This window comes from Sphingomonas sp. SUN019 (assembly GCF_024758705.1).
Classification (GTDB): domain Bacteria; phylum Pseudomonadota; class Alphaproteobacteria; order Sphingomonadales; family Sphingomonadaceae; genus Sphingomonas.
Genome location: NZ_CP096971.1, coordinates 2,386,915 through 2,444,585, shown reverse-complemented (window position 1 = coordinate 2,444,585; position 57,671 = coordinate 2,386,915). Strand labels below are relative to the sequence as shown.

Genomic DNA, 57,671 nt, shown 5'->3' with positions numbered 1-57,671 from the left:
CGCCGACCTGCTGCGCGTGCAGGCGCTGATCTATCTCTGCACCCCGTTCATCGCGCTCCCCTATGCGTTACTCAGCCGGGCGATGGATTTTCGAAAGCAGGCGCAGGTCAATATGGCCGCGTCACTGGTGGGCGCGGGCACCGCGTTGGTCGGCGCGCTGTCGGGGTGGGGCGTGTGGACATTGGTGTTCGCACCGATGGCGCTGTTCGCGACGCGCGCGATCGGCATGACGATCGCGGCGCGTTCGTTGGTGTGGCCGTCGTTCGACTTCCGCGGTGCGGGCGGCCTTGCACGGTTCGGGGGCATCATGGCCGCCGGGCAATTGTTCTGGTTCCTCCAGAGTCAGGCCGACGTGTTCATCGCCGGACGCTGGCTCTCCGTCCACGATCTCGGGATCTATACGACCAGCCTGTTCCTCACGCAGATCTTCGTCGCGAAGTTCGTGCCGCCGCTGAACGAAGTCGCCTTCTCCGCCTACGCGCGCATTCAGCACGACCGCGCGGGCGTGGCGACCGCGTTCGTGAAGGGGGTGCGGCTGGTGATGGTCGCCGCGCTCCCCTTCTATCTCGGGCTCGCGGTCACCGCCGAACCGTTGGTGCTGGCGATGCTGGGCGAGAAATGGCGCGCCGCCGCGCCGATCGTCCGGCTGCTCGCGCTCGCGATGCCGTTCATGACCGTGCAGGTGCTGCTAACCCCGGCGTGCGATGCATTGGGGCGGCCCGGTATCGGGGTGCGCAACGGTGCAGCGGGCGCGGCGGTGCTGGCAATCGGGTTTCTGGTCGGGGTGCACTGGGGAGCGATCGGCCTCGCGGCCGCGTGGATCGCAGCTTATCCGATCTATCTGGCGATCAGCCTGCGGCGGTCTCTGCCGGTGATCGGCGCTCGCCTTGGCGATGTCGCCGAGGCGATCCTGCCGCCGCTCACCGCCGCCACCGCGATGGCGCTGGTCGTGCTGCTGACCGGCCGGTTGCTGGACGACACGCCCGCGATCGCGCGGCTTGCGATCCTCGTCACCGTCGGGGCGGTGACCTACGCGGCATGGCTGTTCGCCTTCGCCCGGCCCCTGGTGCGCGAGATCGTGGGACTCATCCGCGATCGTTAGACCGCCGCCCTCACACGGACTGTATATAGTCGCGCATCGCCGCGGCTTCGGCCTCGATCCGGTCGATGCGGTATTTGACCAGGTCGCCGATCGAGACGAGCCCGATCACCCTGTCGCCCTCCACCACGGGCAGATGGCGGATCCGGCGCTGCGTCATCAGCGACAGCGCGCCCATCACCGCATCATGCGGGCCGACGGTCAGTGCGGGTGCGGTCATCACGTCGCCGACGGTGCGGTCCAGCACGCTCGTGTCGCCGTCCTTCAGGCAATAGATCACGTCGCGTTCGGAAAAGATGCCGACGACGCTCGCGCCGTCCATCACCGGCACTGCGCCGATGCGGTGCTTTGCCAGTAGCGCGATCGCGTCGCGCACCTTCTGGTCGGGCGTCGTTCCGACAACCTCCCGCCCCTTGCCGCCGAGGATCGCCGCGATCGTCATGATGACTCTCCTTATGTTGGCATCCTGTCACGTCCGCATTCTATTGCAAAGGCGTGGCCACGCGTTTGCGGTAGCGATCGAACCACGCGATGATCGCAGACGCCTTTCCCGCCGCCTGCGACGGGCGTGCGGCGATTCCGCCGTGGCTGGCGCCGGGCACCTTCACCAACGCGGTCGGCACGCCCGCGATCTGCAGCGCGGCGTAATATTGCTCTGATTCGCTGACCGGCGTGCGGTAATCTTCGCTGCCGACCACCACCAGGGTCGGGGTCTTTACGTTGCCGACCAGGCTCAAGGGGGATCGTGCCCAGTAACTCATCGGGTCTTCCCACGGCAGCTTCCTGAACCAATAGCGCGACGTGAACATCGTATTATCCATCGTCAGCGCCTCGCTGATCCAGTTGATGACCGGCTTCTGCGTCGCCGCCGCCTTGAAGCGGTTGGTCTTGCCGACGATCCACGCGGTCAGCACGCCGCCGCCCGATCCGCCGGTCACGAACAGATTGTTGGGGTCCGCGGTCCCGTCGGCGATCGCGGCATCGACCGCCGCGATCAGGTCGTCATAGTCGGCGGAAGGATAATTCTTGTCGATCAGGTTCGCGAACTCCTCCCCGTAAGAGGTCGATCCGCGCGGGTTGGCCCAGACCACGGCATAGCCCGCCGCGGCGTAGAGCTGCACGTCGGTCGCGAAGCCCGGACCGTAGGCGGTATGCGGCCCGCCGTGGATTTCCAGGATCAGCGGCACGCGTTGTCCCTCGACGCGGTTCGGCGGGGTCGCGATCCACGCGTCGATCGCGCGGCCGTCGGGCGCCTTCACCGTGAGCTTGCGCACCGGGGCGAGCGCCTTCGCGCTGCGCATCACCGCATTCAGGTCGGTAAGGCGGCGCGGCTTGCCTCCGCTGATGACCCATACATCAGCGGGCGCACTCGCATCGCCGCCGGTATACGCGACCACGCCCCCGCGCGAAACGGAGAAGTCGCCCCCGGTATAAGGCCGGTCGAGCCCCCCGCCCCACATATTGTCGGCCAGAAGCGCCGTCCGCCCGTCCATCCCGATCCGCGCGACGCGACGCTGCCCGTGATCATCATAGCTGGCGATCAGGCTGCGCCCGTCGCCCGCCCACTGCGCATCCTCGATCGAACGATCGAGCGCCGCCGTCACCGATCGCGGCGCTCCCGCATCGCGATCCCCGACATAAAGTTCGTTATTCTCGTTGCTCCGCCGCATATCGTCGAAGCCGAGCCACGCGATGCGCGATCCGTCGGGCGAGACGCGCGGACCCATGTCGGGGCCATCGCGCGTCGTCAGCGTCCGCATCGCGCCGGTATTGGCATCCAGCGCGATGACGTCCGAATTCATCACCTCGCGCTCGGCACCCGCCCCGCGGATCGCCGCGAACACGATCGTCTGCCCGTCCGGCGTCCATGATAACGGCCCGCCGTCGTCGAACCGCCCGAAGGTCAATTGCCGCGCCGCGCCGCCGTCCGCGCCCACGACGAAGACGTGATCGTAGCCCGGCTTGATATAGCCCGGCCCGTCGGCGCGGTAATTGACGCGGTCGATTACCTCCAGCGGTTCGGCCCATTTCGCGCCCTCGGGCTTCGGCGGCGCGTTGCCCAGCTTCATCCCCTCGCCCGCGACCGTGGCGATGTAAGCCAGCCGCTTGCCGTCGGGCGACCACGCGAGCGCATTCGGGTCGCCCGGCAGGCTGGTCACCCGCGCGCTCGCACCGGTGGCGATCCAGCGCACGAACAATTGCGCGCGATCACCGTCGGTCGCGACATAGGCGACGCGCGTCCCGTCCGGCGACCAGCGTGGGGACGACCCCTGCGTCGCGAACGGCGACTGCCGACCGCTCGCCACGTCGATCAGCCACAGCGACGACACCATGCGGTCGATCATCACGTCGCCCGATCGGCGCACATAGACGATGGTCCGCCCGTCCGGGCTGATCTGTGGATCGGACGCGATCGACAGCCCGAACAGGTCTGCGCCGGTGAAGCCGCGGACCGGGCCGTCCGGCGCGGGTGCGGGAGCCTGCGATGCGGTCGTGGTCTGGGCGGTAGCGGGAAAGGACGTAGCGGCGAGAAGAAGGGCAATCACAAGACGCATCGCGAGGCTCCGTCGGCTGGATGCGCCGGACAATGCCCGATTGTCGGCGGCGTGCAAGCGGCAAGGATGGTCGTTGCTTCGCGTTTCAAGCCGCGTCCGGCCGACCGCACGAAAATCCTTCCAAATCGACTTTAGGGCGGCCGATCGCCGAAAACGAATATGGATTCAACGGCGCGAGCCGCCTAAGCACAGCGCGTGACGGGGGCAGTCCATTCGTATCCGGCGTACCGGGTCCGCCCGTTGAGCGCTGCGACCTCTTCCGAAGTTTGCTTCCAGGGAGCCTGATTTACATGGCGAAGACCGCTTTGATTACCGGCGTGACCGGCCAAGACGGCGCATATCTCGCGCAACTGTTGCTGGACAAGGGCTATCGCGTCCACGGTTTGAAGCGGCGCTCGTCGTCGTTCAACACCGCCCGGATCGAGGACATCGTGGAAGACCCTCACGTCATCAACCCGCGTTTCTCACTCCACTATGGCGACTTGACGGATTCGACCAATCTGATCCGCATCGTTCAGGAAACGCAACCCGACGAGATCTACAACCTCGCGGCGCAGAGTCATGTGCAGGTCAGTTTCGAAACCCCCGAATATACTGCGAACGCGGACGGCATCGGCACATTGCGTCTGCTGGAGGCGATCCGCATTCTCGGCCGCGAGAAGACGACACGGTTCTATCAGGCCTCGACTTCGGAGCTTTACGGCCTGGTTCAAGAAGTGCCTCAGCGCGAATCGACCCCGTTCTATCCGCGCAGCCCATATGCCGCGGCAAAGCTCTACGCCTATTGGATCGTCGTGAATTATCGCGAAGCGTACGGCATGCACGCCTCGAATGGCATCCTGTTCAACCATGAAAGCCCGCTGCGCGGCGAGACGTTCGTGACGCGCAAGATAACGCGCGCGGCCGCGGCGATCTCGCTGGGGCGGCAGGAGATGCTGTATCTCGGCAATCTCGACGCGCAGCGCGACTGGGGCCACGCGCGCGAATACGTCCGCGGCATGTGGCTGATGATGCAGGCCGACACGCCGGACGACTACGTGCTGGCCACGGGCGAGACGACGCACGTCCGAACCTTCGTCGAATGGGCGTTCGCCGACGTCGGCATCACACTGGAATGGAAGGGCCAGGGCGTCGATGAAAAGGCGTATTGCGCCGATACGGGCAAGCTGCGCGTCGCGGTGGACCCGCGCTATTTCCGGCCGACCGAGGTCGAGTTGCTGATCGGTGATCCTACCAAAGCGCAAGAAAAGCTGGGCTGGAAGCATGAAACCAGCCCACGCGATCTCGCGCGAGAGATGGTGCAGGCCGACCTTGAGACGATGCGCACCGCGCCGATCGGCAAGGGTGCCTGACATGGCCTATGACTTGGCCGACAAGCGCGTGTGGGTCGCCGGGCATCGCGGGATGGTCGGATCGGCGATCGTTCGGCGGCTGGCAGACGAATCGTGCGAGGTGCTGACCGCTTCGCGTACAGACCTAGATCTGACCGATAAGGCGGGCGTGCTCGCGTGGATGCAGGCGAACAGGCCCGACGCGGTCTTCCTGGCCGCGGCGAAGGTCGGCGGGATCCTAGCTAACGATCGTTATCCCGCGGATTTCCTGCTCGACAATCTGCTGATAGAAACCTCGATTTTTGCCGGGGCGCACGCGACGGGTGTCGAAAAGCTGTTGTTCTTGGGATCGAGTTGCATCTATCCCAAGCTGGCCGCCCAGCCGATCGTAGAAGAAGCGCTGCTGACCGGGCCGCTGGAGCCTACCAACGAATGGTATGCGATAGCCAAGATCGCCGGGATCAAGCTGGCGCAGGCGTTCCGACGCCAGCACGGCCACGACTATATCTCCGCGATGCCGACCAATTTGTACGGTCCAGGGGATAATTTCGACCTCGCCTCCAGCCACGTCATGCCCGCGCTGATCCGCAAGGTGCACGAAGCCAAGACGGCGCGCGCGCCGGTCGTCGTTTGGGGCACCGGCACGCCGCGACGCGAATTCTTGTACGTCGACGATTGCGCCGACGCCTGCGTGCACCTGATGAAGACGTATTCGGACGACGCCCACGTCAACGTCGGCTCAGGAGAGGATCTGTCGATCCTGGAACTGACCCGGCTGGTGATGGAGATCGTCGGGTATAACGGCGATATCATCCACGACACCAGCAAGCCCGACGGCACGCCACGCAAGCTGATGGACGTCACCCGGCTGGCCGAACAGGGCTGGCGCGCGTCGACCTCATTGAAGGACGGGATTGCGGCGAGCTACCGCCATTTTCTTGAAGGTAAATATCGCGCCGTTGCCTGAGCGCGAATTGGGATAGTGTTCAATGGCGTCAAATTCACAGACCCCGACTTTTGTCCTGCGTAGAGGCGACCGCCTGGCGGCACGTCTCAAGCACTTACTTTTCGCTTGGCGCTTTTCACGCAAGGTCAACGGCTTCCTGGCGGTCAATTGGCCGCAGCGTGACAAATCGCTCTATAACACTCTTGGTACCGAATATTATTCGCCCAGTCTCATATTTGATCTTGGAAAGATAGTTTCCTCCAATCTTCGCGATGAAATAGCCTTCGTTGAAGGAAATATAGGCGACGATAAGTTATTTGCTAAATTTCCTCCCGACCGCCTGTCTGATATATTTCAACACAAGACGAGCTTGGTAGATGCAAAGAATATCACAGGATCGTATATTTCTGATTCTTACTTCATTAGATTTGACGAGGAAATAAAAAAGGATGTCGAGAGTGAAGTTCGTCAACTCTTTGATTATCTTCCCAAGAGTCCAGCTTTATTGAAGCATATATCATCCGCTCATCAAACCATTGGATCGGAGAAGTACACCGCACTCCACTTGCGACGCGGCGATATTCCCGCGGTGCTCAGAGCGGCAAAAGCAGAAATGCAGAATGGCGTTTTGACGCCGGTCGCGAAAAACTACGCTATCCATCTGACTAAACAGACTGCGCCGTTCCATTATTATTACGCCGATATCGAGAAGGCCATCGATGAAGGTGAACGCGTTCTTTTCTTCAGCGACAGCCCGGAACTCGTCTCCCACTTCAACGACAAATATAAGGATTATATCGTCGATGCGGCTCGGATCGGTAGCGACATCGTCTTTCCGCTACAAAAGGCATTTCTGGACTTCACGTTGCTAGGAAAGTCCGATCGAGTCATAGGGACGCAGACCGGGTTCGCCTCCGTCGCGTGCCTGCTCGGCGGAGCCAAGCACGACATCGTGACCGCGCGGGGGACGTGGGAAGTGTTTCTCAAATACGTCTACGATGAGATTCTGGAAGGGTCGCCAATCCCCGCCAAGATCCAGAAAGAAATAGAAGGCGCTATGTTCGGCGAATATGACAAATACTATCAGCGAGCGACGAAACTGGGAATCAACATCTAGGTCGTGACGCCACTCTAGCGAACTCCCTCTAGATTCAGGCTCATCAATCGACCGGTATGTTTCTGCATGTGCGGCAGGTACGACTGCGAGTAATCGTCGATGTCGCTGTGCTCGGTCTGCCGCCAGTCCCACTCCCGGACCGAGCTGAACCCACATTCGATCAAGTCATTGGTCAGCGTTTCCTTATCGAACAAGGCCGAGTGATAGTCGTACTTGTCCCGCTGGCCACCCATCAGGAGCCCCGTGACATCCAGAAGACCGCGGCTCAGCTCTCCGCTGACATAAGCCTGCGCGCAAGCAGCGAAGTCAGGAACTGCAAGCCGCAGCACACCCCCCGGCTGAAGAACCCGCTGCCATTCGCGAAGAACGTCCTTGTAAGCATTACGGCCGAAATGCTCCAGAACATGGCATGCGTAAATTATCTCAACGGTCTGGTCTTCGACGAAATCAAGCTTCTCGACTGGCCCGATATGATCAACGTGCGGATAACTCAGCGCATCGACATGATACCATCCAGCGAATTCTTTCGGCCCGCAGCCCAAATGCAGTTTCATCGCGTTCCCCTTGCGGCCTACCGGCGGCTTTGCGGCACATAGGACGCTGCGATGCGCGCGGACAAGGACGAATCGTTGCTTTCGATTTTCTGCAGCATAAAGGGTGCCGCGACTCGTCCGCCTCACCCAAACAACGCAAATTTGTTGGGCATACTGTACGAAAACAGGAATGGAGGTCGTTTCTTTGGTACGGAATAGCCGTTGAACGGGCCGATCATGCACCGCTAAAGGCGACGACGCTTCGGGCGATCACTGAGGGGGGATCGGTTACGTCGGTCATCGTGGCGACAGCGACGACGCCGACGTAACCGGACGGGCGACAGGCATTCGGGGCGACCATGACAGATACGAATTTTGATCCTGTTTCCGTGCGTCGGCGGATCGTGGCGGGCGATCTCGACGGGGTCGAGCGCGCGCTGGCCGATGCAGTTGACGATGACGTTGATGAGGCTGTCGTTCAGGAATTGCGCGCGGCGCTGGCTTATCGTCGCGGCCAGACATCGATTGCACTGACTCATGCTGATCGGGCGATCGCGCTCGACGCCTCGCTGGTCGCTGCGCACCTTGTGCGAATCAAGGCGCTGTCCCGGATCGGACACCATACAATCGCGGCGGAAAAGACCGATTTGTTGCTATCGATCGAATCCTGCGACAATGAAGTGCTCTCGACCGCCGCCAAAGTCTATCATAAGGCGAAGATCTACCATTCGGCGGCAAAGACGTGGCTGCTACTGGCCGGACGACGCCAAGATGATGTCTTGGTTCGCGCGCGCGCCATTGAAGCGCTGGAACTCTCTGGCGACTATCGCGCAGCCATCGACCAGTCGCTGATGCTCTGTAAGGCCGGCACTGCGCCGGTGGATATGCGCGAACATTGCCTGCTGCTTACGCTGCGCTGGGGCGAGCAAGCGGATGTCACGGCCGCGGTTCACGCGCTGGCCGACGCCGATCTTGACAAGGCGTTGGAAAGCCTGACCGATCTCGCCATCGCTAGCCGCTTCGCCGATGCCGAATGGGTCGTACGGCGCGGCGCGGAGGCCGGTGCGGCGATCCATCCTGCGCTGGCCGCGTCGCTCAGCCGGTCGATCGTCTCGCAGGCGAAGGACGCGGAGGTTCGTGGCGACATGCTGACCGCGCTGGCGGCCTGGGGTCTCATCCAGGCGATAGGGGTCGACGATCGCGCCGCGCCGCGGTTGGAAAAGGCCGGGATCGCAGTGTCGAAATCGGCCACGGCGCTGATCGCGCAGGACAAAGCGGACGAGGCGGATGCGCAGATCGATGCGCTGCTCCGCGTCTGGCCGACCGCGCGCGCATGGTCCGCAAAGGCCGCCATCGCCAAGGCGGGCGAACAATGGGATGCGCTGGGCCAGGCGTGCGGGGAACTCGCCATCCTGGGCGAGGGCGACGAACGCGACGACGCGGTGGTCCGCGCGATCCGGGCGATCCGCAAGTCGAGGAACTTCACCGCATCGCTGATCACGTTGACGCGAATGGCCGCGGCGATCGGCCCGCAGGCCGACCTCGACGAGGCCGGATCGTGGGCGTTCGAGAAGCTGCGCCGCCAGGTGCGCGACGATCTGAAGGCCGGCGACTCCGCCGCGGCGGATGCGGGCTATCACGCGCTGATCGCGTGGGACGCGGAGAACGCCGAGCTTCCGGCATTGGAGACGAAGCTGGTGAAGACTCACGCGGTCGCGATGAGCGACGCGCGCAAGGCCGGCGACGTGCCGACCGCGGTGGCCGCGGCGCACAGCCTGGTGGCGCTGGCGCCCGACCGGCTGGATGCGTTGAAGTTCCTGGCCGACCACAGCCTGAGGGTCGGGCTGCACGCCAACGCCGCGCGACTCTACGAACGCGTGCTGGTGCTCGTCCCCGAGGACCATCGTTATTTCTACAAGATCGGCAAGGCCTATCGATCGACCGGCAATGACGAGCGCGGGATGGAGGTGCTGCGGCGCTTTCTGGAGATCGAGCCCGAGCATAAGGGCGCGCGCGAATTGCTGAACGAAATGTCCGCACGCCACGACGGCTGACGCACGATCGCCCGGGCGACGGGCCGCGGTTTGACAGCGGCCGGGAAACCCGCGCATTTCGCATCGCGCGTGGATCAGGACCGCGCGCGGGAAGGTCGTTTCGGATGACGGTGCCAGCATGAAGGACGACGCCACGAAGGCGGTCGTGGATCTGGTGCGCCTCGCCCGCAAGCTGCTCGACGCCGGACGCCCGGCGCAGGCGATCGATCCGCTCGAGGCCGCACTCGCGCTCGCGCCCGCCGACGCCGACGTCCGCATGTTGCTGGGCGAGGTGAACAACCGGGCCAAACGTCATGCAGAGGCGCGCACGATCTGGCAGACGCTGATGCGCGACGCACCGGCGCAGGCCAAGCGGCTGAAACTGCCGCTGAAGCTGGCGAAGGTGGCCGAGGTGCTGCACGATCATGCCGATGCCGAACGGCATTATGATGCGCATCTCGCGCTGTCCCCGGAAGATGTCGCGGCGCAGAACAAGCGCCTGTCCGCCGGATTGTCGGCGCGCCCGCCCGAGGCGCGCCGCGCGTTCGCCGCGGCGCATTTCGAATCATGGGGCGAAAATCCGATCGCCGCGCGCATCGTCGCGCTGACGATCGGTCTGGACGACGATACCGCCGCCGCTGCGGCGCTGCTGACCGGCAATGCGGCCGCGTATCAGGGCGAACCGGCGGTCGCACTGGCGGCGATCGACCAACTCGTCGCGCGCGGGATCGGCGACGGTCTGCTCGACTTCGTCACCGCGTGTTGCGCGCTATACCCCGACATCCGGTTCGTCGACCGACGGCTGAGGGTGCTCCGGCTGGTTGGCGCATCCGACGAGGAACTGCTCGCCGCGCGCGGTGCGCTGGCGGCGCACCCTTCCGCGACCGACGCGCACCGGTTGCGCTACGCCCGCGCGCTCGTGTCGCGCCGCCGCCCGGCCGAGGGACTCGGTATCGCGCGCGACATCCTCCGCCGCACGCCGGGCGACGTCGAGGCGGCAGAAACCGCGATCCGCGCCGCCGACCGGCTGGAACGCTATGAACTGTCCAACCGTCTGCTGACCGATGCGCTGGCGGCGCTGGACGACGGTCCGGGCGATCTGACGGCGCGCGCGCAATTGCTGATCGCTGGTTCGCGCAACGAAGAGACGCTCGAAATGCTGGCGCGGCTGCGCGCCGACGCGCAATCCCCGGCGGTGCAGGCGATGCACTTCACCGCCGCCTATCACCACGGCGATTATCGGCTTGCGACCAGGATCGGCCGCAGGCTGGTGGAATCGGGCAAGGCCGACGCGCAAGTGGCGCAACGCACCGCGCGCGCCGAGGCGGCGTTGCAGGTCGTACCCGACGCGGGGGTGCTGTTCCCCGACGTGCTGTTCGATCGCGTGTTGCGTGGGCCGAGCAATCGCGACCGGCCGGCGACCGATACGATCGCGATCGCGACCTCCACCCTGGCCGCGGGCGGTGCGGAGCGGCAGGTGGCGCTGACCGCGGCGAACACCGCGCGCGGGAGGGCGGGCCGGGACGGGCTGAGAACGATACTGCTCGCACGCAGCCTGGATCCGGCGAAACGGCATGACGTGATGCTACCGATCGCGCGCGCCGACGGGCTGGAGATCGACGATCTGTCCGCGCTCGATCAGACGGACGTGTGGCGCGACTTGGCGGCGATCGGCGCACCGGGCGAGCATCTGGCGCTGATCGCGGCGTTCCCCGAACAGATGGCGGCGGACATCGCAAATCTCTACCTGCGTTTCCGCCAGTCGCGCCCGCGCGTCGTGCATCTGTGGCAGGACGGCCGGATCGCGGTCGGATCGGTCGCGGCGGTGCTGGCGGGGGTGCCGCGAATCGTCGCGGCGATCCGCAACGTGCTGCCGGAGGCGAACGACCGGCGGCGCTATCGCCGTTACCTTCCGGTGATGTACGCCGCGCTCGGCACGCGCGACGACGTGCGGTTCACGACCAATTCGCAGGCTGCGACGATGGAATATTCGACCATCCTGAACGTCGAGCCCAGCCGCATCCGCGTGGTGCGTAACGGGCTGGAGGTAAAGACGCTGCAGGGCCGCGCACCGGCCGCCGCGATCGCCGAGATCCGCACCGCGCTGGGGTTCGGCGACGCCCCGTTGATGGGCGGCGTATTCCGGCTGGCCCCGGCCAAGCGCCCCGACGTCTGGATCCGCACCGCCGCGATGGTGGCGCAGGAAATGCCGAATGCGCGCTTCGTCATCGTCGGGGACGGGTTGCTGCGGGCCGAGATGGAGGCGCTGGTGGAAGAACTGGGGCTGACCGACAAACTGATCTTCGCCGGACCGCAATCGCCGGTGGAGCCGTGGATGGCGGCGATGGACGTGTTCGTGCTCACGTCGTCGGTGGAGGGCCTGCCCAACGTCCTGCTCGAGGCGCAGGCGCTGGGCGTGCCGGTGGTGACGACCGACGCCGGGGGCGCCCGGGAGGCCACGATCCACGGCGTGACCGGGCGGCTGGTGCGCGACGAGACGATCGAAAATCTGGCGCGCGCGGCGATCGCCTTGCTGCGGCAACCGAGCGCGAAGATCAAATGCCGCGTCGGCGGCCCGACGTTCATCGAATCGCGCTTCGGCGTCGATCGCATGATCAAGGATACGATGACGCTGTACGACGCGGCCTAGCCTGGTGCCGCGTCGCCGGGAACCCAGCGCGGCACCCGCGCCATCGCCCGCTCGAACAGTGGCGATGCGATGTGGCGGGCCAGCCAACACTTCGTCCGTGGGATCGGCTGGCCGTCGAACCATGTATGATCGACCGCGGCGAATTGCCGGACGAACGGCATGATCGCGATGTCGCCGAGCGATCGTGTCGCGCGAGACAAGTTTTCGGCGGCGGTCAACCGATCCTCGAGCAGTTGCAGAAGCGCGAAGCAGGCAGCGCGGTGCTCGGCGGGATCCGCATCGTGCCGCTCGGCGTATTTGTAACGGTCGAGGTGATGTTTGAACCGCGTGTCGAAGGTGTCGATCAGCGCGTCCTCGTCGCCCGCCAGCCAGTCTTCCGGATCGTTCCGCGCCAGCGCCCAGCGCATGATGTCGAGGCTTTCGTCGATCACCTGTCCGTCGGACAGAACCAGCACCGGGACGGTCGCCTTGGGTGAGGCCGCGATCATGTCGGCGGGCTTGTCGCGTAAGGCGACCTCGCAGACCTCGAAAGCGGTGGCGCTGACCAGCAACGCCATGCGCGCGCGCATCGCATAGGGGCAGCGCCGGAAGCTGTAGAGAGTGGTCATCGGTCGTGCAGGCGCGCGAGCGCGATCCCGGCGAGATTCTGCGACCGCTTTACATAGCGGATACGCGGCGGGTCCGCGTCGGAAAAGAGGCCGCAAAACGTGTCGCGGTGGCGAACGTAGTCGCCACGGCATTTCGCGGTTCCGTTCGCCTGCCCGATCACCGCCAGCGAATCGCCGATCAGCACCACGCCGGTCAGCCGCAGTTCGGTCACGAGCCGCGCCGCATCGATCAGCGCGAGCCATTCGGCGTCCATGCTCGTGCCCGGACCAAGGTCGCGCCGGATTTGCGCCCGTCCGCGCACCACGACGGCGGTCTCCATCCCCTCGGGCCGGTAGCCGCCGTCGAAGAACACTTTCACGCGCGCCGCCGTTTTCTAGCGCCCCTCGACCGTCGCGCGCGCCGCCTCCAGCCGCGCGCTATAGTCGCGCAGCACCTTGGCGGTGCGGCGGGCGTATTCGTCGGCGTCGGCGAAGCGGCGTTCCTCGATCGCCTCGCGCACGCCGGGCAAGGTCTTCGCGCCGTAGCCGGTGAAGCGGCCGGGCGCGTAGATCAGGTGGCGATACCACGGCCGGTCGGGCAGGCCCCGTTCGTCGAGCAGCAACTGGTCGATATCGCGGAGTTGCGTCGACAGCTTCACACGACGCGAAGCGTCCAGCGTCGCGCCGCGATCGGCGAGCGCCTTATCGAACCGCGTCGCCGCGATCTTCAGCTCGTCGACCGCATCCTCCAGCACGGCGAGTTCGGCATGCGGGGTCAGCGGCTCGACCGCGGCCGGGCCGACCGGCTTCAACGGATCGCTGGCGAGGCGGAACGCGCCGTCCTCGATCAGCTTCTCGCGCTTGCGGTCCTCCTCGCGGCGGTCGGCGGCCAGCTTCTTCACCTCGGTCAGATAGGTCGCGACGGTGTCGGCGAAATCGCCGTAGCGCGTCACCGGCAGGTCGGCGTCGGCGATCCGCAGCACGACGCGCCCGACCGTCTTCGACAGCGCCGCGCCGTATTTCAGGCCCGGATCGTCGAACGTCGTGAAGTGATGATAGCTGTCGTAGATCGAATGATATACCCCGTCGCTCTCCTCCTCCCCGCCGAACCCGATGTTGAGCGAAGGGATGCCGAGATGCTGGAGATAGGCGGAATAGTCCGATCCAGATCCCAGCGGACCGATCGGCACGTCGCTGCCCTTTTCCGCCGCCTTCAGCGCGTCGTCGTCGACCTTGCCGCGCTTGTCATAGGCGCGGACGCGGATGTCGGCGCGCATCCGGTCCGCGACGCTGGCGCCGGTTTCGGGATCGGCGACGTCGGCGGCGACCGAATTCACCAGATGCTGAAACGGATGCGAACCTTGCGCATACAAAAAACCGCGTCCGTTGCCGTCGGTGTTGATATAGATCGCGGCCTTCTTCTTCAGCTCGTCGGCGTGCGTCTCGGCCCATTCGGTCGAGCCGAGCAGCATCGGCTCCTCGGCATCCCAGCTGAGATAGACGATCGTCCGCTTCGGCCGCCACCCCTGCCGGTGGAGCGCGCCTAGCGCCTTCGCCTCAGACAGCATCGCGACATTGCCCGACAGCGGATCGGAGGCGCCGAACACCCACGCGTCATGGTGGTTGCCGCGCAGCACCCATTGATCGGGGAACTCCGCACCGGGCAGCTTGGCGACCACGTCATAGGCAGGCTTCAGCGACCATTCGGATTTGACCGCGAGATGGACCGAGACGCCGCCCTTGCCCCCCATCTTGTACGTGATCGGCAACGCCCCGCGCCAACCCGAGGGCGCGACCGGGCCGCCGAGCCGCTGGAGCAGTTTCGTCGCATCGCCGTACGAGATCGGCAGGACCGGTATCTTGAGGATCGTCTTCGCGTCCTCGCGTTTCAGGCGCTTGGCCTTTGCGGTCGCGCCGACGCCGGGGGTCAGCGGATCGCCGGGATAGAGCGGCATGTCGGCGACCGATCCGCGCTGGATGCCCGCGGGCGGACGCGCGCCGCCGACCGGGTACGGATCGTTCTGCCCGTAGCCGTCGTCCTCCGGGTCAGAATAGATGATGCAGCCGATCGCGCCATGATCCTGCGCCAACTTCGGTTTCAACCCGCGCCAGCCCACGCCGTAGCGCGCGATGACGATCTTGCCCTTCACGTCGATCCCGCGCCGGGCCAGCGCCTTGTAATCGTCGGGCATCCCGTAATTGACATAGACGAGGTCGCCGGTGACGTCACCGTCGCCCTGGAACGCGACATAGGGCGGCAGCGCGGCGGCGGTATTGCCGCTGGTGTCGTCGCCCGCCACCGCCGACTCCTGCCCGCCGAGCACGATCTTTTCAGGGGAGACCATTTCCACCAGCGTCGAGATCGGGGTCGGATAGAGGACGTTGAACGTCTCGATATGCGCGTCCCAGCCGAACTCCTTGAATTTCGCCAGGATGAACTCCGCGTTCGCCTTGTCGTGCGGCGATCCGACATGGTTGGGCGCGGACGCCATCTCCTTCATCCACGCCATCTGGTCGGCCGAACTGACCCCGGCGTCGAACGCCGCTTCGCGCGCTCTGTCCGTCGTTTGGCCCGGCGCGGGCGCCGATTGCCCGAACGCCGCCGAGGTCAACGCCAGCGCGCCGGCGCCCGCCAGCAACCATCCGAATTTCGTCATCCCGCCGCCCCCAAACCTTCAAGCCCTGTTGGCGCAGAATGGCCATGCGGAACGGCGCGAAGCAAGCGATTTAGGCCGGGGTTCCTTCTCCGCCCGCACCCGCGTTCGCCCCGCCCGTCGCGGCGCCATGACCCGTCGCGGCGAGCGTGGCGCTGACGAGGGGAATGCCGATGACGGCGTCGACACTCCCCACGACGCTGGAGAGCGCGACGCGCGTGGCGCGCCGCGCAGCGACCGCGCTGACCCCGGCCAGCGACGCGAGCACCGCTTCGGTCGCGCTTTTCTGGATGCCGATCAGCACCTCGGCCTCTTCCTGATCGATCTCCCCCGCCGCCAGCAGCCGCGCGATCGTGGCGAGCGACACCGCGAATTTCTCCGCTTCCGCTTCGGCGAGCGCCTTCAGCTGCTTGCTGTCGGTCTTGAGCGATGTGACGAACGCCTTCGCCATGCTGGCCCCGATCAGGGCGACATTCAACACCATCACCGTGCCTCCCGTGCTTGCTGGAGTTGCTTGATCGCATCGGTCGCGCGCGCGATCGCGTCGGCGTTCAGCGTCAAAACGTCGGGGGCCAGGCAGGCCCCGGACGGATCGTCGGTCCGCGCGGAAGCGAGCTGGTGGCTGCGTTCGGCGCCGGCGACCGCCTTGTCCAGCTCGGTCGCCGCGGTCAGCAGCGCGGTATCCTCGCCTGCGCCCGCAACGTGGTCGCGCAGCTTTCCGGCATCGGTCTTCAGCGTCGCATACGTGGCGGCGTTCGCCTCGAACGCGCAGTCGGGCGCGGTCTTCGTCGCGAGCGTCGCGTAGAATGTTTTCGCCTGGGTGGCGATCTGATCGTTCGAGGTGGTGACGACCGGATCGGGGCCAGGCACGGTCGCGCAGCCGCCAACCGCGGCCAGCGCCGCCGCAAGCGGGATCATCCATTCACGCTTCGCCATGTGCCAATATCCTCTCTCTCGAATTTGCCGTGGTGCGCGGCGCATCACGGCACGAACGATCCGCGGGCGTCGGACAATTTCTGTTTGGCGACCATCGCCGCGATGGCGCGGCCGCGTTCTTCCGAACTCGTCATGTTGGTGGCGTTGCGCGCGCGGAGATAGCGCGCGATCAGGTCGCGCTCCTCGCCGTTGGTCCATTTGGTGCAATCGCGCGCGTCCTCCGCCAGTCCCGCGATCGCCTGCTCCAGCGTCTTCGGCACATGCCCCGGCCGGTTCACGTGTTCGTCGAAGATCAGCGCGATGCCCAATTCGGAGGTCAGCCATTCGCGCAGCGGGCGGCTGGCGGCCGTCTTGTCGAGGAAATCGGCCGTGCGGTCGGCAGCGTGCGCGATCTGACAGGTCCGCAGCGAGGGGTGATGACCCGCGCGCCAGAAACGATATGCCCATTGCACTTGTCGCAGCACGTCCTTCTCGACCACAGTGTCGAGCTGTTCGCCGCTCAGCAGCAGGAAGCCCGCACCGCGCGGCGGCCCGGCGGCCGGCTCCAGCTTGTAGCGTCCGAAACAATCCTGATACGCCGCCGCGTCGAACGCCTTGAAGCGGCGCAGCAGCGCGGCGAGTTCGCCCGGCGCCGTGCCGACGCCGACTGTCCACTGGCAGATGCCGAACGACATGTGCGCGTTGTCGTAGGAATTGATCGCCTCCAGCCCGCCTTCGTTCTCGCAGGACGCAGCGACGACGCGCGCGAGCGACGCCGACAGCCCGGCCGATCCGCCGCTCGCCGCGAGCCACTGCGACACCGTGGTCCGTCCCTTGGTGAAAAAACCGTCCTTGAAGCGGGAGGCGAAACGCGTGCCGTCGGGGCCAAACGCGATGCCGCTTTCGACGTGCGGGCGCTGCGTGTCGGTGTCGGGCGGCGGCAGCGTTGCGGGCGCGGCGGCCATCGCAGGCGCCGCCGCTACCGGTACCGCCGCTGCAGGTACGGCGACCGCGACCGGCTTCGCGCCGGTCAGTTGCGCCCAGGTCTTCGGCCCGACGATCCCATCCGGCACCAGCCCCGCGGCGCGCTGGAACGCGCGCATTGCGGCTTCGGTGTCGGGGCCGAACTTGCCGTCGTCCGCGACCCCGATCGCACGCTGCGCCTGCGCCACGAACGCTCCGGTGGAGCCGCGGCGGAGTGTCGGCCGGGCGGCGTCGTCCGCTGCCGGGATCGGCGGCGGCGGGGTCTTTCCGGCGAGCAGCGCGGCGACCTGGTTGCGGAATGCCGCCATGTCGAACATCGGGTCGGGCTTTCGTCCCGCGGGCAGCGCATATTCCTTGTGCCCGCAGCACATGTTCGCATTGCGCCCGAGTTTTTTCAGCAGCGCCGCAACGCCGCGTTGATACGCGTCGATCTGCACCTCCGGCCACGGGTCTTGCAGGCGTCCGCTATGTTCGGCTTCTATCCCGATGAAGCTGGAATTGCCGGTGACGATCCCTTCCCAGCGCCCCGCCCCGGCGTGGTTCGCACGGCCCGCGGCGATGACGTAGAAGGCGCCGTCGCGGCCCAGCCCCAATTGCGCCAACGGCCCGGAAAGGTCGGCGCGGCCGTTGATGAGCATATTGAGCGTCGGCATATTGCCCGGCGCGGCGGTTGCGGTGTGGTGGCACATGACGCCGCGGACGTCGCCCATCGGTCCACGCCCACGCGTCCGCCAGCCCGGCGTTTCGGCGACCTTCAATCCCGCCGCCTCCAGCACCTCGGGAAGCCAGGTGAGGGTCAGGACCATCGCAGCCCGCTCACGCCGCCTTGTCGAGCGCGACGCCGCCCGATGCGGGGGGAAGATCGGCGTCGCCGGTGACTTCGTCATCGGGCAGATCGACGTCGCACGCGCAACTGTCGATCCCAGCCTCTTCGGGAGCGGGATCGTCCGGGACCGTGGTGGCGACCGCGCCCTCCACCGCCTCGGTATCGACCACCGTGTCGGTCGCGGCGGCGACGGGCGCGCTTTCCTCGACCCGTTCCTGCGCCGTCGGGGCGCTGGTCGTGGCGCTCGCCTTGGCCAGCAGATCGGGCACGAAGCGTTCGGAAAAGCCCGCGACGAAGCCGTAGATCAGGACCAATAGCCAGTCCGGCGCATTGCGTCCCGACAGCGCAGCGTCGCCGATATTGACCGACACCACGCCCGACCGGATGAACGCGATCAGCACGACCGCGGCGATGATGCCGATCACCATGCGCAGCGCCGCGTCGAGCAGATTGGCCATGCGCTGCAGATCGGGCAGCACGGTCCGGCCGCGGATCGCGAGCGAGATCGAAAAGAACGCGCCGACCGCCCCCGCCGCGCCGCCGCGCAACAGGTCGACCGTCGCATTCCCGTATTGCGCGATGGCGTTGGCGAGTGTGATCGCCAGCATCACCGCCACGCCGGTCACGAACGCGACGACCAGATATTCGAACCGCGCGGTGGCGACTCGTTCGTCGAGGATGCCCTGTTTGATCGATTTCAGCAGCGCGGTCGCGGCGGCGATATCGCCTTCGAACCCGACGATCAGCGCATCCGCGACGCAGCGGTCGTAGCGCGCGGCGCGCGGCGCGGACCCCGGCTTCAGCCGCCAATCCTCGACCAGGCCGTTCACCTCCCCGCGCAGCGGGTTGAGGCGGGACATCCGGACGCGCTGTTTATCCGCGCGCGCCGGATCGTCCGCGAACATCACAAGCACGCGGTTGTCGGTACCATAGACCGCGTATTCAGGCGGCTTCTTGGCATAGATAATGCGGATCGTGGACCCGATCCCGTCGGGTTCGCCCACGGCGAGGTCGGCGATGCTCATCGCCAGAAAGCGCGCGCGAAGAACGGCGCGATTCCAGGCCGATATTGGTCGCGATCGATCGGCAGCATCGAGATCCCCCCCGAGCAGGAAGAAATTCGTCCCTCACATGCGCAAACACGGGGGTCGGCAGCGCCGACTCGCCCCGACAACCTATATCAACTTTGGGACGCCGACGAACGCGCGCGAAATTGCCAGCGCATTGATAATTCGGGCGACCTCGCTTGCCCCGCCATCATGGAGGCCCGACGCGGGCGAGCGGATGACCGTAGATGGTGTAGGCGAGCCAACTGAAATCGCCCTGTTCCTTACACGCCGCGCGCGCCGCGGCGACGGCGTCGACCAGCGTGCCGCCTTTCTTCATCGCGCCGTAGAAGGTCTTGGCGAAATTCTCCGCCAACGTCGTCTCGATCGACCAGAGCGCGCCGATGAACACCGCCGCACCCCGCCCTGATCGCGGGCGGATAAAGGCGTCGGCGAACCCCGACACGCCCGCGATGCCGTGCCCGCCGCGCCCGGTCTGGCAGCTGTTGAGGAACACCAGGCTGCGCGGGCGATCCGCCGCCATGCGCAGATTGACCTTCACCTGATCCGACGACAGGCCGTCTTCGCGCACCGTGCCGTCGATGTTGAGGTTGCCCTCCATCAGCAGCTTCGCGGTCAGCACCGCCTTGTCCGCGGCCTCGCCGTGACAGGCGAAGTGCAGCACGTCGAGCGCGGCGGCATCCTCGCGCAGGTAACGGCATACTTCCAGGCTGGTCGCGGTCACCGGCGCGATGCCGGGCAGCACTTGTTTCAGCATCTCGCGCTCTTCATCCACACCGTCGAGCGACAGCGCCGGATCGCGATAGGCTGGGATCACCGACCGGCTGTTCGCCCCGGTGAAGCCGATCGTCCGCGGCGGCCGCCGCACGCCGTGGAACCAGCGCACGACGCCCCATTCGCTCAGGAACCCGCGGCGCTCGTCGGATTGCCCGGTCGGATCGGCGATGCACAGCAATTCCCACGGGATCAGCGCTTCGTCCGAGATGATCTGGATCGTCCTGATCGTGTCGCGGCCATTCCACAGCGCGGCGCGGATCGCCAGCGGCACCAGCCCTTCGGCGCGGATGATCGCGGAATCGCTGAACGAGGCGAGGAAGGCGTCGTAGCTGTCCGGCGCGAGATTCCACGCCGCCTCGACCTCGGCCAGCACACCGCCCACGTAAGCCCCGACGTTGAAATCGGGGTCGAGCACCAGCGCTTCGCTGAGCGCGACCGCAGGATTGTCCCCCATCAGGTCGAAGCGCAGCGTGATGCGATTGCCGGAATCGCGGAATTCGTAGATCCGCAGCACCGGAAAATCCTCGTCCGCGGCGGGGGCGGCGAGCGGCTGGCTCTGGCTGATCGAGGCAGCGTTCTTCGCCACGAAGATCGGCTTCAGCACGAACGACGCGATGATCCGCGATCCCTGCCGCGCCTCGACGATCAGTTCGGCGTCGCCCGGCGCTTCGCCTTCGACGCGCAGTCGCGTGATGATCTCGGACGGCGTGGCCGCGTCGATCTCGACCACGCCGTCGTCGCCCTCCACCAGCCTACAGTTGCGGCGCGGGATCAGTTCGACGGTCAGCGTCCGCGTCGCATCGATCGAGATGGGCGCATCGCTGGTCGCGGCGGCGGCGTGCGCGGCGACCTTGATCGCTTCGGGCGAAACGATCACGAACACATTCGCGGGCGCGCCGATCGGCGGATAGGGTTCCATTTCGGCGGCCAGATAGCGTTCTACGGTGTCCGGCGCGGGTGAACGTTCCGGCCTCGCGCCACGTCCCTCGCTCGGCGGCGCGGCAGGTTTGGGGCCGCGCCGGGTTGCGCGGGCCTTCTTGACCGGTCGCTCGGCCACATCGCCGCCGCTCGCCTCGTTCCATGCCCGTACCGAACCGGCGGGAAGCGGCGACGCGGCGGCGAAGCTGGCGGTGGGGGTTTCGAATTCCACATTGCTGAGATCGAGCGTGATGCGGTTTCTGGGCGGCGGCGGAGGAGGAGGTGGAGGTGGAGGTGGAGGAGGCGGCGCGCCGATGCTGACCGGACGCCGCGCGCCGCCGCCGCGACGGGCCGGGGCGGTGGCCGTCTTCGGCGCAAGCGGTGTAACTTTTCTGCCGGTCAAACCCAGCCACGCGGACAAATGCTCGGCCACCGCCACATCGCCGAAATAGATCGTGTGATAGACCTGGCCGGTGTCGCCGAACGCATGGATGCGCGCCGGATCGATCGCCGCCCCCTTGCCGAACTGCGTCATCGATGCGGTGTGGACGACCAGATCGTTGGGCGCGGCGAACAGGCGGTCGGTGATACGGTCGGCGACGAATTCGCCCAGTTCGCGCGTGAACCCCTTCGCGTCGCCGCGCTTCGGTTCGAAGCTGGAGGTGACGGCGTGATAATGCGCGATCCGCGCCGCGTCGGGCTTCGCGTTCAGCGCCGCCACCAGCGCCCCGTCGGGCTCCATCGCGGCGAGCCCGGGCAGCTTGCGCTCGCTGATCGCGACTTCGGAAAACATCTGCACGAAGCGGCCGAGCGTACGGATCGCGAAGCCGACGCCGGGCGGCAATGGCGATCCCGCGAGCAGGGCGATCCCCCGCGCCGCCGCCATCATCGCGTTGGTGTACAGGTCGACCATGTCGGCCCAATTCTCGGGCTCGGCCAGATTGGTGCCGCCGTTGGTGCAACCGACGAAGATCGCCTTGCCCAGGGTCACATCCAGTCCCGCCGGACCAAGCAACTGTTCGGCCAGCACACGATAGACCAGCCCGCCGCGGCTGAACGCCACCGCGTCGATCACCGACCCCGGCGGCGGTTTCAGCGCGGTCAGCGTCGCCAGCATCGCCTCCGCATTGACGCGCGGATCGTCGGCCAGCGTCGCATGGTCGTGGCCCAGCACGATGTCGTATCCGGCGATCGCCGCATCGAGAAACGCTCGCCCCGCATCGTTCCCGGCGAGCTGCCCGAAACTGCCCGCGGTCGAAGAAAAGGTGCCGTGGACCATCAGCAGGATGCGTGCAGGCCGATCCTGCGGCAGCACCCGCCCCAGCGGCTTCGGGGTCCAGGCGGCGGGATCGGCGCCCTCGATCAGCACCGGGCCGGTCGGGTTGTCGCCCTCGATCCGCTTCACCGCGGCGTCGATCGTCTTCGTCACGACGAAGCGCAGCACATAGGCGCGCACCGGATCGACCAGTTTCTCCCCGACCCAGTCGAGAATCGGCCCGCGCCGCTGTGCAGCAGCACCGCCTGCTCCGGGCGCGCCGATGCGGAACGCCAGCACCATCTGCCGCCCGCCGCTGCCGCGCCGCGTGCCCGGGGCCTCCGCGCGGGCGTCGGCGACCTGCCAGGTAAAGACGCCGCCCTCGGCTTCCAGCAGGACCACCGCGCTCTCATTCTCGCCGACCGCGACCGAAACCTGCGGCGCGCCCGCCGCCGCCGGACCGCGGCGGCGACCCGAAACCGGTGCGGGCGGCTTGATCTCCAGTTCGGCGGCGATCTCGAAATCGGCTTCGCGCAACGCCGATCGAAGCCGGTCGCGCGCAGGGTCGCGCGCGGCGGCGGCACCACGTCGCCGCGTTGTCACAGGCGTGTCGTTCGCCAACGTAACCTCATGCCCGGCGGTGTCGACGAAGACGTCGCTGGTCACGGTTTCGATCGCCATCGCACCCTCTCCCGCTGCGGCTTGCGGCGGAAAACTATCCGAAAGCGGGCGACGCGGCCATTACGCCATAATTGCCATATGCCTCCAAATGGTGGCTGGCGGCGCGCTTCCGATCGTGCGCTTCTCAACAATGGGGGCGTTTTGGTGTAGGATCATAGCCCCGCTGGACCCGCCCGCTGGAGCCGGACACCGATGATCGCGATCGACCGTCTCAATTGCCAGGTGCGCCTTGCCGACGCGGGCGGCAGCCTGCACGGGTGCGGCGTCATCTGCGGGCCGCGCCACGTCCTGACGTGTACTCATGTCGTCGAGGATTGCCTGGGGTCGATCGGCGTCGGCGCGGCAATCGACGCGCGGTTCAGCGGATTCGCCGATGCGCGCGCGACGATGACGGTCAGCGAATATTATCCGGTCGAGCCCACCGCGGACGGCACGGCGGAAGCCAGACTGCGGCGCGACATCTGCGTGCTCGAACTTGCGCCGGGATCGACCTTTCCGGTCGGCTTCGTGATCGCGTCGGCGTACCGCGGCGATCTGGCCGAGGATCTCGATTTCTCCGGGCTTGGCCTAGGCGCATTCGAGGAGGAGGCGGGCGCGTTCGTCGTGCGCAACGTCGACCTGAAGGGGCGGACGGGGAATTACAGCGAACCCAACCGGATGTTCGTGTCGGGGCGAGAGGACGACCAATTGATCCGGCCCGGCTGTTCGGGAACCGCCGCCTTTGCCGGGTCGCAGGGGCTGATCGGCCTGATCGTCGAGGAACAGGGGGCGAAATCCGGGTTTATCATACCGATCGAAATCCTGCGCCGGGTGTGGAATTTCGACGACGGCGCGATCGCGGCCGATCCGGCGAAGGCCGCACCCGCTGCGATCGCGCCGATCGCCGAACCGCTCAACCAGCGGATGCTCGCTGAATTCGACTTCTTCGATCGCGAACAGCAGGTGGTGCAATTCTCGCGCTATTTCGACGTGAACTGGAAACAGGCGCGGCGCGGCTTCGTCTGCGCGATCGCCGGGCTGGACGACGATCTGCCGCCGCAATGCCGCGACCGCATCCGCAACCACCTGAAACCGTTCTTCGAGAAACAGGGGTTCAAGGCGGCCAAGATCTTCGCCTATGAGATCGGCTGGCCGACCGAGGAACGCTTCGACGTCGCGCAACGCTTCGACGAGATGATCGGGCGGCTGCAACTTCACGTCGGCGCGGACGAAGCGGACGACGACGCGCTGCGCACCGGGTTGAACGAACGGCTGGCCCCGGCCGTATTCTACAGCACGGTCGATCAGCGATATTGGGGCAAGCGGCACGTGCTGCTGCTGCAGCAATGGTCCGACATGCTGGCGCGGATCAGCGCCGCCGCGCTGGAAAAGCCGCTGATTCACTTCCTCATCATCCGGCTCGACAAGACGCAGCTGCAGGCGGGCACGGCGGAGCCCGATGCGCGGCTGGAGCGCTTCTATCGCGATCTGGACGCGGAGGTGAACCGCAAGGCTGCGATCCGCCGGATCGAACGCACCGACCGGCTGCGCGATTTCGAACGCGATTTCGTCGAGAACTGGGTCGAGCAGGTCGGCGCGAAGCTGGGGCTGGAGGAAGCCGCCGTCGCTGCGGTGCAACGCAACGCGAGCGGGTATCTGCCCGAACAAGAAAGCTTCCGGCTGGAAAAGGTCGAGAAGTGGATCAGGCAACTCGCCTGATTTGCGAGGGGAAAAGGGGAGTTGGCGATGGCCGAATTTCTGGCGATCCAAAACGGCGCGGCGGACGATGCGCCCGGCGGCGGGTTCACGCTGCGCCCGCCGCTGGCCGACGCGCATCGCCGGATCGACACCTATCGCCCCGCAGACGGCCTGGTCGAGGCGATGGACGTCGCGATGCTCCTGGGCGTACCACTCCTGCTGACCGGCGAACCGGGGACGGGAAAGACGCAGGCGGCTTACTGGCTCGCCGCCGAACTCGGGCGGCCGCTGCTGCGCTACAATGTGAAGTCGGGGACGACGGGATCGGACCTGCTCTACAGTTTCGACGAGGTCGCGCGGTTCCGCGATGCGAGCAGCCGAGAGGTGCGGCCGCTGATCGACTATGTCCGCTTCAACGCGCTCGGCCTGGCGATCCTGCGCGGCGGGGGCAGCGCAGGGAAGCTGACCGATATGCTTGGGCAACCCTTGTCGCACGAGGCGATGGTGCGCGCGTTCGGCGGCGCGATCATCAAGAGCGACCCGACCGCACGGATGCTGGTGCCAAGCGACGCCGCGTTCGCCAGCGCCGCGCCCGAACATTGCGTCGTGCTGATCGACGAACTGGACAAGGCGCCGCGCGACACGCCGAACGACCTGCTCGCCGAGATCGAGACGATGCGCTTCGCGATCCCCGAACTGGGGGTGATGGTGCCCGCCGGATCGCGGCGGCCGATCGTCATCCTGACGAGCAATTCGGAACGATCCTTGCCCGAACCGTTCCTGCGCCGCTGCGCCTATTTCGACATCCCCTTCCCGCGCGAGGCGGAACTGGCGCGGATCGTCAGCGATACGCTCGACGTACCCCCCGGCACCCCGCCGCTGACTCCCGAAAGCCCGCTGGTCGGCAGCGCGGTGTCGGTGTTCCTGAGCGTCCACGACGATCCGCAGGTGCGCAAGCGTCCCGGCACCGCCGAACTGCTCGCCTGGGTCGATATCCTGCTGGCGCGCGAACGCCTGTCGCCCGCGCAGACGCTGGCGCAGCAGATGACGGCGAAACCCGGCGCGATCGAACGGACGCTCTGCGCATTGCTCAAATCGCGCGACGATCTGGACGTCGGACTGCGGGCCCTGCGTCAGGCCCCGGCGGGATAGCTGCGATGGCGACTGCGCTTGCGCCTTCATCCGAGGCGACTCCAGCGGTCGACCTGTTCGCGCGCGCGCTGGTCGCGGCGCAGCGGATGCGGATGGGGACGAGCGAGCGGCTGCGGCTGGAGAGCCTGCGGCTGACCGTAAGCGCGAGGGATGTTGCGCCCGACGATCCGCGCATCATGCAGTGGCTCGCCGCGGCGCTGTGCAGTTCGCGCGAGGAGCGGGCGCAGTTCCTGCAGCTCTGCGCGGCGCCTGGCCCGGCGCTGCAACTGGTCGAGCGCGTCGCCGATAGCGACCCGCCCGCGCCGGTTCGGGAACGCGCATCGGAGGTCACAGAAGAAAACCACGTGTCGCCGTGGTGGCGACGGCCCATCGCGATCGCGGCGTTCGTCGTCCTGGCCGTGGTGCTCGCGGCGCTGGCGGCGATGCTGTGGCCACAGGTGCCCGATACGCCCCCCGACCTCGGCAATGTCGATATGAACGCGATCGCCGTGGAGCCGCCACCGCAAGCGGCGCCGTCCGCCGAACCGATACCGATGACGATCGAATACCACCCGGTGTGGCTGGGGATCGCCCTGCTGGCGATTCCGCCGCTCGCCGCCGCTTGGTATATCCTGACCGAACTCCGCCGCCGTCGCGAATTGCGCCGCGATTTCGCGCCCGCGCCGCAGCGATCGCTGACGCTGGCGTTCGCCGCGGGGCCGGAGGGGTTGCTGGGCGATCCGCTCGCGCGGCGGGCACTGCGGCGGTTGCGGCGGCATCGTCCGGTGCCGAGCCGGGCGCTCGACGTCCCCGCCACGATCGAGGCCACGATCGCCACCGGCGGCCGCCCCGACCTCCGCTTCAGCACGCGGCCGGAAAGTCCCGAATATCTGGTGATGGCGGAACGCGAATCGCCGCGCGACCACCTCGCCTGGCTCGGCGGATTGCTGTCGGCGCGGATGCGCGAGGAGCAGATCGCCACCGCGCATTTCGAATTCCTCGGCGACCCGCGGCGGCTGCACCGGATCGAGCGCGGCGCGGTGCGGGAGGTGGAATCGCTGTCCGGCGTGATCGCGCGGCATGACCGCGCCAACACGTTACTGCTGGTCGAAAGCTTCGAATGCGCGGCGCGCGACGCCGCGTCGGACTGGATCGACACGCTGGCGCTGACCGCGTCGCCCGCGCTGCTCGATCCGCGGCCGCGCGGCGACTGGGACGCCGACGAACTGTGGCTTGCGCGGCGCGGCTTGAATGCGTTCGCAATGAGCGGCGCGGGGCTGTCCGCTTATGCCGACCACCTCTCCGGCGTGCCTGTCGCGACGACCGCGGGCAATCGGCAGAGCGTCGATCTGCCGACCGGGTTCGCGAAGCACCGCGCAATCCTGGTCGCCGATACGCCGCCCGATCCGGTGATCGTCAGCGGGCTGGTCGACGATCTGGAGGATTGGCTCGACCGCGCGGGGTTCGAATGGCTTTGTGCGGTCGCGCTGTTTCCCTACGTCGATCCGGGGCTGACCGTCCATCTCGGTGCGGTGCTGACCGACAAGGCCGGGAAGCCGCTGCTGGAGGAAGCGCGCTTCCTGCGGCTGGCGCGGCTGCCGTGGATGCGCGAGGGGCGGATGCCCGACTGGCTGCGCACGATGCTGGTCCGGCGGCTCAAACCCGACCGGCTGACCGCGGCGACCGCGGCGATCCAGGCGTTCCTGGTGCCGCAGGCGGGCGGCGCGACGCAGATCGACCTTGGCTTGGGCGAGGATGCGGGATGGCGTGCGAAGCTGCTCGACTGGTTGCGCCGCCGCCCGTCGAGCGTACTGGCCGACCGGCTGCTGATAGACGCGCTCGCCGATCGTCCGCCCGACCAACTCGGGCTGGAGGTCGCCAAGCCGCTGCGCGACCGCCTGACGCCATTGTGGGCCGACCGCGCGATCCGCGCCGCCGTGCTGGCGGTGGCGGCGATGGTCGGGATTGCGATTGCGGTCCCGCCGTTCAGGGCGGCGGAGGTGCCGCTGGAGATACCGGCCGATACGCTTGGTCAAGGAAAGGGAAGCGATCTGGATGCGGCAGCGGCCGCAGCAGCCGACGCTGCAGCAGCAGCTGCCGACGAAGCCGCCAACGCGCTGGTCGCGAATGCCACGGACGCCACGCAAGACGCGAATGCACCCCCCGCCGCCGAGCCTATGCCGGAGGCGCTGCTGCCCCCGAATTTCGACCCGAACGGTTCCGGTTCGACCGGCGGCGGCTGGGAGGAGCCGACGAAGGGGCCGAGCAAGAACCCCGCGCCGTCGAAGGAACCGCCAGGGGAGGCCGCACCGCCCCCGCAACAACAACAACAACAACAACAACAACAACAACAGCAGCAGCAGCAGCAACCACCGACGACGGACGATTATACGCCGCAGACTTCGCCGTCGCCGGCGCCGACAGACGATCCGGAATATGTCGAAACGTCGATGGTGACCCGCTTTTACGGCGACCCGCCCGAAGCGGCTGCGATCGCCGAGGTCGTCCGCAATTTCGAGATTGCGCAGAAGGTCGCAGCCCCGACGCGGGCGTTGTATGGCGGGGTCAGGATCCTGATCGAGGAGCAAGGAACGGGGCGCCGCAGCTATTCGAGCTATGGGTCCGACATCGCCGATCGACTGGTCCGGGCCGGCGTTCCGACTGCCGTGATTTCTGTTTCAGATGGTGCATCCAGCAAGAGCAAAGCCGAGATCGCTGCAGGCTTCCGCAAGGTCGGCTTCGACGGCGGCGACCCCCCGATCCGCGCCACCGTCACCGTCACCGGGCGGCGGCTGGCGCGGTTGAGCGAGGCTAAGTGACGGGGAGGTTACGTCACCCGTTCCGCCGACGCGTCTGCCCATGATCCTCTTGCAGCACCAACGTGCCCCGTCCGAAACCGGCTGCCGATCGCGCCGCGGCGGCGGACGCGGAGTTTTTCCAGGATGTTGTGGATGTGGTTCTTGACGGTCGCGGGGCCGATGTGGAGTTCGATCGCGATCTCCTTGTTCGACAGCCCGTCGGCGACCAGGCTGGCGATCTGACGTTCGCGCCGCGTCAGCGGCGTCGGGGCCTCCGGCGCGCCGCAACCCAGCGCCGCCACGCGCCGGCACAGCATCGCGGCGAGTTCGGGGGTGCATCCCAGACGGCCGGCGATCGCCTCCTCGACCGCTTCCGCCAGCATGGAAAGCGTCCCGTCGCGGTGGACGAAGCCGACCAGACCGACTTCTGCGCCCGCCAGGCTGTTCGCTTCATTGCCGATGCCGAAGCCGACGATCGGGACTTCGGGCCTGAGCGTCTTCAGCGCGTGCGCGACGGTCAGCGCCTCCGCGGACGACGCGTCGAGCAGCACGGCATCGACCTCCACCGAGGCGATCGATCCGATCGCCTCGTCGCCGCTGGCGGTGCCGGCTATCGACAGCCGTCCCATCCGCGCGAGCCCGGCCGCCACGCCTTCACGGTACAGCAGCACATCGCTGACGACGAGCACGCGGTAGCTGATCGCTCGCCGAGCACCATCCGGCGGATCGTGAATCATCGCCCAAACTCCCCGCATGCCCCTCGCCCGTGACTGATCGATCATGAACGCGGGGGCTTTCCGCACATGGCGGAATGCAAACTCTACTGCAGTGGACAGCGTGTTCTGTTCTCGAATCGTCGGTGCGTCCGTACAAGGACAAGCGGCGTGCTGTGCGACACGGCCAAATTAACATGGATAAAGCAAACCGGTAAAGTCGCACGCGCACGCGCCGGACGATCCGGGCCACGCTTCGCCGTGCGGCGGCGGGCGGTGCGGATCGGATGGCATGGGCCGAATGGCCCATTGCCGGTTCGATCCGCGGAGTCGGCGCGCTATCTCGCCGCGCTCCTGTTCCGGCAGCGCAGACACCCTGAGCGCCGGCGGTCCAGTCCGGCACCCGCCCCCATTTTCCGGACGATCGGGCAATCGACCGCGCGGCGCGGCGCAACGACACTCCTGAGGTCTGCATTGCAGGGGGCAAACATTGCGACTCGCATTCAATTCGGCCCGATGCCCAGGATGCTCGGCGAGATCGTCGAACAGATGCTAGGCGAGCGCGACACCATCGTCGTCGGCCGCTGCGCGCCGGGTGAGGACGTGCTGGCGGCGGCGCGCCGGTCGAAGGCTGAACTGCTTGTCCTGCAATCGCGATCGGGCGTCGATACGACGATCGACAACATCTTCGCCGATCCCGCGCTCAGCGTCCTGCTGATTTCGGATGACGGGCGCAACGGGTCGCTGGTGCGGCTGAAGCCCGAGCGCGTGACGCTGGATCGCGACTCGATCGGCCGCCTGGCGCGCGCCGCGGCGGAGCGCCACTGATGGCCAGCTATCGCGCGATCGCCGCGGCGAGCGCGACGATGCAGGGCTTGCTGCGCGACCGCTTTCCCGGCAGCGATTTCGGCGGACCGCTGAACGTCGAATTGTACCAGTCGAAGGATTTCGGCGATCCGATGAAGGAGGGGATCGCGATCTGCCTGTGGCGGGTCGCACCGAATGTGTCGCGGCGCGCGCTGGGTCCGCGCACCGATATCCACGGTCGCCGCTTCAAACCGTCGCTGCCGATTGACCTGTTCTATCTGCTGGTGCCGTTCGCCGAACAGGCCGAGCGGCAGCAACGGCTGCTCGGCTGGATGCTGCGCGCGATGCAGGATCTGGGGCCGCTGGTCGCGAGCGAGCTGAACCATTTCCTCGCCGAGAGCGACACGTTCGCGGAGATCGAATCGCTCGATCTGGTCAACGATCCGCTGGCGATCGCCGACCAGTTGAGCCTGTGGGACCGGATCAAGCAGATGCCGCCATCGGCGACCTATGCGATGCGGATGCTGCTGCTCGACAGCGACGTCTCGCTCGACGAGTTCCCGGTCGTCGTCGAACGCGATTTCGACATGGGCGTGCTGCAATGAGCGCGGTTCGCGTGCTGGAACGCGTGACGCGGCCCGCGCCGTTCGGTTTCCGGTTTCTCGACGTGGCGACCGGATCGCCGGTGCCGGACGGGCTGGACGTGACCGTCACCTCGACGCGCAACACCGCACGACGGGCGGCGCTGACGGTCAATGGCAAGAGCGTGTGGTACGCGCATCGCTTTCCCGGGTTCGCCGATCATGTGCTGACCGAGACACCCGACTGGAGCGCGCTGGCGCAGCCGTGCCGGGTGTCCGTCACTGACCGTCTCGGCCGGTTCCTGCCGCTCGACGTGGAGATCGCGCTGCCAATGCGCGGGATCGTCGACTGGCCGGGTTGGGCGGGGTTGCCGCAAGCGCTGCTCGCGCCGCTGACCCGCACCGACGACGCCAGCCCGCCCGCCGTGATGCGCGATGCCTTGCCCTTGTTCTCCGCCGCCGGACGGATCGCGCCCGGACCGCTGGCCGAAGTGCGCTGCCAGTTGCTCCGCGACGATACCGGTGCTCCTGCCGCCTGGGCGCTGCTGACCGCATCGCACGGCGGAATTGTCCGTGCGATCGGGCAAGCCGACGCGCAGGGACGCGTGATCCTGTTCTTCGCCTATCCCGATCGGCCGCGACCGTCGCTAGCGACGTCGCCGCCCGCGATCACCGATTTTCGCTGGTCGATCGAGTTGGCAGCGTATTGGAACGCGCTCGATCCCGCGGCGACGCCCGATTTCGCCGCGCTGATGGGGCAACTGACGCATCCGCGCACTCTGTTCGAATCGACCGTGCCGCCGCGGTCGCCGCTCCCCTCGCAGTTGCTGAGCTTCGGCCGCGCGCTGGTGGTGCGCACCGCGGCGACGCCCGGCGGCCCGTCATCCAGCGTCGTGATGGCGACGTCATGAATATCGAAGGAGAGGATTGATGCCCGAATATCTCGCCCCCGGCGTCTTCGTGGAAGAAGTCTCCTTCCGCGCCAAATCGATCGAGGGAGTATCCACCACCACCACCGGCTTCGTCGGCGCGACGCGCTACGGCCCGATCGATATCGAACCCGAGATCGTGACCAGCCTGGTCGAATTCGAGCGCGCTTATGGTGGGCGGACTAGGCTGAACTTCTCCGACGGCGGCGGGGAATCGGACAACTACATGTGGAATGCGGTGCGCGCGTTCTTCGAGGAGGGCGGCAAGCGCGCCTATGTCGCGCGCGCCTTCACGCCCAGCAGCGCGACGCCGTTCGACGGCTATGCGGTCGCCGACACCGCGACCGGCGGCGCATCGCCCCCCGACCGGCTCGATTTCGGCGTGCGCGCGCGCTTCCCCGGCAGTGCGGGCGACGCGCGCGTCACCTTTACGCTGTCGGCGGGGCAGAACCGGCTGGCGCGCAATCCCGACGGGACGGTGTCGCTGAAGGGCGGCGCGACCCGCGATATCGTGTGGGTCGGCGCGCCGGTATCGGGGTTTCGGCTGCTTTTGTGGGACGAGATGAACCGCCTCTGGCGGCTCAGCACCGGGTCGGACAATCTGGCGACCGCGACCGATCTGGCGGCGCAATTCCCCGCGCCCGCCGATCCAGCCAACGATCCGCTCGACGTGCGGCTGGTGACGATGACCGTGACGGTCGAACCCGCGACCGGCGACCTGCCGACCTTCGTCGCGACCGAATTGCCGCTCGACCGGCGGCACCAGCGCGCCGGTGCGCCGGATTCGATGTTCGCCTATTTCGCGGAAACGCCCGCCAGCCTGTCGCGCGCGCGGACGATCCCGATCGTCGTCACCGAGATTACCGGCACCGGCCTGGACGTGCTGAGCGACCTGCGCGAACTGCACGACCTGTCGGTCACGCCGCCGCAGCAGGCGCTTGACGACGCATTGCTGAACCCCGACAGCAGCAGCGCCGCGCGCAGCGTGGTGGTGCGGCTGACGCGCGGCAATGACGGCGCGATCCCGACGCCCGCGGCCTATGCCGGGGAAACCAACGCGACCACGAACCGCTCGTCCGGGCTGGTCGCGTTCGAGGCGCTGGAGGACATCTCGATCGTCGCCGCGCCGGGATCGATGGTGACCGAGACGCCCGAATCGCGCGCGATCGTCGCCAATCTGATCGGGCATTGCGAGCGCATGAAATACCGCATCGCGGTGGTCGATTGCGCACGCGCGCAGACCATCTCCGAGGTGCGCGCGTTGCGCGCGCTGTATGATTCCAGCCACGCGGCATTCTACTACCCGTGGGTGCGCGTACTCGATCCGCTGACGGGGCAGGAGAACCATTATCCGCCGTCGGGCTTCGTCGCCGGCATCTACGCGCGCAACGACATCGAGCGCGCGGTGTACAAGGCGCCCGCGAACGAGGTCGTGACGCTCTCGATCGGGTTCGAGACGATGCTGAGCAAGGCGCATCAGGAGGTGCTGAACCCCGAAGGCATCAACTGCTTCCGCTTCTTCGAAGGGCGCGGGATGCGGCTGTGGGGGGCGCGCACGATGTCGAGCGATCCCGAATGGAAATACGTCAATCTTCGGCGCTATTTCGCCTATCTCGAACGCTCGATCGACAAGGGCACGCAGTGGGCAGTGTTCGAACCGAACGGCGAATTGCTGTGGGCCAATGTCCGCTCGACGATCCAGGATTTCCTGCTGAACGAATGGCAGAACGGCGCGCTGCTGGGCGACAAGCCGGAGCGCGCGTTCTTCGTCAAATGCGACCGGTCGACGATGTCGCAAAACGATCTGGATAACGGACGCCTGATCTGCCTGGTCGGCGTCGCGGCGCTGCGCCCGGCCGAATTCGTCATCTTCCGCATCGGCCAGTGGACCGCCGACCGTAAAATCTGAGGAGACCCGTCATGGCCGTCGTCCGCGACCGTCCGTACGTTCAGTTCAACTTCCTCGTCGATATCGGCGACGGCCAGACCGAGGGGCCGACCGCGGGTTTCCAGGAGCTGTCCGGGATCGGCATGGAAGTGACCGTATCCGAATATCGCACCGGCAATTCGCGCGAGAATTCGGTGATGAAGATCACCGGCATGAACAAGTCGACCGACGTCACGATGAAGCGCGGCGTGATCGGATCGCTGAACCTGTACCAGTGGCTCGACGACATCCGCAACGGCAACCAGAATGCGATGCGGACGGTGAAGGTCACGCTGCAGAATGAGGATCATTCCGCCGCGGTCGTGACGTGGAAATTGCTGCGCGCGCGGATCATCAAATCGACGATGGGGCCGTTCAACGCGAAGGGATCCGACGTGGCGATGGAGGAAATGGTCCTCGCCTACGAACGGCTAGAGATGGAATAAGCGGTGTACGCGCGCCGCCTTTTGCCCGGCATCGCGGTGGAGGTTCCGCCGCCCGCGCTTCCCGACGCCTTGCCGCGGATGGACGTGGCGCTGTTCGCCGGGTTCGCCGAGCGCGGCCCGGTCCACCGCCCGGTCGCGATCGACAGCGTGGCGGCATTCGGTGCGGTCTTCGGCGGCGACGTGACGCTGGCGCATGATTCCGCAGGCGGCGGGCGCGATGCGATGGCGGCGCTGGCCCCGGCGGTGCGCGGGTTCTTCTCCAACGGCGGCACGGGCGCATTCATAATCCGCGTCGCGCGGACCGAGGCGCTGGAGCGCGGCTGGCGCGGGTCGGCGTATCGGCCCGACGATGTGGCCAGCACGCGCCGTTTCACCTTGCCGGGCGTGGTTGCGGCCGACGGCGGTCCCGCGCGGATCGCGGCGAGCAGTCTGGGCAGTTGGGCCGATGCGATGCGCGTGGCGGTGCGCGTCGAGCGCAGCGCAGGCCGCCCGCGGCTTATGCTGCGCACCGATCTGCGTGGGACGAGTGCGATCGTGGGTCCGTTCGGGCTGTCGCCTGCGGACCCCGACAGCTGGTGGAACGAGCGCGACGACGAGTCTCACTACGCCGATAGCGCAGCGGTCGCGCAGGCGCGGTCGCTGGTCGCGCCGGTCGGCGCGCCGCAAGTGTGGATGCTTGGCGCGCTGGGGGATACGTGGTCGGAAGCGGTCAGCCCCGATCCGGATCCCCGCACGCCGTTGGAACGCGACGGCCTCTCGCGCTTCGATGCCGAACTGTTCCTCGATCCCGCGCTGGCGAGCGCGTCGATCGCGACATTAAGCGAGGCGGCGGCGCGGATGCGCGACATCGACGGCCTGCAGTTGCACGGCCTTCACGGCGCGTTCGCGGTGCCCGGCGGCGCGGATTTCGCCGAGCCGAGCATGATCGCCGTCCCCGACGCCGCGCAACCGGGTTGGTCGCGGCGCATCGAAGACCCGTTCGTCCCGCCCGCGCCGAAGCCCGGCGAGGCCCCGGCGGCGTGGCGCGACCATCTGGGATCGTGCGCCGTCCCGGCCGATCCGCCCGACTTGGCCGCCCCGGACGCACGACGTTTTCTCGACTGCGCCACGCGGCTGCTGGCGACGCCGGTGTTCGCGCCGATCAACCCCCGGCAGCGGCCTGGCGCGATCGACCTGCGCTGGTCGGCGTCGGACGCTGGCGCGACCTATGTACTGGAAGAGGCGGGACGCGCCGATCTGTCGGGCGCGGTGGAGATCTGGCGCGGCACGGACCTGACCCACCGCGTCGGCATCGCGCGTGAGGGCAGCTATTACTACCGGCTGCACGCCGAACTGGACGGAAACATCAGCGCCGCGTCGGTCACCGGATTCCGCGTCGAGGACAGCGCATGGGAAGTGACGCCCGCCGCGCAATTCGATCCCGCCACGCTGCGCACGATCCATGCCGCGCTGCTGCGGACCTGCGCGGCGATCGGCGACCAGTTCGCGCTATTGTCCGCGCCGCGCCATTTCCGGGCGGCGGACGCGGACGGACATGTCGCAGCGCTGACTGCAGCATTGCCGCACAACGAACGCCGCGCCTTGTCCTATGGTGCGCTCTATCACCCGTGGCTGGTGACCCCGATGGGCGGGGCGGCCGATCCGCTGCTGATCGACGCGCCGCCCGAGGGCGCGGTCGCCGGCACCTTCGCGCAGCGCGCGCGCGAGCGCGGCGCGTGGGTCGCGCCCGCCAACATCGCGATCGACGACATCGTCGCGCTGTCGCCGGTGATCATCGACGCCGACCGCGAGGCGTTCGCACGCGCGCGGCTCAATCTGGTGCGGCGTGATGCGCGCGGCTTTGTTTCGTCGGACGCGATGACACTGTCGACCGAGCCAGACTGGCAGGAAGTCAACGTCCGCCGCCTGATGAGCCTGCTGCGCCGCCTCAGCGTGCGGCAGGGCGCGGCGTTCGTGTTCGAGCCCAACGGCGACGTCGTGCGCCGCGCGATCGAGCGCATCTTCGGTCACGCGCTGGACGATCTGGCGCGGCGCGGCGCGTTCGCCGGAACCGGCGGCAGCGACAGCTATCGCCTCACCGTCGACCCGACCGACAGCGACCGCGCGAACGGGCGGCTGGTGATCGAGATCGCGGTGCGTCCGTCGTCGCCGCTGCGCTTCCTCACCCTGGTGCTGGCGCAAGCGGGCGAGCGCTTCACCGTCGCGGAGGAGCGGTAGATGCCCGACCCCGTCAAGCGCCCCTATCCCTTCATCGCGTTCAACTTCGCGGTCGAGATCCACCGCGCGGGGCAGGGCAAGCCGCTGGTCGAATGCGCCTTCGCCGAATGCGACGGGCTGGAGATGACGATGGAGGTGAAGACGCTGAAGGAAGGCGGCGCGCCGGGCCGCGCGATCCGGGTGAACGGCCCGGTCAGCTACGCCAATCTGACGCTGAAACGCGGGATGACCGCCAATTTCGACCTATGGACGTGGTTCCGCGATTCGGTCGAAGACCCGCGGCTGCGCGCCGATGCGGAGGTCGTGCTGCTCGCCCCCGACGGCACCGGCGAGCGCGCGCGCTTCCAGCTGGCGCGCTGCGTCCCGATCAAGATGAAGGCCCCGGCGCTGAACGCCACCGGCAATGCGATCGCGGTCGAGGAGCTGCAGATCGCGTATGAATCGTTCAAGTTCGTGCCCGGAAAGGCGGCGGCATGACCGAGCTCGCCAAGGCCCAGCTGATCGAGCTCGACGCCGACTTCAAGAAGGAGAAGCCCGGCGGGAAAAAGCTCAGCGTCCAGTTCAATCCCGAAACGCTGAAGGTCACCTTCGCCAATCAATTGGTGCAGCCGCAGGGCGGCGATCAGGCGGCGGGCAACACCGGGCGGCAGTTTGTCGGCGCGGGCACCACGAAGCTGGGGCTGACCCTGTGGTTCGACGTCACCGCGATGACCGAGAATGCGGTCGACGACGTGCGGCGGCTGACCCAGCAGGTCGTGTTCTTCATGACGCCGACGCCCGACAAGAAGGACAAGAAGAAGATGGTGCCCCCCGCGGCGCGCTTCGTGTGGGGATCGTTCCTGTTCGACGGCATCGTCGAGGCGCTGGAGGAGAGCCTGGAGTTCTTCTCCCCCGACGGAAAGCCGCTGCGCGCGCAGGTCACGCTGACGCTGGGGCAGCAGAAGATCCTGGTGTCGCAGTTCAAGGGCGACGGGAAAGTGCCGTCGTCGCCCGGCCAGACGCCGATGTCGCAGGCGAAGGCGGGCGACTCGCTGCAGGGGATGGCGGCGAAGAACGGCCAGTCCGACTGGAAGGGGATCGCCGCCGCCAACGGGATCGAGGATCCGCTGCGGCTGTCGCCCGGCCAGTTGATCGATCTGGACGCAGGTGCCGGGATCGCGACCCCCGCGCTCGACCTGCCCAGCCCGACGATAACACCGCCGGCGCTCAGCATCGGTTTTTGAGAGGAAATGACATGGCCGTCGTGATCAACAGGTTCGAGGCGACCGGGGAGGCTCCGGCGGAGCCCCGCCCCGATGCCGAAACCCCCGCCCCGCCGCGCATCGAGCCCGCAACGCTCCGCGCGCCGATACGCCGCCTTGCGCAGCGCCACGCGCGGTTGAGGGCGTATTGATGGCCACCGCCGCCTCCAACGTGACGCCGCTGCCGATGCGCGCGGCGCGCCCGACGATCGAGATCGACGGGAAGCGCGTCGATACGCTCGAATCGTCGCTACAGATGATGGAGCTGTCCGATACGGTGGAAGGAATGGCGCACGCCGCGTTGACCTTCGGCAATTGGGGCGGCGAAACGTCGGGCTTCCAGCATTTCGACCGCAAGACGATCGAATTCGGCCGTCCGATCAAGGTGAAGCTGGGCGACGATCTGCTGTTCGAGGGACGGATCAGCGCGATCGTCGCCGATTATCCCGATGGCGGCACCCCGACGATCGGCGTTCTGGCCGAGGATCGCTTGCAGGATCTGCGCATGACGCGCCGGACGCGGACGTTCGAGAAAGCGTCGCTCGCCGATGTCGTGCGCACGGTCGCATCCGATCACGGACTGTCGCCGAAGATCGATCTGCAGGCGACGACACAGCCCTATATCGCGCAGGTCAATCAGAGCGACCTGGCGCTGCTGCACGATCTGGCGCGGCGCGAGGATGCGATCGTGTGGGTCGCGGGGACCGAGCTGCACGCCGCGAAGCTGCGGCCCGCGACGCGGGTCGAACTGCGCTGGGCGGGATCGCTGCGCGAATTTCACGTCGAGGCCGATCTGGCGAGCCAGCGCACCGCACTGGTGGCGACCGGCTGGAACGTCGCGGACAAGGCGGCGGCTACGTCGCGCGCCACCGATGCCGCGGTGTCCAGCGAAACCAGCAGCACCGACGGCGGCGCGAAGATCCTGCAGGCGGCGTTCGGCGCGCGGGTAGACACGATCGCGCATGCGCTGCCGCGCAACGGGACTGAGGCGCGCGCGGTGGCGGAGGCGAGCTTCCGCCACATGGCGCGCCGCTTCCTGACCGCGGAGGGCGTCGCCGAAACGAAGGCGGACCTGCGCGTCGGCGCGACGCTAGCGCTGACGGGCCTCGGCAAACTATTCGACGGCGATTACCGCGCGACCGCGGTCACGCACCGGTTCGATCAGGCGGCGGGGATGCGCAGCGAATTCCGCTGCGAACGCGCCGGACTGGGGCGGCCGTGATGGCGCTGCTCGATCTCGACCGCGGCGAGACGCAGTTCCACGAACGCCGCTCGGACGGCTGGGGTGGGCGCTGGTACGGCGTCATGCCCGCGACGGTCTCCGACATCAGCGATCCCGACGGGCAGGGCCGTGTGAAGGTGAAGCTCGACTGGTCGCCCGACGGCGGCGGGGGTCAGGGCTATGCGGCGTGGGCGCGGATGGCGACGCTGTTCGCGGGGAACCAGCGCGGCAGCTGGTTCATCCCCGACGTCGGCGACGAAGTGCTGATCGCGTTCGAACACGGCGATCCGCGGCGGCCATACGTGCTGGGCGGGCTGTGGAACGGCAAGGACAAGCCGCCGCAATCGATGGCCAGCGGCAATGCGCTGAAGGTCATCCGCAGCCGCAACGGCGTGAAGATCACGCTCGACGACAGCCAGGCGAAGGAAACGCTGATCCTGGAAACCCCTGGCGGCCAGAAACTGACGATGAAGGACGGCCCCGGCGCGGTCACGATCGAGGATTCGAACGGCAATTCGGTGAAGCTGGAAACCGCCGGGATCACCGTCACGGCGGCGGCGAAGGTCACCGTCAACGCCGCGCAGGTCGCGGTGTCGGCGAGCATGGTGAAGGTCGATGCCGGGATGTCGATCTTCTCCGGCGTGGTGAAGTGCGACACGCTGATCTCGAACACGGTGATCTCGACGACCTATACGCCGGGCGCGGGGAACATCTGGTGAGCGCGCTGGCGCACCCGGTCAGCTGGCAGGCCCCGCGGCCGTTGTGGCGCGGGACGACGCGCTTCGCCGCCAAGCCGCAAATCCTGCGCTTCGCCAGCGACGATTTCATGGAGCAGCTGGTCGCCACGCTGGAGGAGGAACCGGCGCGCCTGTCGGACCGGATTGCGAAGCCCGAGACGTGGCGCGATCCGCCGCAGGACGTCGATCTGGTCGATCCGATCGTGCGCCTGCCCCTTCCTGCGCCGGTCAAGGATGCGAAGCGCAAACGGCGCTGGGGCGCAGCGCCGTCCGCGCCGCCGACGCCCGTACCCGCCGACAAGCCGCTGAAGCTCTACCAGCCCGCGCACCAGCGTTATTACGTCGTCGCGGGGACGCTGGCCTGCGCGATCCCCGGCCTGCCCGAGCGCGCGCTCGGCGGCGCGCACGAACAGGTCGGGTTCGTGCTGCGGCGCTTGCTGCCCGCGGACGGCGTGCCCGCGAATACGCAGGATCTGGTCGAATTCGCCTATGTGAAGGAGGGCGACGAGGCGCGCTGGCAGCGCATCGCGGCGGGCGGCGATCTTGCGCCGGGCGAGGAGATGCTGCCGCTGTTCCCGCTGCCGCACCGCGACGAGAATGGCGTGGGCCGGACGATCTGGGGCGGGTTGATCCCGGTCGCGCGGCGCGAGGAATATATCGGCAAGGCGGTGGTGACGACCGCCGTGTCGCTCGGCGCAGGACAGATCGCGACGCTGCGCCCCGCCGCCACGCCGCCCCGCCCGAACACGACCGTCGCGCGCACCGCGCAATTGCGGATCGAGGTCAGCGAACCGTGGAAGGCGATGGTGCGCGCCGCGATCAAGGCGGGCGACGAGTTCGAGGTCAAATCGCCCAATCCAGCCGACCCCGTCCTCGACCGTGCGCGGCGCGTGCTCAACTACAATTTCCAGTTTCAGATGCAGTCGTGGCTGTTGCTGGTCGATCTGCGGCACTGGATCGATGTGCGAATCCCGGCGCTCGGCGCTGCGCTCACCGCGAATTCGCCTGATGATTTATCGCCGCGGGAAGGCGCGGTGTGGAACTTCCTCGCCGCGGCGAAGGCGACCGCGCTCGACGGCACGATGGGGGTCGGGGCGAAACCGATGGCGTCGTCGATGCTCGACGCGCTGCAACGAATCCTGCCGTTCGAAACGAAGCTTGACGCCGCGACGACGCATTATGCGTTCGACACGCGCAACGCAGCCGACTGGCCCAATTTCCACTTCCCGCTCGCCGGGCTGAAGCTGCCGGTGTCGCCGGTCGCAAAGGCGCAGCCGGACGGCCCGTACAAGGCGGTGACGGCCGCGGTCCCGCCGCTCGATCCGGTCGGCACGACGCTCGATCCGCCGGGCGCGACCGCGGAGCAGGCGAAGGGCATAAAGACGCCGACGGATTCCGCCGGGACGTCGGACGACGTGGCCAGCGTCGAGGCGCTCGACCGCTTCACCGCCTTGCTGGCGCGAGCACTGCCGCCGGACGACGAGACGAAGGCCCAGCCGATCCCGCACGCGATGAAGCTGCGCGACGTGATGATCAAGACCGCGGGCGATCAGGGGCTGTTCGCGATCCGCATGGTGCATCTGAACGCCGATTGCGGCCCGCTGCATCCGCCGACGCTGTCCGCGCCCAGCGAACGCTTCCGCCTGGCCAGCTTCTTTGATCCCGACGCGCCGGTACGGCCGATCACGATCACCTTGCCATCGGACACCAGCCCGGCGGGCCTGCGCAAATACGGCCGCGGCACCGCCTTCGTCATGTCGGACCTGCTGTGCGGTCAGGTGCAGCGCGCAAAGGGGCTGGGGTTCATCGATCTGGTGCTGCAGGTGCTGCCGTGGCCGTTCCACAAGGACATCGACACGAAGGACGGCGGCGGCTGCAAGAACAACGGCCTCGACATCGGGATGATCTGTTCGCTGTCGATCCCGATCATCACGCTCTGCGCGCTGATCCTGCTCATCATCATCGTCACCCTGCTGGACCTGATCTTCCGCTGGCTGCCGTGGTTCATCGCCTGTTTCCCGGTGCCGAAGCTCAAAGGGAACGCGTCGCCATGAACCCGTTCGGCAAGAGCATGGGCTTCCCGCCGCGCGTCGGCCCCGACGGCCGGATGCGCTGGTCCGAAGGCGAGGCGAACGTGCGCGAATCGATCGCCATCATCCTGCAGACCGAAGAGGGGGAACGCGTGCAGCTGGCCGAGTTCGGCGCGGGGCTCGGCCGCTATCTGTTCGAGCCGAACACGCCCGCGACGCACGTCCGCATCGCCGCGTCGATCGAGGATGCGCTGCGCCGCTGGGAACCGCGCATCGCGCTGGACGGCGTCGATGTCGCACCCGACCGGTCCGACGCGACCGCCGCGCTGGCGACGATCGCCTACCGGCTGGTCGCGACCGGCGCGGGCGAGCGGACCAGCGTCTCGATCCCGCTGGGGAGGGGCTGATGCCGCTGCCCGCCCCGCGCATCGACGACCGCGACTATCGCGCTCTGGTCGACGAAACGCTCGCCCGCGTTCCCGTCCACACGCCCGAATGGACCAATTTCAACCCGTCCGATCCCGGCGTCACGATCGTCCAGTTGTTCGCGTTCCTGACCGAAAATCTGATCTACCGCGCCAACCAGATCCCCGAACGCAACCGCGCCAAATTCCTGAAGCTGCTCGGCATCCCGCTGCGCACCGCCAGCGAGGCGCGCGGGATCGTCACGTTCCGCAACGAACAGGGCGCGCTGGCGACCGAGACGATCGCGCGCGATTTCGAGCTGTTGGCGGGGACGATGCCGTTCCGCACCACCGTCGGCGTGGATGTCCTGCCGGTCGAGGCGCGGCTGTTCGTCAAGCGCGCGGTGGTCAGCCCGACGCCCGAACTGCGGCAATATTACGAACTGCTCTACGCCTCCTACGGCAGCACGCTTCCCGCCGATCTGACGCTGTATCAGAGCACCGCGTTCGATCCCGCGCAGGAGCCGCTCGACCTGGCCGACACGATCGACCGCTCGCTGTGGATCGCGCTCGTGGCCCGCAAGACCGATCTGACGCCCGGCGACGATCCGGCGAAACTGGTGCGCGAAGCGATCGCCGGACGCACGCTGTCGCTCGGCCTTGCCCCCGCCACTGACGTGGAGCAGCGCACTCTTCCGGTCGGCGGCGCACCGCCCGCGCCGACCGATCTGCTGTCCTATGAGATCGCGCGGCCCGACGCGAACGGGCGGCTGCGCTTCGTCGGCGGACGTCCCGCGCCCGATTGGCGGCGGCTGGACGCGCGCGCCGATTTCGATCCGTCGCGCGACGCGGGCGTGGTCGAGATCGGGCTGCCCGACGCGAATGCGCTGCGGTTGTGGGACAATCTCGATCCGCTGGAGGCGGGCGTCGGCGATCTGCCCCCCGCGCTGGACGATAGCGTGGTGGCGGAGACTTTGGTCACTTGGCTGCGGGTGCGCGCCTCGTCCGCCGCGGACGTGCGGCTGCGCTGGGCGGGCATCAACGCGGTCGCAGTGCGTCAGTTCGAGGCGATCCGCGCCGAACGGCTGGCGGATGGCGACGGCACGCCCGACCAGACGCGCCAATTGAGCAAAGCCCCGGTGATCGAAGGCAGCGTCGCCTTGGTCAGCGTCTCGCCCGAGGGAACGGAAAGCGGCTGGAGCCCGATCGACGATTTGCTCGCCGCCGCGCCCGAGGTGCCGGTGCCCGGCGCAACCCAGCCGCTCGCCCCCGCCGCATCGTTCCGAGTCGATGCCGAGGCGGGCGTCGTCACCTTCGGCGACGGACTGGCGGGCAGGCGTCCGGGCGTCGGCGACCGGCTCTATGCACGCTACGATTACAGCGAGGGTCAGGAGGGGAATGTCGGCGCGGGCGCGCTGAAGGAAGGGCCGCTGATCCCCGGCGGATTCACCGCGACCAACCCGGTCCCGACGTGGGGCGGGGCAGACGCCGAGACGGTCGCGATGGGCGAAAAACAGGTCCGGCGGATGCTCCAGCACCGCGACCGGCTGGTGACCGAAGCCGATTTCCGCAGCATCGCGTGGCGCACGCCGGGCGTGACGATCGGGCGGATCGACGTGCTGCCGGCGTGGCATCCCGATCTGTCGCCCGCCGCGACCGGCAGCGTGCCGGGCGTCGTCACGTTGCTGGCCGCACCGCGCAACGACGCCGCGCATCCCGCCGCTCCGCGCGCCGATCAACCATTCCTCGATGCGTTGTGCCTGTACCTCGATCCACGACGGCTGGTGACGACCGAACTCGTGTTGCGCGGCCCGATCTACAAGGGTTTGTGGGTCTCGGTCGGGATCGAGGTGGCGGGCGGAAACAGCATCGCTGAGGTCGCCGACGCGGTGAAAACGCGGCTGCGCGCGTACCTGAGCCCGATCCCCCCGACCGGCGGCGATTTCACCACCACCGACGGCCCGCTGTACGGCCCGGACGTCGACCCCGCGCTGCGCGGCTGGCCGCTCGGCCGCCCGGTCCATGCCCGCGCGTTGCTGGCCGAGGCGGCGCGCGTGCCGGGCGTGGTGGAAGTGGCCGACGTGCTGCTCGCGCTGGGCGACGGCCCCGCGACGCCGTCGATCGAAATAGTCGGGATCGAACTGCCCGAGATCCTCGGCATTTCGGTCGTGGGCGGCGAGCCGGTCGATCTTGCGGCATTGCGCGGCGACGTCGGTTCGTCGCCCGCGCCCGACGGCCCTGCGCTGCTGCCCGTGCCCGTCGTCGCGGAGACGTGCTGATGAACGCCGACGGACAACGCTTCCACCTGTTGCTGGGCGCCGGCGATTGGGGCGGCGGGCGGATCGATGCGCGCCATACGCTGGCGTCGATCTGGGCGCGGCCGATCGGCGAGCGCCCGGAAATTGCGCCGGGGTGGGACGAGGAGCGCCATGAACTGACGCTCGCGCCGATCCGCGACCGTGCCGCCCCGACGCCGGGCGAGGCCGCCCTGTCGCTCGACGACCGCCGCGCCGCCGCCAGCGACGCGTTCGGCAACGTCTATTGGATCGGCCGCGACGCCACGCAATTGTTCGTGCGGTCGCGCGGCGACGGATCGATCACGCGCTTCTGGCCGGACCCGCGCGCCGAACGACCGGTCCATGCGACCTTCGCGGCGTGCGGCGACACAGAGGCTGCGCGCCCGGTCTATCGTGCGCTGGCGACGACCCCCGACGGCTGGCTGATCGCGGCGAGCGACCGGACGATCGACAGTTTCGACCTGCTCGCGGGCGGGCCGCCGCTCCATTTCGACTGGCCCGGCGATGGCACGATCGTCACCGATCTGGCGGCGCGGTGCGAGAGCGGATTGTGGCTGCTCGATCGCGCGGCGCGACGGCTGTTCGCGCTGAATGCGACGCTAAGTGGAGGCGGTGGGCTGGACGCGCCGGTGCCCGAGCTGTTCCAGCCGGTCGCGGGCGAACCACGGACCCGCGCGGCGGCGCTTGCCGCGGCGGGGCATGACCTGACGACGCTGGACCCGGCGATCGACCCGATCGCGATCGCGGCGCTGCCCGGCGGCGCGGTCGCCGTGCTGTCGCGCGCACCCGCGTTGCTCGGATTGTGGCTCGGCGAGGGCGTGGCGTCGCCCGCGCCCCTGCCGCTGGATTTCACGCCGCACGACATGATCGCCGCCGACGTTCTGCTGCGCGGCAACGAACGCGCGTTGCGCGTACTCGTCTCGGATCAGACCGGCAATCAGCTGCGCGCGTTCCGGGTCGAGGGTGCGGGCGTCGCGATGCGGCTCTCCGAAACGACCGAGAGCTTTCCGCTCCGGCGCTACGGCGGACTCGCGCTGCTGAGCATCGAGGGCGCCGCCGTCTACGACAGCGGCCCCGATCCGCGCTGGGCGCGCGTCGTCGAAAAACCGCGCCAGCAATTCCGCCCCTCGGCGCGCTTCCAGACACAGGTGTTCGACAGCGAAACGCCGAGCGTCGTGTGGGACCGCCTCCGGATCGACGGCTGCATCCCGCCCGGATCGACGGTCGGCGTAGCGGCGCGCGCCAGCGACGATCGCGCCGACCTAGGCGAATGGCGCGCGCAACCCGCACCGATCCTGTCGCGCTCGGGCAGCGAACTCGCCGCGCATTCGGCCGCCGCGATCGTCCCGACCGACACGCGCGCGCAGCACGGCACGTTCGAACTGCTGTTCCAGCGCATCCAGGGACAATTCCTCGAAATCCGCCTGACGCTGTCGAGCGATGGCGACGCCAGCCCGCGGCTGCGCGCGCTGCGCGCCTCCTGGCCGCGCATCTCGTGGAGCGAACGTTACCTGCCCGCGGTGTATCGCGCGGAGCGAGAGTCCGCCGATTTCCTCGAACGCTTCCTCGCCAACATGCAGGGCACGACCAGCGTGATCGAGGCGCGGATGATCGCGGCCGAACGCCTGTTCGACACCCGCACCGCGCCCGCCGAGACGCTCGGCTGGCTGGCCGAATGGTTCGACGTCGCGCTCGACCCGTCATGGAGCGAGCCGCGCCGCCGCCTGTTCATCGCGCACGCGATACGCTTCTTCGGCTGGAGGGGCACGATGCGCGGACTGGAAAGCGCGCTCGCGCTGGCGTTTCGCGAGCCGCTGAAGGGCACATTGTTCGACGATACGCTGTGCACCTGTCCGGGCGCGATCCGCATCGTCGAAAGCTATCGCACGCGCGTCCTCGGGCGGATCGGTGCGGGCGATTCGAGCGGCGTGGTCGATCCGCCGACGCACGACGCGGGGATAACCGAACGCGATAACTGGGTGGCGTTCCAGCAGGCGCGCGGCGTGTCGACGCCGCTGACCAGACTGCCGCGGCTGTCGGTTCCCGCCGCGCATGCGGAGGCATGGGCGGAGTTCCTGAAGCTGGCGTCGCACGATCGCGCGGCGTGGCAACGCTTCCTCGCCGGCCGGTATCGCCGCATCCGCGCGCTGAACATCGCGCACGGCGCCGACTGGCATTCGTTCGACGAGATCGCGCTATCCGACACCGCGCCCGCCACCGCCGCGGCGCGCGCCGACTGGGACGCGTTCGAACACAAATTGCTGCCGATCGACCGCACCGCCCACCGTTTCTCGGTCCTGCTGCCGGTGTCGGCGACCGACGCGACCGATGGCGCGACGCTGAGCGCGCGCGCCTCGCTCGCGCGGCGGATCATCGCGCTCGAAAAGCCCGCGCACACGATCTTCGACGTCCGCTTCTATTTCGCGATGAACCGCATCGGCGAGGCGCGGCTGGGTTACGACACCGCGATCGGCGCGGGCAGCCGCGCGCCCGAACTGCTGCCGCCCGCGATCCTCGGCCGCGCATACATCGGCGAAAGCTTCATGGGCGCGGACGGCCTGCCGCTCACGCCAGACCGGGCGCGGCTGTCATGCTGACGCGCGCTTCCTTACCCTCAACGCCGGAGGCGACCCATGGGCTGCTGTAACGCCACCACCGCGACCGCACCTGCGATCGGCGCGCCCGATCCCGGCCAGCACGTCAACTTCGTCAAGGGGATGGTGCTGGGCGTCGCCGACTACGTCCAGGAACACGCCTATCTGGTCGGGCGCAGCGAATGGATCGTCCGCGACCTGATCGGCTACGGCACCGCCAGCGGGCTGGCGGTGCATATCGAGAATGACGGCGCGAACGGTCCGCGCGTCCACATTTCGGCGGGCTCCGCGGTCGCGCCGTCGGGACGGATGATCTGCGTCGGGCGTGATCAATGCGGGTCGATCAACGGCTGGCTGTCCGACGCCGACAATGCGCGGCGGGTGGCGACGCGCACGTCGAGATCGCCCCCCGCAAGCGCGATCACCTTGTACCTGACGCTCTGCTACCGCGACTGCGCGATCGCGCCGGTCCCGGTGCCGGGCGAGCCATGCCGGTCGGAGGCGGCGCTGATGCAACCGTCGCGCATCGCCGACGATTATTGCATCGACTTCCGGCTCGACCCGCCCGCGCAGTGGGAGGCCGATGCGATCGCGTCCTTCTCCGCCTGGCTCGACGACATCGCCGACGTGGGGCCGGGATCGCCGCCGTTGTCGCCCGACGATTGGGCGGCGTCGATCCGCGGCGCGCTCGATCTCGTCACGGACGATGTGGAGGACGCCTCGCCCCCGCTGGGCTCGCCAACGGTGCCGCCGCTGCCGGTCGGCGTCGCGATCGACGATTACGACGCGTTCCTGCGGCTCGCCTACCGGCTATGGATCACCGAATATCGCCCGCGCGTGATGGCGCGGCGCTGCGGCGAAAGCGGCGGGAGCGAGGACGATTGCATCCTGCTCGCCGCGCTCGACGTGCCGGTCGTCCATGTCGGCGGCGAAGACGCAACCGGGTGGAGCGTCGATGGCGATGCGGCGTCGGTCGGCATCGACGAACGCCGCCGCCCGCTGATCGCGCCGCTGCACCTGGTGCAGACCGCGCTCGGCATCATGACCGACGAGGGTGTGGGCGAATGGCTCAGCCCGCCGCCGGGACCGCCCGGACCGGCTGGACCGGCGGGCGATCCGGGCGCGGCTGGCGGTGCGGGTCCGACCGGCGCGACCGGCCCGCAGGGTCCAGCAGGTCCACAAGGCCCGATCGGGCCGCAAGGGCCGGAAGGTCCACCGGGACCGGGGGGTGCAGGTTCGGTCGGCCCGGCTGGACCTCCCGGACCAGAGGGGCCAGCAGGCCCGCCCGGACCGGCGGGTCAGGACGGCGCGGCGGGCGTACCCGGACCGATCGGGCCGGAGGGGCCGGCCGGGCCGCAGGGAGCGGACGGAGCTGCGGGTCAGCCGGGGCTGATCGGTCCCGAAGGACCGGTCGGGCCACAGGGTCCGGCAGGCGCGGACGGCCTCCCCGGACCCCCCGGAAACCTCGGTCCGTTCCGGCTGCAGACGCGGCTGCTGTCGGGGCAGATCACGCTCGACGAGCGGCTGGATTGCGTCGTCGCGATCGACAACCTCGAGGTAACGCTCCCGCCGGTGCGCGAGGCCGGACAGGGCCGGTCCTATTATATCAAGGCGCTGGCCACGACCGAGATCAGGCCCGCGGTGGACGAACGTATCGAGCTGTTCGGGCAGGGCGACATCACCACCCGGCCGCTGACGCTGCGCCGTCCGCAATCGGTGCAGATCGTCTGCGACGAAGAACGGGCGAGTTGGCTGATCATCGGCAACTATCTCGATCAGCCGGGAGTGTAGCGCGATGCCGGGCGAATTCGTCGCGCTGCAGCAGCCGTTCGGGACGGACGCGATCCGCACCGTCAATTTCTTCAACGGCCGCCTGCTGACCGGCGCGGACATGAGCCGCGAGCAAGCCGCGCGGCGCGAGGCCGATGCGCGGATCGGGCTTGCGCTGGGCGACGGCATCGCCAGCGGACTAGAGGTGACGTTCAAAGGCAACACCGCGCCGGGATTGCGTCCCGCAGCCGCAGTGGAACCGGGCGTGGCGGTCAACCGGCTGGGGACGACGTTATGCCTAAAGCAGCCGATCACCCTGTCGCTCGACCGTCCGCCGCCGCCGGGGGAGAGCAATGTCGCCTGCCTGTTCGACGACTGCGCACCGGTCGCGGACGGCGATTATGTCGCGGCGGCGGGGCTGTACCTGCTGACGATCGCGCCCGCCTTCGCCAGCGAAGGGCGCGCGCAGGTCAGCGGGATGGGCGATGCATCGCCGCGCTGCGCCACCGATGCGACCGTGGAGGCCGTGCAGTTCCGCCTGATCGAAATCCGCGCCGAAGTGCTGGGCGTCAGTCCGGCGGCGAGCGATTTCCGCAATCGCGTCGCCTATCGCGCATTCGGCGCAGGCGTCGGCCCCGCCTGGCCGAGCGACCTGCTCGGTAGCGATCCGCGCGACGACGACCTGATCGAGACGATGCGCCGCTACGGGCTGAACGATAGCGAGGTTCCGCTCGCGCTGATCGCCTTCGACAGCGACGGGCACCTCTTCACCGACAATTGGTCGGTGCGCCGTCCGATCTGCCCGCGAGATGCCGACAGCGTCGTCGCGAACCTCTCCGAACCGCGCCGCGTCGCGCTGGGCCGTGCGATGTTCCGGCAGTTCCAGGACGAGATCGCGCAAACGCACGGCCTGACCGCGGTCGTCGCTAAGGACCGTTTCGCGTTCCTGCCGCCCGCAGGATTGCTGCCCGGCCTGTCCGATGCACAGGCCGCGGCGTTCTTCGCCGGGCTGACGGCGCGCGGCCCGCTGCATATCGACGCGAGCGCTGTCGAGCCGCTGCTGCGCGAAAGCTTCGCCGCCCCCGCAATCGACACCGACAGCGCGCACGCGATCTGGCTCTACCGCATCGCGCAGACGCGGATGGCGGCGGACCGCGCCGACATCCTGCTGTTTGCGAGCGGGCACCTTCCCTACCGCGGCGACGCGCGGTTCGACCTCAACCATTGGGACTACGCGAACACCGCGTTGGTCCCCTGACGGGAGCGAGCATCATGGCGAGCAGGTTCATCTCCACCGGCGCAATCGATCGCGTATTCGCGACCACCGGTACGTCGACGGGCGCACTGTCCGCGCGCGACCGTACGCTGATCGAGGCTTTGCTGGTCGACCGTGGGGTCTTCGCCAATCCGTCGACATCGCCGGGGGTGTTCAACCCGACACCCACGCCGACCGCGCCAACCGCACCGACAGCGCCGACCGCGCCCGGCGCGGCGACCGCCGCCAATCCGATCATCCGGCTGGCGCTGACGACGGTGAAGCCCGGCGATCTCATCACCGCCGGATTCATGAACTCGCTGGTTGAGGCGTTGCTGGCGCTCGATGGCCGCCTGTCCTTGCTGGAGGGCGACGACGCGCCGGGGTCGCCACCGATCCCGGCTCCGACACCAACCCCGACCCCAACGCCCGCTCCAACCCCGACACCGACGCCCAGTGTCGTGCCGGTGATCGCCAGCGTTTCCGCGACGATCGACGGCGGCGAAGTGACGATCGACGTGACGGGGGACAATATGGAGGAAGGACAGGTGCGGCGCGTCCTACTCGGATCGACCGACATCGACCTGACGACGATCACCTTCGATCGCGCCGGGTTCACCTTCCGCACCGAAACCGCGGCGCTAACGCGGGCCAGAACTCCGCTGACCGTGACGACCGGGGACGGCGAAGACAGCGCGCTGGTGACGCGCGGCAGGATCTGAGCGTGCCGCGATGATCGAGCGGCGACCATCGGTCCAGGTGGACGAGGCGAGCGTGCGAAATGCGCGTCCGGGCGATCGTGCGCGGATCGAGCGCGCGCTGGAATCGGCGTCCCCCGCGGCGACCGCGGTGCCCGCGCGCGCGCTGTTGCTGATCCGGCATCTGCGCGTCGAAACGCCGCTCGGCCGCGGCGACGGCGCGCGCTTCGCCGCCGAGCTGGTCGACCGGGTTCGCGCGGCGAAGGTCGGCGCGGGGCGCGGCGCGCCGAACAGCGCGGGCGACGTCTATTTCGAGGACGACGTCGCGCTGGAGATCGCGCTGGTCCGTGCATGGCTCGGCGGAGCGCCATTGCCCGCGGTGCTTCGCGACGCTTTGCCCGATGGTGCGACCCCGGTCCTGCGGTGGCGAAAGCGAATTTTCGGCGACGGCCAATTGTCGCCGCGGCTGATCGTCGCATTGGCCGATGAAGGGCTGGCGTCCGCGTGGTTCGACCGCTTCGACGACCACGAACTGGTCGCCGCGGCGGATACGATCCTGCGGGCGCACGGCGCGCCGTTCGCCGGCGTCGAGACACGATTGAAACTAGGCCGCAGTGTTGCGTCACGCGGGCGCGTTCCACCGTCCGCCATCCCGGCGGCCATCGCCGAGGCGATGACGATCGCGCGCCGCTTTGCCGATCGCCCGGCCGCGCGGCGATTGATCGCCATCGCGCTGGTCGCGGCGCGGCGTCCCGAATTGGTGGCGGACGACAATTTGCAGGTTGCGCTCGCCGCGCTCCCCACCGCCACGCCCGCGCCGTCGCGACGCGGGCTGCAAGCGGAACAGGTCAGGGTCGATACCAACCCCCGGCCCGGCGCGGAACCATCCGAACCTGCACGACCCGCGCCCGTCGTCGATGATCGCGCCCCCGACGCCCCCCGCGGCCGATCCGCGCGACGCATCGCCCCGGTTCCCCCGCTCGCCGCTGCAACACCGGCGTTACCGGCCGAAGCTCCGTTGGGCCCGGCCCCATCAATGCGCCCGATCGACAGCGGCTTTGCGGGCATGTTCTTCCTGCTGAACGTCTTCGTCGCGCTCGGCCTGTACGGAAATGCGGTCGATCCGGCGGGGCGGGTGCGGGGGCTGTCGCCGTTCGCGCTGCTGCTGCTGCTCGGACGCCGCTGGTTCGGCGACGGATTCCTGACCGATCCGATCGCGCGGGTGCTGCGCGATCTGGCGGGCCTCGCGCCGCACGAGCGTATCGCGCAGGACTTCACGGCCCCCGCATGGAAAGCGCCCGCCCGTTGGCTTGCGCCGTGGCCACGGACCCGCGCGCGGATCGTCGAACGCGCCGCGGGAACGACCCGCTGGCATCCGGCGGGTTTCCCGATCGCCGACCGCTGGCGCGTCGCGCGGTCGCCCGCGTGGCTGCGGCGGCGCTGGGTCGCGTGCCTCGCCAGCTATCTCGAAGCGCGGCTCACGCGTGCGCTGGGCGTCGCGGACAAGACGGCGGCGCTGCGCATCGTGGCGCGCGCACACGGCAGGATCACGATCGACGGCGATGCGCTCGAGATCGCCTTCACGCTCGACGATCATCCGCTGTCGCTGCGGCTCGCCGGGCTGGACCGCGACCCCGGCTGGATTCCCGCCGCCGGGCGCAGCATCCGGTTCCGGTTCGCATGAGCGCCCCCCCCTTCCCGCGCGACGCCGCGACCCATGTGCGCCTCGCGCTGCTCGGCATCGGCGCGACGCTGGCCGAGCGGATCGGGGACGAAGCACCGGCGTGGCTGCACGATTACGCGGCCGAGATCGCGGCGCTGAACGGCGCCCCCTCGACCGTCACCGACTGGCGTGCCAGCGTCGCACATTGGGCCGAAGACGCGCCGGACCTTCCGCTGCGCCGGCTAAGCGCGGCGCTGGACGACGATCTGGCGATCGATCTGCTGCTGACGATCGGACTGGCGGCGGAGGATGCGCGGATCGCCGCGCTTCTGGGCGACGAGGATCGGCTGACGATCGGCACGCTCGTCGCGCTGTGGCGGGGGAACGGCGAGCGTGACGATCCGGCCGCGGTGCGCCGCGCGGCGCACCGCCTGATCGTGAGCGGACTGGTCGGCGTCGCCAACAAGGACGCGCCGCGGTTCGACTGGCGGCTGGCGATCCCGGCCTGCATCTGGGATGCGATCGCGGGCGAGGCCGCGCCGCCAGCCAGTTGCGCGCTGACCATGCCGCGCGACCTGCCCGCGCTGGACGATCTGGTCGCGTCCGCGCCGTTGATCGCGCGGGCGCAGGCGTTGGGGGCGGCCCTTGCGCAGGACCCGACGCTCGCGCTGCTGGTGCGTGGTCCGGCGCGCAATGGCCGCACCGCCGTGGCGGGGGCGCTGGCGAGAAGCCTCGCCCGGCCGCTCCTGCGGGTCGATGCGGAAACGATCGCCGACGCAACGGCATGGCGCGAGGTCGGCGTGTTGGCGTTCCTGCACGACGCGGTCGTCGCGGTCGCAGCCGCGATCGGGCCGGGGGAGACCGTCGACATCCCCGGCTTCGGGATCGAACCGGCGCGGCTGATCGTGATCGCCGGGACGAACGGCGGCGTGCGGCTCGGCGACCGGCCGCAGGTGACGCTAACCATTCCCGCACCATCGCGCACCGAACGCGCGGCGCACTGGCGCGCCGCGCTGCCCGATCTCAACCCGGACGCCGCCGACGCGCTGGCCGCCGCGTTCCGCCTGACCGGCGGCGCGATCCGGCGCGCGGCGACCGGCGCTCGGCTGATCGCCGGGCAGGCGGGGCGGAGCGTGATCGAACGCGGCGACGTCCGTCTCGCATTGCGCGACCTGCAGGACAGCAGCCTGGAGACGATCGCCACGCGCGTCGACACCGGCGACCGGCCCGAATTTCTCGCGTTGGAGTCGGTCGCGCAGGACGAAATCGCCGCGCTGGCGATCCGCTGCCGCAACCGCGAGGCGCTGGGCGATCACGCCGGTCCCGGTCCCGGCGCGGTCGGCGTCCGCGCCTTGTTCTCCGGGCCGTCGGGCGCGGGCAAGACGCTCGCCGCGCGGCGGCTGGCGCACGATCTGGCGCGCGACATCTGGCGCATCGACTTGGCCGCGACGGTCAGCAAATATATCGGCGAGACCGAAAAGGCGCTCGACCGCGCGTTCGCCGCGGCGGAGGAACTCGATACGATCCTGCTGCTCGACGAAGGCGATGCGCTGATGGCGCGGCGTACCGACGTCGGCAATGCGAACGACCGCTACGCCAATCTCGAGACCAATTTCCTGCTCCAGCGGATCGAGAGCTTCTCGGGCATCCTGATCGTCACGACCAACGCCGCCGACCGGATCGACAAGGCGTTCCAGCGGCGGATGGACGTGGTGGTGCCGTTCCGCGCGCCCGACGAACTGCGGCGCTATGAGATACTGGAACATCATCTGGGCGATCACCGCGCCAGCGACGATCTGGTCCAGGAAATCGCGGTGCGCTGCGCCTTGTCGGGCGGACAGTTGCGCAACGTCGCGCTGCACGCGCGGCTGCTCGCGCTAGACGGCGGCTGCGCGATCGGCGACGATCTGCTACGCCGCGCGGTGTTCCGCGAATATCGCAAGCTGGACGCGCATTGCCCGTTGAAGCCCTTGCTCTCGGCGGTCGGCTGACATGGCCGCGGCCGCCGCCCGCCTGAGCGCCACGGCGGAAACGGCGCGCTCCCCCGACCCCGGCCGCACACACCGCCGCGTCCAGACAGCGCTCAAGATTTCCCACCCGAACGACGCCTCCGAACGCGAGGCGGAATCGACCGCGCGCACCGTGATGACGATGCCCGGCCCGGTGGTGGCCCCGCGCGAACGGGTGTCGATCCTCGCCGCCCGCGCGCCCGCCGCCGCCGCCGCCAAGCCGCGGCCCGACGAAACATCCCCCGCGTTGACCGCCGCGATCGAGGCGCAACGCGGCGGCGGCCGCGCACTATCGGCCGACACGCGCAGCTTCATGGAGCCGCGCTTCAAGGCCGATTTCTCGGGCGTGCGCATCCACACCGACGGGCGCGCGGAAAACCTCGCCACGCGGCTCGGCGCGCGCGCCTTCACTTATGGCCGCGACATCTTCTTCAACGCCAGCGCCTATCAGCCCGACACGCCCGAAGGCATGGAGCTGATCGCGCACGAGCTGACCCACACGATCCAGCAGCGCGAAGTCGTCCAGCGCGAGGTGATCGTCGCCCAGCGCACCGGCCCGCAGGTGCAGCGCGGCATTATCAGCGAGGCGCTGGACTGGATCGCCGACAAGGCGAACATGATCCCCGGCTTCCGGCTGTTCACGATCGTCATCGGGCGCAACCCGATCAACATGGAAAAGGTCGCGCGCAGCGGGGCGAACATCCTGCGCGCGCTGATCGAATTCATCCCCGGCGGCGGGTTGATCGTGCAGGCGCTGGAAAATCACGGCATCTTCGAAAAGGGCGGCAAGTTCATCGAGGAGCAGTTCGCCGCCTTGGGCGATCTGGGCGCGGCGATGCGCGATGCGCTGATGGAATTCATCGATTCGCTCGGCTGGCGCGACATCTTCCGGCTCGGCAGCCTGTGGAGCCGCGCCAAGCGCATCTTCAGCGTGCCGGTCGACAAGGCGATCGATTTCGGGCGCAACCTGGTCACCGGCATCGCGAAGATCGTCAAGGACGCGATCATCAAGCCGCTCGGCCGCTGGGCCGCGTCGAACATCCCGCACTGGGATCTGCTGGTCGGCGTGTTCGGCAAGAACCCGATCTCCGACGAAGGCGAAAGCCCGGCGTCGGCGCTGATCGGCGGCTTCATGAAGCTGATCGGGCAGGAGGAAATCTGGGAGAACATCAAGAAGGGCAACGCCGTCGCCAAGGCGTGGGCGTGGTTCCAGGGGGCGATGAAGGGCGCGCTGTCGCTGGTCACCTCGATCCCCGGCCGCGTGATGGACGTGATCCGGTCGCTGACCATCTTCGACATCGTCACCATCGCCGGCGCGTTCAAGAAGATCTTCGGCGCGTTCGCCAGCTTCGTCGGCGATTTCTTCCGCTGGGCCGGCGGCACGGTGTTCGCGCTGCTGGAAATCATCCTGTCGGTCGTCGCGCCGACGATGGTGCCGTATCTGAAGAAGGCGGGCGCCGCCTTCAACATCATCATCAAGGCGCCCGGCACGTTCATCGCGACATTGGTCGCGGCGGGCAAGATGGGCTTCAACCTGTTCAAGAAGAACATCGTCGCGCACCTGAAACGCGGGCTGATCGACTGGCTGCTGGGGTCGCTGGCGGGCGCGAACCTCTACATCCCGAAGAGTTTCGAGCTGCGCGAATTGCTGAAATTCGGACTGTCGGTGGTCGGGCTGACGTGGGCCAACGTCCGCGGCAAATTGGTGAAGGCGACCAACGAAACCGTCGTCAGCGCGCTCGAGGAAGGGTTCGACATCGTCAAGACCCTGGTCACCGAGGGCCCCGCCGCGGCGTGGCAGCAATTGCTGGAGAACCTGTCCAACCTGAAGTCGATGGTGATGGACGCCATCATGGATTACGTGAAACAGAAGGTGATCGAGGCCGCGATCGAAAAGGTCGTGTCGATGCTGAACCCGGCGGGCGCGTTCATCCAGGCGATCCTCGCCATCTACCGCACCATCACCTTCATCGTCGACAAGCTGAAACAGATCGGCGCGCTGGTGGCGGCGTTCATCGACGGCGTTTCGGCGCTGGCGCGCGGCCTGATCGCGCCCGCCGCCACGCGCGTCGAAACCGTGCTGGCGACCGGCCTGTCGCTCGCCATCAGCTTCCTCGCCAGCTTCGCCGGGCTCGGCAACGTCAGCAAGAAGGTGATCGAGATCGTCAACAAGATCCGCGCGCCCGTCGACAAGGCGCTCGACAAGGTGGTGGACTGGATCGTCGCGCAGGCGCGCAGGGCGGGGCGGTTTGTTGCGCAAGTCGGCGTGCCGCATGACCCGAACGAAAGGCTGAAGCTTGCCGGCAAAGCGGCGATTCTGGCAGCGAAGAACCTCAGCGGCGCTTACACCGTCGGCGCGCTGAATCTGGCGTTCGCGGCGATCCGCACGCGATACGGACTGACGTCGATCGCAGCCCTGGAGCGGGGCGGTGAATGGTCGGTGCGCGCAAGCATCAATCCCGAGATGATGTTCGACCTGCCCCGGCGTACCGAGCCGGGCGCGGAAAGATGGATCGCGGATCGTCTGCTGCAGGCTGCACGGACACAACTTCGACTGCTCGGCCGAGCCGATACGATCGCGCGCGTCGAGGCGATACTGACGCGAGCCCTGACCATGATTCCGAACATCCCAAGGGGCTCCCGCCTTGAGGTTGTCGCTGATTCGTCGGGTTCCGGTACGGTTTATGTCCATCTGGCGGAGACGCCGCCGCGCCGGGTGCTGGTCGGCCGTGTCATCGCACCGAATGCCGGTTTCGCCGACATCGCGAACCCCGACGCCCGTGGCGTTGCATCGTGCGCCCGCCATATTCGGACGCGGATGGTGGTGGTGAAGGACGCGCGCGGCGGCTTCCTCGGGCCGAAGGTCGTTCGCGATATCTCGGGTGACGACGCCCGACGCATCAACGCAGGACAGTCGATGCTGCCGAAGGAACCTGTGTCACGGGCGACGATGCTGCAGCATACCGAAGGCGTGAGTTCCAATTTCATATCGACCAGCCGCGTGCAGCGCGATGAGTTGATCCGTAGCGGGTCGCGCGATCCGTCGACAGGCCGCTATCGCGTATTCTTCAATCCACGGACCGGGCGCGTCGAGATCAATCTGTTCCGGATCAAATCCGCCGACATTATTGATCTGAGCAATCGCGTCGCACAGGAACATTGGGGAATTCACAGCGACTCGCCCGGCCCTGCTCAACAGCAGGCCATGCTCGATACGGTGCGCACGATGGAAGTCCTGGTCCGCGGCGAAATTCCTTCACACGCCATCAGGTATCTCGGCGCGCCGCGTCGCCCTCCGCAAGACGATCCCGTGAGGTGGCCATGACTGGCCCACAGCCCGTGCCCGGTCTGTATATGACTGCAGCCTGGCCTTCGGTAGCGGCCGATCTGCAGGCGACGATCCGCGCCACGGCATCCGACAAGGACGAGTTGCGCACAAGGGCATGGAACGTCTTGCTCGACGAAGCTGATCCGACGGCGATCGCGCTCGCGTTGGATATTGCGGTGGACGGGGCTGCTCAGGCGCGAATGGGTCAGCCGGACGGATGGGACGCGCGGATGGCGCACCGTGCCGCATGGCTCCTGCTGTCCAGCTCA

Annotated in this window: 43 protein-coding genes (2 of these 43 only partly in view); 31 read left to right on the top strand and 12 right to left on the bottom strand. The window is 68.0% G+C overall.

The features are described 5' to 3' along the window. Positions 1–1,102 carry the 3' portion of a lipopolysaccharide biosynthesis protein gene (locus M0208_RS11685; RefSeq protein ID WP_408988091.1) on the top strand. 368 nt of this gene lie to the left of the window's left edge, so 1,102 of the gene's 1,470 nt are visible here — the last part of the coding sequence; its start codon lies off the left edge, out of view; the stop codon is at positions 1,100–1,102. 10 nt (positions 1,103–1,112) lie between these two features. Here the strand turns inward: M0208_RS11685 and M0208_RS11680 are convergent, their stop codons facing one another. Further along, entirely contained in the window at positions 1,113–1,541 is a 429-nt protein-coding gene (locus M0208_RS11680; RefSeq protein ID WP_258891873.1) for a CBS domain-containing protein, read from the bottom strand. Positions 1,542–1,581: 40 nt separating this feature from the next. Continuing rightward, the gene (locus tag M0208_RS11675; protein WP_258891872.1) at positions 1,582–3,654 is read right to left on the bottom strand and encodes a S9 family peptidase; all 2,073 of its coding nucleotides are present in this window, start codon (positions 3,652–3,654) and stop codon (positions 1,582–1,584) included. Between the two features lie 290 nt (positions 3,655–3,944). Here M0208_RS11675 and gmd point away from each other — a divergent pair, with 290 nt between their 5' ends. The 3 genes from gmd to M0208_RS11660 are packed head-to-tail and all read left to right on the top strand — an operon-like array spanning position 3,945 to position 7,048. Then, positions 3,945–5,006: a GDP-mannose 4,6-dehydratase gene (gene gmd / locus M0208_RS11670; protein WP_258891871.1), complete on the top strand. Its 1,062-nt coding sequence runs from the start codon at positions 3,945–3,947 to the stop codon at positions 5,004–5,006. A gap of 1 nt (position 5,007) precedes the next feature. Further along, positions 5,008–5,952, top strand: coding sequence for a GDP-L-fucose synthase (locus tag M0208_RS11665; protein WP_309547003.1), 945 nt, complete (start codon positions 5,008–5,010; stop codon positions 5,950–5,952). A 22-nt stretch (positions 5,953–5,974) separates the two neighbouring features. Continuing rightward, complete coding sequence (locus tag M0208_RS11660) at positions 5,975–7,048, top strand: hypothetical protein (RefSeq protein WP_258891870.1); 1,074 nt, start codon at positions 5,975–5,977, stop codon at positions 7,046–7,048. Positions 7,049–7,062: 14 nt separating this feature from the next. Here M0208_RS11660 and M0208_RS11655 read toward each other — a convergent pair whose 3' ends face one another. Further along, positions 7,063–7,602 carry a methyltransferase domain-containing protein gene (locus M0208_RS11655; RefSeq protein WP_258891869.1) on the bottom strand — a complete coding sequence of 180 codons (540 nt, stop codon included), beginning with the start codon at positions 7,600–7,602 and terminating at the stop codon, positions 7,063–7,065. A gap of 368 nt (positions 7,603–7,970) precedes the next feature. On the opposite strand from M0208_RS11655, the gene M0208_RS11650 reads away from it, so the two are divergent. After that, positions 7,971–9,635, top strand: a complete 1,665-nt coding sequence (locus tag M0208_RS11650) for a hypothetical protein (RefSeq protein WP_258891868.1) — start codon at positions 7,971–7,973, stop codon at positions 9,633–9,635. Positions 9,636–9,753: 118 nt separating this feature from the next. Continuing rightward, a complete protein-coding gene (locus M0208_RS11645) occupies positions 9,754–12,264 on the top strand; it encodes a glycosyltransferase (protein WP_258891867.1) in 2,511 nt (836 codons plus the stop codon). Here M0208_RS11645 and M0208_RS11640 read toward each other — a convergent pair. The 8 genes from M0208_RS11640 to M0208_RS11605 all read right to left on the bottom strand — a co-directional run bounded on the left by M0208_RS11640 (position 12,261) and on the right by M0208_RS11605 (position 22,928). Beyond that, on the bottom strand, positions 12,261–12,872 hold the full coding sequence (locus M0208_RS11640; RefSeq protein ID WP_258891866.1) for a glutathione S-transferase: 612 nt from the start codon (positions 12,870–12,872) through the stop codon (positions 12,261–12,263). The two genes, M0208_RS11645 and M0208_RS11640, sit on opposite strands and share 4 nt — an antisense overlap. Further along, the gene (locus M0208_RS11635) at positions 12,869–13,231 is read right to left on the bottom strand and encodes a ribonuclease HI (RefSeq protein WP_258891865.1); all 363 of its coding nucleotides are present in this window, start codon (positions 13,229–13,231) and stop codon (positions 12,869–12,871) included. The genes M0208_RS11640 and M0208_RS11635 overlap by 4 nt, the downstream gene beginning before the upstream one ends. 15 nt (positions 13,232–13,246) lie before the next feature. Next, on the bottom strand, positions 13,247–15,508 hold the full coding sequence (locus M0208_RS11630) for a transferrin receptor-like dimerization domain-containing protein (protein WP_258891864.1): 2,262 nt from the start codon (positions 15,506–15,508) through the stop codon (positions 13,247–13,249). Between the two features lie 70 nt (positions 15,509–15,578). Next, positions 15,579–15,992: a hypothetical protein gene (locus M0208_RS11625; RefSeq protein WP_258891863.1), complete on the bottom strand. Its 414-nt coding sequence runs from the start codon at positions 15,990–15,992 to the stop codon at positions 15,579–15,581. Next, on the bottom strand, positions 15,989–16,441 hold the full coding sequence (locus M0208_RS11620) for a hypothetical protein (RefSeq protein WP_258891862.1): 453 nt from the start codon (positions 16,439–16,441) through the stop codon (positions 15,989–15,991). Before M0208_RS11620 ends, M0208_RS11625 begins: the two co-directional genes overlap by 4 nt. Before the next feature lie 44 nt (positions 16,442–16,485). Continuing rightward, positions 16,486–18,210 (bottom strand): N-acetylmuramoyl-L-alanine amidase, encoded by a 1,725-nt coding sequence (locus tag M0208_RS11615; RefSeq protein WP_258891861.1) that lies wholly within the window; start codon positions 18,208–18,210, stop codon positions 16,486–16,488. Between the two features lie 10 nt (positions 18,211–18,220). Continuing rightward, on the bottom strand, positions 18,221–19,255 hold the full coding sequence (locus M0208_RS11610) for a hypothetical protein (protein ID WP_258891860.1): 1,035 nt from the start codon (positions 19,253–19,255) through the stop codon (positions 18,221–18,223). A 232-nt stretch (positions 19,256–19,487) separates the two neighbouring features. Next, on the bottom strand, positions 19,488–22,928 hold the full coding sequence (locus tag M0208_RS11605) for a CHAT domain-containing protein (protein ID WP_258891859.1): 3,441 nt from the start codon (positions 22,926–22,928) through the stop codon (positions 19,488–19,490). Positions 22,929–23,120: 192 nt separating this feature from the next. On the opposite strand from M0208_RS11605, the gene M0208_RS11600 reads away from it, so the two are divergent. The 3 genes from M0208_RS11600 to M0208_RS11590 are packed head-to-tail and all read left to right on the top strand — an operon-like array spanning position 23,121 to position 28,555. After that, positions 23,121–24,626: a hypothetical protein gene (locus tag M0208_RS11600; protein ID WP_258891858.1), complete on the top strand. Its 1,506-nt coding sequence runs from the start codon at positions 23,121–23,123 to the stop codon at positions 24,624–24,626. A 27-nt stretch (positions 24,627–24,653) separates the two neighbouring features. Next, positions 24,654–25,757 carry a MoxR family ATPase gene (locus M0208_RS11595; protein WP_258891857.1) on the top strand — a complete coding sequence of 368 codons (1,104 nt, stop codon included), beginning with the start codon at positions 24,654–24,656 and terminating at the stop codon, positions 25,755–25,757. Positions 25,758–25,762: 5 nt separating this feature from the next. Then, complete coding sequence (locus M0208_RS11590) at positions 25,763–28,555, top strand: hypothetical protein (RefSeq protein ID WP_258891856.1); 2,793 nt, start codon at positions 25,763–25,765, stop codon at positions 28,553–28,555. Positions 28,556–28,563: 8 nt separating this feature from the next. On the opposite strand, the gene M0208_RS11585 is transcribed toward M0208_RS11590, so the two are convergent. Then, positions 28,564–29,271 (bottom strand): LuxR family transcriptional regulator, encoded by a 708-nt coding sequence (locus M0208_RS11585; protein ID WP_258891855.1) that lies wholly within the window; start codon positions 29,269–29,271, stop codon positions 28,564–28,566. 492 nt (positions 29,272–29,763) lie between these two features. Here M0208_RS11585 and M0208_RS11580 point away from each other — a divergent pair, with 492 nt between their 5' ends. The 22 genes in view from M0208_RS11580 to M0208_RS11475 are tightly spaced (at most 36 nt apart) and all read left to right on the top strand, a layout consistent with a single transcriptional unit that may run on beyond the window. After that, the gene (locus tag M0208_RS11580) at positions 29,764–30,075 is read left to right on the top strand and encodes a hypothetical protein (protein ID WP_258891854.1); all 312 of its coding nucleotides are present in this window, start codon (positions 29,764–29,766) and stop codon (positions 30,073–30,075) included. Next, positions 30,075–30,659 (top strand): DUF4255 domain-containing protein, encoded by a 585-nt coding sequence (locus M0208_RS11575; protein WP_258891853.1) that lies wholly within the window; start codon positions 30,075–30,077, stop codon positions 30,657–30,659. Before M0208_RS11580 ends, M0208_RS11575 begins: the two co-directional genes overlap by 1 nt. Next, positions 30,656–31,546, top strand: a complete 891-nt coding sequence (locus tag M0208_RS11570; protein ID WP_258891852.1) for a hypothetical protein — start codon at positions 30,656–30,658, stop codon at positions 31,544–31,546. The genes M0208_RS11575 and M0208_RS11570 overlap by 4 nt, the downstream gene beginning before the upstream one ends. A 19-nt stretch (positions 31,547–31,565) precedes the next feature. Beyond that, entirely contained in the window at positions 31,566–33,473 is a 1,908-nt protein-coding gene (locus tag M0208_RS11565) for a phage tail sheath subtilisin-like domain-containing protein (RefSeq protein ID WP_258891851.1), read from the top strand. 11 nt (positions 33,474–33,484) lie between these two features. Then, on the top strand, positions 33,485–33,937 hold the full coding sequence (locus tag M0208_RS11560; RefSeq protein ID WP_258891850.1) for a phage tail protein: 453 nt from the start codon (positions 33,485–33,487) through the stop codon (positions 33,935–33,937). Positions 33,938–33,940: 3 nt separating this feature from the next. Next, positions 33,941–36,154 carry a hypothetical protein gene (locus M0208_RS11555; RefSeq protein ID WP_258891849.1) on the top strand — a complete coding sequence of 738 codons (2,214 nt, stop codon included), beginning with the start codon at positions 33,941–33,943 and terminating at the stop codon, positions 36,152–36,154. Further along, a complete protein-coding gene (locus M0208_RS11550; protein ID WP_258891848.1) occupies positions 36,155–36,631 on the top strand; it encodes a phage tail protein in 477 nt (158 codons plus the stop codon). After that, a complete protein-coding gene (locus M0208_RS11545; RefSeq protein ID WP_258891847.1) occupies positions 36,628–37,377 on the top strand; it encodes a LysM peptidoglycan-binding domain-containing protein in 750 nt (249 codons plus the stop codon). The genes M0208_RS11550 and M0208_RS11545 overlap by 4 nt, the downstream gene beginning before the upstream one ends. 11 nt (positions 37,378–37,388) lie before the next feature. After that, entirely contained in the window at positions 37,389–37,547 is a 159-nt protein-coding gene (locus tag M0208_RS11540; RefSeq protein ID WP_258891846.1) for a hypothetical protein, read from the top strand. Continuing rightward, positions 37,547–38,617 (top strand): phage late control D family protein, encoded by a 1,071-nt coding sequence (locus M0208_RS11535; protein ID WP_258891845.1) that lies wholly within the window; start codon positions 37,547–37,549, stop codon positions 38,615–38,617. The genes M0208_RS11540 and M0208_RS11535 overlap by 1 nt, the downstream gene beginning before the upstream one ends. Beyond that, positions 38,617–39,336 (top strand): phage baseplate assembly protein V, encoded by a 720-nt coding sequence (locus M0208_RS11530; RefSeq protein ID WP_258891844.1) that lies wholly within the window; start codon positions 38,617–38,619, stop codon positions 39,334–39,336. The genes M0208_RS11535 and M0208_RS11530 overlap by 1 nt, the downstream gene beginning before the upstream one ends. After that, positions 39,267–41,408: a hypothetical protein gene (locus tag M0208_RS11525; protein WP_258891843.1), complete on the top strand. Its 2,142-nt coding sequence runs from the start codon at positions 39,267–39,269 to the stop codon at positions 41,406–41,408. The genes M0208_RS11530 and M0208_RS11525 overlap by 70 nt, the downstream gene beginning before the upstream one ends. Beyond that, entirely contained in the window at positions 41,405–41,791 is a 387-nt protein-coding gene (locus M0208_RS11520; RefSeq protein WP_258891842.1) for a GPW/gp25 family protein, read from the top strand. Before M0208_RS11525 ends, M0208_RS11520 begins: the two co-directional genes overlap by 4 nt. Next, entirely contained in the window at positions 41,791–44,067 is a 2,277-nt protein-coding gene (locus tag M0208_RS11515) for a putative baseplate assembly protein (protein ID WP_258891841.1), read from the top strand. Before M0208_RS11520 ends, M0208_RS11515 begins: the two co-directional genes overlap by 1 nt. Further along, positions 44,067–46,682 (top strand): phage tail protein, encoded by a 2,616-nt coding sequence (locus M0208_RS11510; RefSeq protein WP_258891840.1) that lies wholly within the window; start codon positions 44,067–44,069, stop codon positions 46,680–46,682. The genes M0208_RS11515 and M0208_RS11510 overlap by 1 nt, the downstream gene beginning before the upstream one ends. A gap of 36 nt (positions 46,683–46,718) precedes the next feature. Next, on the top strand, positions 46,719–48,470 hold the full coding sequence (locus tag M0208_RS11505; protein WP_258891839.1) for a collagen-like protein: 1,752 nt from the start codon (positions 46,719–46,721) through the stop codon (positions 48,468–48,470). Between the two features lie 4 nt (positions 48,471–48,474). Next, positions 48,475–49,707 carry a hypothetical protein gene (locus M0208_RS11500; protein ID WP_258891838.1) on the top strand — a complete coding sequence of 411 codons (1,233 nt, stop codon included), beginning with the start codon at positions 48,475–48,477 and terminating at the stop codon, positions 49,705–49,707. Positions 49,708–49,721: 14 nt separating this feature from the next. Continuing rightward, entirely contained in the window at positions 49,722–50,426 is a 705-nt protein-coding gene (locus M0208_RS11495; protein WP_258891837.1) for a hypothetical protein, read from the top strand. Positions 50,427–50,436: 10 nt separating this feature from the next. Beyond that, entirely contained in the window at positions 50,437–52,086 is a 1,650-nt protein-coding gene (locus tag M0208_RS11490) for a hypothetical protein (RefSeq protein ID WP_258891836.1), read from the top strand. Further along, positions 52,083–54,056 (top strand): ATP-binding protein, encoded by a 1,974-nt coding sequence (locus tag M0208_RS11485; protein WP_258891835.1) that lies wholly within the window; start codon positions 52,083–52,085, stop codon positions 54,054–54,056. The genes M0208_RS11490 and M0208_RS11485 overlap by 4 nt, the downstream gene beginning before the upstream one ends. Position 54,057: 1 nt before the next feature. Continuing rightward, a complete protein-coding gene (locus M0208_RS11480) occupies positions 54,058–57,399 on the top strand; it encodes a DUF4157 domain-containing protein (RefSeq protein ID WP_258891834.1) in 3,342 nt (1,113 codons plus the stop codon). A 14-nt stretch (positions 57,400–57,413) separates the two neighbouring features. Further along, a protein-coding gene (locus tag M0208_RS11475; protein WP_258891833.1) for a hypothetical protein crosses the window boundary here: on the top strand, positions 57,414–57,671 show its start. Its footprint extends 507 nt past the window's final position; the window shows 258 of its 765 coding nt (coding positions 1–258); the start codon lies at positions 57,414–57,416; its stop codon lies off the right edge, out of view.

What these genes read in the sequence shown, in the direction of transcription:
- M0208_RS11680 (WP_258891873.1), bottom strand. Translation starts at nt 1,541, where the DNA reads ATGACGATCGCGGCGATCCTCGGCGGCAAGGGGCGGGAGGTTGTCGGA.
- M0208_RS11675 (WP_258891872.1), bottom strand. Translation starts at nt 3,654, where the DNA reads ATGCGTCTTGTGATTGCCCTTCTTCTCGCCGCTACGTCCTTTCCCGCT.
- gmd (WP_258891871.1), top strand. Translation starts at nt 3,945, where the DNA reads ATGGCGAAGACCGCTTTGATTACCGGCGTGACCGGCCAAGACGGCGCA.
- M0208_RS11665 (WP_309547003.1), top strand. Translation starts at nt 5,008, where the DNA reads ATGGCCTATGACTTGGCCGACAAGCGCGTGTGGGTCGCCGGGCATCGC.
- M0208_RS11660 (WP_258891870.1), top strand. Translation starts at nt 5,975, where the DNA reads ATGGCGTCAAATTCACAGACCCCGACTTTTGTCCTGCGTAGAGGCGAC.
- M0208_RS11655 (WP_258891869.1), bottom strand. Translation starts at nt 7,602, where the DNA reads ATGAAACTGCATTTGGGCTGCGGGCCGAAAGAATTCGCTGGATGGTAT.
- M0208_RS11645 (WP_258891867.1), top strand. Translation starts at nt 9,754, where the DNA reads ATGAAGGACGACGCCACGAAGGCGGTCGTGGATCTGGTGCGCCTCGCC.
- M0208_RS11640 (WP_258891866.1), bottom strand. Translation starts at nt 12,872, where the DNA reads ATGACCACTCTCTACAGCTTCCGGCGCTGCCCCTATGCGATGCGCGCG.
- M0208_RS11630 (WP_258891864.1), bottom strand. Translation starts at nt 15,508, where the DNA reads ATGACGAAATTCGGATGGTTGCTGGCGGGCGCCGGCGCGCTGGCGTTG.
- M0208_RS11620 (WP_258891862.1), bottom strand. Translation starts at nt 16,441, where the DNA reads ATGGCGAAGCGTGAATGGATGATCCCGCTTGCGGCGGCGCTGGCCGCG.
- M0208_RS11615 (WP_258891861.1), bottom strand. Translation starts at nt 18,210, where the DNA reads ATGGTCCTGACCCTCACCTGGCTTCCCGAGGTGCTGGAGGCGGCGGGA.
- M0208_RS11610 (WP_258891860.1), bottom strand. Translation starts at nt 19,255, where the DNA reads ATGAGCATCGCCGACCTCGCCGTGGGCGAACCCGACGGGATCGGGTCC.
- M0208_RS11605 (WP_258891859.1), bottom strand. Translation starts at nt 22,928, where the DNA reads ATGGCGATCGAAACCGTGACCAGCGACGTCTTCGTCGACACCGCCGGG.
- M0208_RS11600 (WP_258891858.1), top strand. Translation starts at nt 23,121, where the DNA reads ATGATCGCGATCGACCGTCTCAATTGCCAGGTGCGCCTTGCCGACGCG.
- M0208_RS11595 (WP_258891857.1), top strand. Translation starts at nt 24,654, where the DNA reads ATGGCCGAATTTCTGGCGATCCAAAACGGCGCGGCGGACGATGCGCCC.
- M0208_RS11590 (WP_258891856.1), top strand. Translation starts at nt 25,763, where the DNA reads ATGGCGACTGCGCTTGCGCCTTCATCCGAGGCGACTCCAGCGGTCGAC.
- M0208_RS11585 (WP_258891855.1), bottom strand. Translation starts at nt 29,271, where the DNA reads ATGATTCACGATCCGCCGGATGGTGCTCGGCGAGCGATCAGCTACCGC.
- M0208_RS11580 (WP_258891854.1), top strand. Translation starts at nt 29,764, where the DNA reads ATGCCCAGGATGCTCGGCGAGATCGTCGAACAGATGCTAGGCGAGCGC.
- M0208_RS11575 (WP_258891853.1), top strand. Translation starts at nt 30,075, where the DNA reads ATGGCCAGCTATCGCGCGATCGCCGCGGCGAGCGCGACGATGCAGGGC.
- M0208_RS11570 (WP_258891852.1), top strand. Translation starts at nt 30,656, where the DNA reads ATGAGCGCGGTTCGCGTGCTGGAACGCGTGACGCGGCCCGCGCCGTTC.
- M0208_RS11565 (WP_258891851.1), top strand. Translation starts at nt 31,566, where the DNA reads ATGCCCGAATATCTCGCCCCCGGCGTCTTCGTGGAAGAAGTCTCCTTC.
- M0208_RS11560 (WP_258891850.1), top strand. Translation starts at nt 33,485, where the DNA reads ATGGCCGTCGTCCGCGACCGTCCGTACGTTCAGTTCAACTTCCTCGTC.
- M0208_RS11550 (WP_258891848.1), top strand. Translation starts at nt 36,155, where the DNA reads ATGCCCGACCCCGTCAAGCGCCCCTATCCCTTCATCGCGTTCAACTTC.
- M0208_RS11545 (WP_258891847.1), top strand. Translation starts at nt 36,628, where the DNA reads ATGACCGAGCTCGCCAAGGCCCAGCTGATCGAGCTCGACGCCGACTTC.
- M0208_RS11540 (WP_258891846.1), top strand. Translation starts at nt 37,389, where the DNA reads ATGGCCGTCGTGATCAACAGGTTCGAGGCGACCGGGGAGGCTCCGGCG.
- M0208_RS11535 (WP_258891845.1), top strand. Translation starts at nt 37,547, where the DNA reads ATGGCCACCGCCGCCTCCAACGTGACGCCGCTGCCGATGCGCGCGGCG.
- M0208_RS11530 (WP_258891844.1), top strand. Translation starts at nt 38,617, where the DNA reads ATGGCGCTGCTCGATCTCGACCGCGGCGAGACGCAGTTCCACGAACGC.
- M0208_RS11520 (WP_258891842.1), top strand. Translation starts at nt 41,405, where the DNA reads ATGAACCCGTTCGGCAAGAGCATGGGCTTCCCGCCGCGCGTCGGCCCC.
- M0208_RS11515 (WP_258891841.1), top strand. Translation starts at nt 41,791, where the DNA reads ATGCCGCTGCCCGCCCCGCGCATCGACGACCGCGACTATCGCGCTCTG.
- M0208_RS11510 (WP_258891840.1), top strand. Translation starts at nt 44,067, where the DNA reads ATGAACGCCGACGGACAACGCTTCCACCTGTTGCTGGGCGCCGGCGAT.
- M0208_RS11505 (WP_258891839.1), top strand. Translation starts at nt 46,719, where the DNA reads ATGGGCTGCTGTAACGCCACCACCGCGACCGCACCTGCGATCGGCGCG.
- M0208_RS11500 (WP_258891838.1), top strand. Translation starts at nt 48,475, where the DNA reads ATGCCGGGCGAATTCGTCGCGCTGCAGCAGCCGTTCGGGACGGACGCG.
- M0208_RS11495 (WP_258891837.1), top strand. Translation starts at nt 49,722, where the DNA reads ATGGCGAGCAGGTTCATCTCCACCGGCGCAATCGATCGCGTATTCGCG.
- M0208_RS11490 (WP_258891836.1), top strand. Translation starts at nt 50,437, where the DNA reads ATGATCGAGCGGCGACCATCGGTCCAGGTGGACGAGGCGAGCGTGCGA.
- M0208_RS11485 (WP_258891835.1), top strand. Translation starts at nt 52,083, where the DNA reads ATGAGCGCCCCCCCCTTCCCGCGCGACGCCGCGACCCATGTGCGCCTC.
- M0208_RS11480 (WP_258891834.1), top strand. Translation starts at nt 54,058, where the DNA reads ATGGCCGCGGCCGCCGCCCGCCTGAGCGCCACGGCGGAAACGGCGCGC.